At 72.4% G+C, this 57671-nt stretch carries 47 protein-coding genes; 31 read left to right on the forward strand and 16 right to left on the reverse strand.

From position 1 onward, the window contains the following. Positions 1-235: 235 nt before the first annotated feature. Positions 236-1579, reverse strand: coding sequence for a COG1470 family protein (locus tag ACWGN5_RS27280; RefSeq protein WP_453519819.1), 1344 nt, complete (start codon positions 1577-1579; stop codon positions 236-238). Between the two features lie 234 nt (positions 1580-1813). Between ACWGN5_RS27280 and ACWGN5_RS27285 the strand changes: the two genes are divergently transcribed. The 4 genes from ACWGN5_RS27285 to ACWGN5_RS27300 all read left to right on the forward strand — a co-directional run bounded on the left by ACWGN5_RS27285 (position 1814) and on the right by ACWGN5_RS27300 (position 8635). After that, a complete protein-coding gene (locus ACWGN5_RS27285; RefSeq protein ID WP_453519821.1) occupies positions 1814-2506 on the forward strand; it encodes a LuxR C-terminal-related transcriptional regulator in 693 nt (230 codons plus the stop codon). Positions 2507-2676: 170 nt separating this feature from the next. Further along, positions 2677-5835 (forward strand): hypothetical protein, encoded by a 3159-nt coding sequence (locus ACWGN5_RS27290; protein WP_453519824.1) that lies wholly within the window; start codon positions 2677-2679, stop codon positions 5833-5835. Then, complete coding sequence (locus ACWGN5_RS27295) at positions 5832-6539, forward strand: DUF4255 domain-containing protein (RefSeq protein WP_453519827.1); 708 nt, start codon at positions 5832-5834, stop codon at positions 6537-6539. The genes ACWGN5_RS27290 and ACWGN5_RS27295 overlap by 4 nt, the downstream gene beginning before the upstream one ends. Further along, positions 6536-8635, forward strand: a complete 2100-nt coding sequence (locus tag ACWGN5_RS27300) for an AAA family ATPase (protein ID WP_453519829.1) — start codon at positions 6536-6538, stop codon at positions 8633-8635. Before ACWGN5_RS27295 ends, ACWGN5_RS27300 begins: the two co-directional genes overlap by 4 nt. Positions 8636-8651: 16 nt before the next feature. Here the strand turns inward: ACWGN5_RS27300 and ACWGN5_RS27305 are convergent, their stop codons facing one another. Next, positions 8652-10682 carry an eCIS core domain-containing protein gene (locus ACWGN5_RS27305; protein WP_453519832.1) on the reverse strand — a complete coding sequence of 677 codons (2031 nt, stop codon included), beginning with the start codon at positions 10680-10682 and terminating at the stop codon, positions 8652-8654. A 244-nt stretch (positions 10683-10926) separates the two neighbouring features. Between ACWGN5_RS27305 and ACWGN5_RS27310 the strand changes: the two genes are divergently transcribed. The 15 genes from ACWGN5_RS27310 to ACWGN5_RS27380 all read left to right on the forward strand — a co-directional run bounded on the left by ACWGN5_RS27310 (position 10927) and on the right by ACWGN5_RS27380 (position 31452). Next, positions 10927-12480 (forward strand): phage tail sheath family protein, encoded by a 1554-nt coding sequence (locus ACWGN5_RS27310; RefSeq protein ID WP_453519834.1) that lies wholly within the window; start codon positions 10927-10929, stop codon positions 12478-12480. Between the two features lie 41 nt (positions 12481-12521). Next, on the forward strand, positions 12522-12962 hold the full coding sequence (locus ACWGN5_RS27315) for a phage tail protein (RefSeq protein ID WP_041127466.1): 441 nt from the start codon (positions 12522-12524) through the stop codon (positions 12960-12962). Continuing rightward, on the forward strand, positions 12959-13450 hold the full coding sequence (locus ACWGN5_RS27320) for a hypothetical protein (RefSeq protein ID WP_453519837.1): 492 nt from the start codon (positions 12959-12961) through the stop codon (positions 13448-13450). The genes ACWGN5_RS27315 and ACWGN5_RS27320 overlap by 4 nt, the downstream gene beginning before the upstream one ends. Next, entirely contained in the window at positions 13447-13605 is a 159-nt protein-coding gene (locus tag ACWGN5_RS27325) for a DUF6760 family protein (RefSeq protein ID WP_453519839.1), read from the forward strand. The genes ACWGN5_RS27320 and ACWGN5_RS27325 overlap by 4 nt, the downstream gene beginning before the upstream one ends. Positions 13606-15547: 1942 nt before the next feature. Further along, positions 15548-16483 (forward strand): hypothetical protein, encoded by a 936-nt coding sequence (locus ACWGN5_RS27330; RefSeq protein ID WP_453519840.1) that lies wholly within the window; start codon positions 15548-15550, stop codon positions 16481-16483. A 29-nt stretch (positions 16484-16512) separates the two neighbouring features. Beyond that, positions 16513-16938, forward strand: a complete 426-nt coding sequence (locus ACWGN5_RS27335; RefSeq protein ID WP_453519843.1) for a phage tail protein — start codon at positions 16513-16515, stop codon at positions 16936-16938. A 51-nt stretch (positions 16939-16989) separates the two neighbouring features. After that, entirely contained in the window at positions 16990-17712 is a 723-nt protein-coding gene (locus tag ACWGN5_RS27340) for a CIS tube protein (RefSeq protein WP_453519846.1), read from the forward strand. Continuing rightward, the gene (locus tag ACWGN5_RS27345) at positions 17709-19532 is read left to right on the forward strand and encodes a VgrG-related protein (RefSeq protein WP_453519848.1); all 1824 of its coding nucleotides are present in this window, start codon (positions 17709-17711) and stop codon (positions 19530-19532) included. Before ACWGN5_RS27340 ends, ACWGN5_RS27345 begins: the two co-directional genes overlap by 4 nt. 23 nt (positions 19533-19555) lie before the next feature. Then, complete coding sequence (locus ACWGN5_RS27350) at positions 19556-19873, forward strand: PAAR domain-containing protein (protein WP_453519850.1); 318 nt, start codon at positions 19556-19558, stop codon at positions 19871-19873. Next, positions 19873-20295 carry a GPW/gp25 family protein gene (locus tag ACWGN5_RS27355; protein ID WP_453519852.1) on the forward strand — a complete coding sequence of 141 codons (423 nt, stop codon included), beginning with the start codon at positions 19873-19875 and terminating at the stop codon, positions 20293-20295. The genes ACWGN5_RS27350 and ACWGN5_RS27355 overlap by 1 nt, the downstream gene beginning before the upstream one ends. Next, positions 20295-22256, forward strand: a complete 1962-nt coding sequence (locus ACWGN5_RS27360) for a putative baseplate assembly protein (RefSeq protein WP_453519853.1) — start codon at positions 20295-20297, stop codon at positions 22254-22256. The genes ACWGN5_RS27355 and ACWGN5_RS27360 overlap by 1 nt, the downstream gene beginning before the upstream one ends. Next, on the forward strand, positions 22253-22825 hold the full coding sequence (locus ACWGN5_RS27365) for a phage tail protein (protein WP_453519855.1): 573 nt from the start codon (positions 22253-22255) through the stop codon (positions 22823-22825). The genes ACWGN5_RS27360 and ACWGN5_RS27365 overlap by 4 nt, the downstream gene beginning before the upstream one ends. A gap of 3 nt (positions 22826-22828) precedes the next feature. After that, positions 22829-24106 (forward strand): NADase-type glycan-binding domain-containing protein, encoded by a 1278-nt coding sequence (locus tag ACWGN5_RS27370; protein ID WP_453519858.1) that lies wholly within the window; start codon positions 22829-22831, stop codon positions 24104-24106. Positions 24107-24239: 133 nt separating this feature from the next. After that, complete coding sequence (locus ACWGN5_RS27375; protein WP_453519860.1) at positions 24240-29321, forward strand: hypothetical protein; 5082 nt, start codon at positions 24240-24242, stop codon at positions 29319-29321. 241 nt (positions 29322-29562) lie between these two features. Continuing rightward, entirely contained in the window at positions 29563-31452 is a 1890-nt protein-coding gene (locus ACWGN5_RS27380) for a DNA/RNA helicase domain-containing protein (RefSeq protein ID WP_453519919.1), read from the forward strand. A gap of 295 nt (positions 31453-31747) precedes the next feature. Here ACWGN5_RS27380 and ACWGN5_RS27385 read toward each other — a convergent pair whose 3' ends face one another. From ACWGN5_RS27385 to ACWGN5_RS27405, 5 genes are all read right to left on the reverse strand, one after another. Continuing rightward, entirely contained in the window at positions 31748-31876 is a 129-nt protein-coding gene (locus ACWGN5_RS27385; protein WP_383440245.1) for a DUF6408 family protein, read from the reverse strand. A 260-nt stretch (positions 31877-32136) separates the two neighbouring features. Further along, the gene (locus tag ACWGN5_RS27390) at positions 32137-34008 is read right to left on the reverse strand and encodes a DNA/RNA helicase domain-containing protein (protein WP_453519863.1); all 1872 of its coding nucleotides are present in this window, start codon (positions 34006-34008) and stop codon (positions 32137-32139) included. A gap of 257 nt (positions 34009-34265) precedes the next feature. Beyond that, entirely contained in the window at positions 34266-34808 is a 543-nt protein-coding gene (locus ACWGN5_RS27395) for a hypothetical protein (RefSeq protein ID WP_453519925.1), read from the reverse strand. Between the two features lie 388 nt (positions 34809-35196). Then, positions 35197-35868 (reverse strand): phosphonatase-like hydrolase, encoded by a 672-nt coding sequence (locus ACWGN5_RS27400; RefSeq protein ID WP_453519865.1) that lies wholly within the window; start codon positions 35866-35868, stop codon positions 35197-35199. A 16-nt stretch (positions 35869-35884) separates the two neighbouring features. Further along, positions 35885-36658, reverse strand: coding sequence for a GntR family transcriptional regulator (locus ACWGN5_RS27405; protein ID WP_453519868.1), 774 nt, complete (start codon positions 36656-36658; stop codon positions 35885-35887). 165 nt (positions 36659-36823) lie between these two features. On the opposite strand from ACWGN5_RS27405, the gene ACWGN5_RS27410 reads away from it, so the two are divergent. From ACWGN5_RS27410 to ACWGN5_RS27440, 7 genes are all read left to right on the forward strand, one after another. Then, entirely contained in the window at positions 36824-37999 is a 1176-nt protein-coding gene (locus ACWGN5_RS27410; RefSeq protein WP_453519869.1) for a TIGR03364 family FAD-dependent oxidoreductase, read from the forward strand. Positions 38000-38213: 214 nt separating this feature from the next. Next, complete coding sequence (locus tag ACWGN5_RS27415; RefSeq protein ID WP_453519872.1) at positions 38214-39557, forward strand: MFS transporter; 1344 nt, start codon at positions 38214-38216, stop codon at positions 39555-39557. Between the two features lie 436 nt (positions 39558-39993). Continuing rightward, positions 39994-40521, forward strand: coding sequence for an RNA polymerase sigma factor (locus ACWGN5_RS27420; protein ID WP_453519922.1), 528 nt, complete (start codon positions 39994-39996; stop codon positions 40519-40521). A 3-nt stretch (positions 40522-40524) separates the two neighbouring features. Then, positions 40525-41250, forward strand: a complete 726-nt coding sequence (locus tag ACWGN5_RS27425) for a hypothetical protein (protein ID WP_453519875.1) — start codon at positions 40525-40527, stop codon at positions 41248-41250. Between the two features lie 125 nt (positions 41251-41375). Beyond that, positions 41376-42290: a dihydrodipicolinate synthase family protein gene (locus tag ACWGN5_RS27430; protein ID WP_453519876.1), complete on the forward strand. Its 915-nt coding sequence runs from the start codon at positions 41376-41378 to the stop codon at positions 42288-42290. Between the two features lie 32 nt (positions 42291-42322). Next, entirely contained in the window at positions 42323-43327 is a 1005-nt protein-coding gene (locus tag ACWGN5_RS27435) for a proline racemase family protein (RefSeq protein WP_453519878.1), read from the forward strand. Between the two features lie 73 nt (positions 43328-43400). After that, the gene (locus ACWGN5_RS27440; protein WP_453519881.1) at positions 43401-44090 is read left to right on the forward strand and encodes a GntR family transcriptional regulator; all 690 of its coding nucleotides are present in this window, start codon (positions 43401-43403) and stop codon (positions 44088-44090) included. Here ACWGN5_RS27440 and ACWGN5_RS27445 read toward each other — a convergent pair. From ACWGN5_RS27445 to ACWGN5_RS27485, 9 genes are all read right to left on the reverse strand, one after another. Further along, on the reverse strand, positions 44081-45586 hold the full coding sequence (locus ACWGN5_RS27445; protein ID WP_453519882.1) for a long-chain-fatty-acid--CoA ligase: 1506 nt from the start codon (positions 45584-45586) through the stop codon (positions 44081-44083). The genes ACWGN5_RS27440 and ACWGN5_RS27445 overlap by 10 nt on opposite strands. Next, positions 45586-46506, reverse strand: a complete 921-nt coding sequence (locus tag ACWGN5_RS27450) for a 4'-phosphopantetheinyl transferase family protein (protein WP_453519884.1) — start codon at positions 46504-46506, stop codon at positions 45586-45588. Before ACWGN5_RS27450 ends, ACWGN5_RS27445 begins: the two co-directional genes overlap by 1 nt. Next, the gene (locus ACWGN5_RS27455; RefSeq protein WP_453519886.1) at positions 46503-47417 is read right to left on the reverse strand and encodes an alpha/beta hydrolase family protein; all 915 of its coding nucleotides are present in this window, start codon (positions 47415-47417) and stop codon (positions 46503-46505) included. The genes ACWGN5_RS27450 and ACWGN5_RS27455 overlap by 4 nt, the downstream gene beginning before the upstream one ends. Next, on the reverse strand, positions 47414-48388 hold the full coding sequence (locus ACWGN5_RS27460) for a beta-ketoacyl-ACP synthase III (protein ID WP_453519889.1): 975 nt from the start codon (positions 48386-48388) through the stop codon (positions 47414-47416). Before ACWGN5_RS27460 ends, ACWGN5_RS27455 begins: the two co-directional genes overlap by 4 nt. A gap of 46 nt (positions 48389-48434) precedes the next feature. Then, a complete protein-coding gene (gene fabI, locus ACWGN5_RS27465) occupies positions 48435-49328 on the reverse strand; it encodes an enoyl-ACP reductase FabI (RefSeq protein ID WP_453519892.1) in 894 nt (297 codons plus the stop codon). Further along, a complete protein-coding gene (locus tag ACWGN5_RS27470; RefSeq protein WP_453519895.1) occupies positions 49328-50575 on the reverse strand; it encodes a beta-ketoacyl-[acyl-carrier-protein] synthase family protein in 1248 nt (415 codons plus the stop codon). Before ACWGN5_RS27470 ends, fabI begins: the two co-directional genes overlap by 1 nt. After that, positions 50568-50822 (reverse strand): acyl carrier protein, encoded by a 255-nt coding sequence (locus tag ACWGN5_RS27475; RefSeq protein WP_189806097.1) that lies wholly within the window; start codon positions 50820-50822, stop codon positions 50568-50570. The genes ACWGN5_RS27470 and ACWGN5_RS27475 overlap by 8 nt, the downstream gene beginning before the upstream one ends. Positions 50823-50898: 76 nt before the next feature. After that, on the reverse strand, positions 50899-52011 hold the full coding sequence (locus tag ACWGN5_RS27480; RefSeq protein ID WP_453519897.1) for a radical SAM protein: 1113 nt from the start codon (positions 52009-52011) through the stop codon (positions 50899-50901). Between the two features lie 61 nt (positions 52012-52072). Further along, positions 52073-52792, reverse strand: coding sequence for a Phenylacetic acid catabolic protein (locus ACWGN5_RS27485; RefSeq protein ID WP_453519898.1), 720 nt, complete (start codon positions 52790-52792; stop codon positions 52073-52075). 520 nt (positions 52793-53312) lie between these two features. Between ACWGN5_RS27485 and ACWGN5_RS27490 the strand changes: the two genes are divergently transcribed. The 5 genes from ACWGN5_RS27490 (at position 53313) to ACWGN5_RS27510 (ending at position 57557) form a co-directional block, all read left to right on the forward strand. Next, positions 53313-54551: an aminotransferase-like domain-containing protein gene (locus ACWGN5_RS27490; RefSeq protein WP_453519901.1), complete on the forward strand. Its 1239-nt coding sequence runs from the start codon at positions 53313-53315 to the stop codon at positions 54549-54551. Beyond that, a complete protein-coding gene (locus ACWGN5_RS27495) occupies positions 54548-55018 on the forward strand; it encodes a PaaI family thioesterase (protein ID WP_453519903.1) in 471 nt (156 codons plus the stop codon). Before ACWGN5_RS27490 ends, ACWGN5_RS27495 begins: the two co-directional genes overlap by 4 nt. Positions 55019-55190: 172 nt before the next feature. Further along, positions 55191-55622, forward strand: a complete 432-nt coding sequence (locus ACWGN5_RS27500) for a cell division protein SepF (protein ID WP_369147021.1) — start codon at positions 55191-55193, stop codon at positions 55620-55622. 55 nt (positions 55623-55677) lie between these two features. Further along, positions 55678-57147, forward strand: coding sequence for an ATP-binding protein (locus ACWGN5_RS27505; protein ID WP_453519907.1), 1470 nt, complete (start codon positions 55678-55680; stop codon positions 57145-57147). Beyond that, positions 57144-57557 (forward strand): nucleotide pyrophosphohydrolase, encoded by a 414-nt coding sequence (locus ACWGN5_RS27510; RefSeq protein ID WP_453519909.1) that lies wholly within the window; start codon positions 57144-57146, stop codon positions 57555-57557. Before ACWGN5_RS27505 ends, ACWGN5_RS27510 begins: the two co-directional genes overlap by 4 nt. The last annotated feature ends 114 nt before the right edge of the window (positions 57558-57671 follow it).

The raw sequence follows: 57671 nt of genomic DNA on the forward strand, positions 1-57671 counted from the left end.
GCCCCCCGCCCGCCCCCCCCCCCGCCCCCGGGGGCCCCCCCCCCCGCCCCCCCGGCGGCGGCGTCTCGCGTCGGAGGGCCCACCCCTCCACGCGTTCCCGATGACGCGCCATGTGGAATGTCGCGAGTAACTTGCTTTTGAGACCCGGGTTATCGATTTCCGGCCGAAAGAGATATCGAGCTTTACAGATGTAGGCACCAATGACCGACAATGAGCCGGAAGAAGAACGTCCGATTCACTCGGTGGTGCGGCTGAGCGTTCCGCTCACATTGAGGACTTCGTGGCATTCCTGCGCCTGCCGGCCCGTGGCCGGTGTACCGGGCTTCGTACAGGTCACGTTGATGGTCACCGTGTCGTTCTCCGATATCTTGATGGGGGTGACCCAGTGGTAGTCCTGGTTGCGGAACGTCTCCAGCGCGATCGTGGTGATCTTACGGTCGCCGAAGGTGATCGTCATCACCCCTTCGTCGCCCTGGAAGTTGGCGACGACGATGTCCGTGACCCCGAAGACGCTTTTCTCCGGCACCTTGTAGGTGCCGGTCCTGGTCTGCCCGGTGCCCGTCTTCAGGTCGATGGTCGCCGAGCTCTGCTGACCGGCGCCGGTCGCGGTGCCGCCCTCGGTCGAGGAACCCCCGCCCCCGCCCGACCCGGTCGCCGCCCCCGATTTCTGGCCGCCGCCGGGCTTGTTGTTCGTGCCGGTGCCGGGGGACTCTCCGCCCGTCCGGTCGGCGGTCGGGGTGGCACGTGGCCGTACCGCCTCGGTGGCCGCCTCCTCGGCGGCGCTGCGCACCGCGGGACGGACCAGCGCGAACCAGGCGAGCAACAGCGCGAGCAGCGCGGCGAGCACGGCGAGCAGCCACTTCGGGAAGATCGGTATCTGGACGAACTCCGCGTCCAGCGGCGGCCGGACGACGGGCTCGTCCGGGCCGGCCTCCGCGGTCTCCTCCTGCTCGCCGGTCTCGCGGGTGTCCACGGTGAACGGCCGGACCACGGGGTTGCCGAACCACACCGGCCCGGCGGTACGGACCCGCAGCCGGACCTCCGTCGACTCCCCGGGTTCCAGCTTCGGCTCCGCCGGGGCGAAGGCGAACCCCAGTTCCTCGCCGGCCTGGCCGGGGGCGAAGCGCACCTGCACCGGGGTGTTGCCCTGGTTGCGCACGGCCAGCAGATAGCGGCCGCGCAGCCAGCCACGCCGGCGGCGCGGGGTGAGCTCGGTCTTCAGCTCGTGGAACTCCCCGACGTGCACGGTGGTTTCGAGGACCTTGACCGACTCGGGGTGCTCGTTCGGCAGGACCCGGATGCCGAGGGGCGTCTCGCCGGCCCGGATCTCCGGGGAGCGCGGTGGCGCCAGATGGAGCGTCACCGTCTCGGAGGTGCCGGGGTAGAGGGAGACGCGCTCGGGTTCCACGGTGGTCCAGGCGGCGCAGTCGCCGACGACCTTCAGGTCGTACGCCTCGACGATGTCGCTGTCGTTGCGCACGGTCAGGCTGGTGGTGGCGATGTCACCCGGCGTCACGATCACGGCCGGGATGTCGAGGCCGGGCGCACCGGGCCCGGAAGAGGCTGCGGAAGGCGTCACGCCGTCACCGTAGGAAGGTGCCCGGGAGGCGGAGGAGGGACGGGAGGGCAATACGCGGGCAGTGACGCTGCCCGGCAAGCCTCTGTCAACTCCCAAGTAACGATGGGCTCTTACTGTGGTGAGCCGCCTTCGGCGCACCACTGACCCGTGATCGCCTCGCGTTGTACCACTCAGCCCCCCACTGACTCATGAAAACAGGTATCCATGTTCCGCGCAGAGGAGAACGGTCCTGTCATGTCCGACACCACGACACGTGATCTCGTCCAGACCGGCTCGATCCACCGCACCTCTCGCTCCGGTGGCCCGACCCGGGCGAGCGTGGCCGTCTACGCAGCCGACCCCGTGCTGCGGGTCGGTGTCGTCCAGCAACTGCGCCAGCGCCCCGAGGTCGAACTGGTGGACGATGCCGAGGCGGAGCGGGCCCAGGTCTCGCTGGTGGTCGTGGACGGCATCGACGACGACGTGGCCGCCCTGCTGAACCGGCTGCGGTACAACAGCGCCACCCGCACCGCCCTGGTGATAGGCACCCTCGGGGCCGGCGGGCTGCAACGCGTCATCGAGTGCGGTGTGCCGGTGGTGCTGCGCCGCGCCGAGGCCGATCAGGACCAGCTCGTGCGGCTGGTCCTGGCCGCGGCCAACGGCGAGGGGGTGCTGCCCGGCGATCTGCTCGGCGAGCTGCTCAGCCACGTCGGCAATCTCCAGCGCTCGGCGCTCGACCCCGGGGCCCTGTCCCTGTCCACGCTCACCACGCGCGAGGCGGACATGCTGCGCCTGGTGGCGGAGGGCCTGGACACCGCGGAGATCGCCCGCAAGACCTCGTACTCCGAGAGGACCGTCAAGAACGTCCTGCACGAGATCACCACGCGGCTGCAGCTGCGCAACCGGGCCCACGCGGTGGGCTACGCGCTGCGCAACGGGCTGATCTGACAGGCCCGTTGGACGGACCGCCCGACGGTGGAGGGGAAGGCGGCGGTGCCCGAAAGCACACCGCGTGCTTCCCCCGGGTGCGGCCCCCGAGCCCTGCCGTCCCGCGCGCGGCCGGTGGACGGTGGCGGGGGCACATCCAGATGCCGCACCGGACTGCGAAGGGGACCGTGATGGAAACCGCTGGCCCCGGCGGGTGGTACCGCCCGGGGAGAGTCGGCGCCTCGCTCCTGCTGCTGATCCCCCTGCTCGGGGTGACGGCGGCGGCCGGGCCGGGCAGCGCCGAGCCCGCGGCGGCTGCCGACGCCGCGGAAACCCGGGTCGCGTACGCGGGCACCGGCCACCGCAGCCTCGGTGAGGTCGCCTCCACCACCTCCAGCACCCCGCTGTTCGGTGACGGCCCGGTCCACTACGACACGCAGCCGTCCGCCCTCGGCGACCGGATGGTCTTCGCCGGCCGCCGCGACGAGAAGGACCCGCAGATCTATCTGCGGGCCGCCGACGGTTCGGTACGACGGCTCACCAGCGGCATGGACGCGGCGCACCCCCAACTGACCCCCGACGGCCGGTCGGTGGTGTTCGACGCGGCCGAGTCCGCGGGACCGGGCGGCGGGACCCAACGCGACCTGTGGCTGGTGCGCACCGACGGCACCGGCCTGACCCGGCTGACCGACACGTCCGCGAACGAGGAGGACCCGACGGTCTCCCCCGACGGGCAGCGCGTCGCGTACGCCGACGACAGCGACCCACTGGTCGGCCGGCAGATCCACGTCCGGGCCCTGAGCGGTGGCACCGCCACCCGGATCACCGATCCCGCCGACGGCACGGCCTCCGAGCCGGCCTGGAACCCGGTCGACGACGACGTCAACCGCGACTGGATCGCGTACACCGCCACCACGACCGTCAACGGGCAGTCCGTGACCCGGCTGCGGATCACGAACGGGACCGCCGACGAGCCGCTGTTCGGGGGCGCGCAGGCAACCTGGCGGGCCCACGGGGCAGCGTGGCTGCCCGACGGGGACGGTGTGCTGTTCCTCAGCCCCGAGATCACCTGTGAGTGCGAGGGCGACTGGGACCATGTGTTCCGCTCGACCGCCCACTCCGACCAGGTCCCCTCGCTGGTGCTCAACGAGGACCGGAACGTCCTGTCGCCCACCTGGCTCGGTTCCCTCGACGGCGGCGGGGCGGTGGTGGAGCGCACCTCGGCGGCCGACCCGCACGTGGTGACGCTCCAGGACGTCCGGATGGACGGCTCCGACCCACGCGATCTGGGGCCCACGATCCTCGACGAGGATCCCGCGGCCGACACCAACACCGACCCCGCCAAGGACCCGCTGTTCCAGCCCGCGGCCGGCCACGACCCGTGGACCGAGCGGCAGAACTACACGCCCGACGGCCGCCGGATCGTCCTCACCCGCTTCGAGGACGGCGCCGACGGCCGGATCGAGCGGATCTGGACGGCCGACGCCGACGGCTCCGACGCGGCGCCGCTGCCGCTGGCGGGACGCGGCGCGAACGACTGGGACACCGACCCGACGCTCTCCCCGGACGGCAAGCAGCTCGCCTTCACCCGGACTTCGCCGGGCGGCGTCGGTGACGCGGCCGGAGCCAGCCGCATCCTCGTCGCGGACGTCGCCACCGGCGCGATCACCGGCGAGGTCGTGCCGCCGGCCGGACAGCTCCAGGGCCAGGACGCCCAGCCCACCTGGTCCTCCGACGGCACCACCCTGGCCTTCACCCGGAACATGGAGATCAACGGGGGCGGCGGCAACAAGCACGTGTGGACCGTGCCCGTGAACGATCCGACCCGGCAGCGCGACCTGAGCGCCGCCGACTGCCCGGGCGACTGCGAGGTCATCGACGACAGCCCGGCCTTCTCACCGGACGGGCGCGGCATCGCCTTCAACCGCAAGAACGGCGCCGGCCGGATCGACGAGGAGAACGGCATCCTCCTGACGTCCGTGTCCGGCGGCGACTGCCAGGTGCTGCTGCCCACCGCCGCCCGCGGCCGGTCCGGCGCCTGCGGCCGGGAGCTGCCGGACACCACGATCACCGGGCCGCACCAGCCGCGCGACGCCGCCTGGACCGCCGACGGCAGGAGCCTGGTCTTCAGCTCCCGCGCCGAGGCCGCGGTCAACAGCCCCGAGAAGCTGAGCCTCCTGGACGTCGACTCCGGCGACATCACTCCGCTCACCGCCGAACTCGCGGGCCGCCAGAAGGAACCCACCGTCCAGCAGTCCGTGGACCTCGCCGTCCATGCGCCCGGCACCACGCCGGAGGTCACCGTCGGCGACTCCACCACGGTCCGTGTCGACGTGGTCAACAACGGCCCCGCCGCCTCGCCCGGCACCCGGCTGACCGTCGCGCCGCCGACCGGCGTGCGGGTCACCGGGATCAGCCGGCCCGGCGGCACCTGCGACGCCTCCTCGCTCCAGTGCGACCTGGGCGTGGTGGAACCCGGCACCACCGTGCCGGTGGACGTCACGCTCACCGGAGTCACCCCCGGCGACGCCCCGGTCGACTGGTCGGTCACCGGTACGGTCCTGGACCCGCAGCCCAGCGACAACGCGGGCCGGACCGTGGTCCCGGTGCGCGAGGCGACACCGCCCCCCTCGACCCCGCCGCCCACGCCCACCCCGACCCCCACCCCGCCGCCCACGGTGCCCCCGGAGCCCGAGGAGCCGAAGGCCGGGCCCGGGGTCCGGGTCACGGCCCAGCCGAACCCCGGCTATGTCGGCGGGCGCGTCGTGGTGACGTACACCGTCCGCAACGGCCGCAACGCGCTGGCCACCGGACTGCGGCTGAAGATCGGCCTGCCCCCGGGGCTGCCCCACAGCGGGCCGCCCGAGGGCTGCGACCAGAACGGGGTGTGCGCGCTGCCCGACCTCACGCCGGGCGCGAGCACCGTCGTACGGGTCGTGCTCAGCCCGAAGAAGGCGATGACCGGCCAGGTCACCGGCGTGCTCACCACCACCGGCACGGACGCGGACAAGAACGACAACACGGCCGAGGAGCGGCTGCGCATCCTCCAGCCGCGCATCGTCGCGGTGCCGGACATCGGCAAGCCCGGCTTCGTCACCTCCGTGCGCGGCAAGGACTTCCCGCCGGGAGTGCCGGTGACGTTCACGTGGAACCCGGGGATCACCGCGGCCGCGGCGCCCACGATCCCGAAGACCGACGGCACGTTCATCGGCCAGCTGCTCATCCTCGCCAAGGACCGGACCGGGCCGCGCACCATCACCGCCGCCGGACCCGGATTCTCCCCGGTGAAGACCGACTTCCTGGTCGTCACCGGCACGGTGCAGCCGCCGGACGAGGTGACCCGCCGGTGATCCACGAGGTCGACGAGGGCCTGCGGCGGCTGCTCGCCGAGAGCGGTCTGGAGGCATCGGGCATCGAGGTGGTCTTCGACGCCCCCACCAGGGACTGGGCGGCCCGACGCAGCGCCCCGACGGTCTGCGTCTTCCTGTACGACATCCGCGAGGACGCCGTACGACGCGGTACCGGTGCCGGGGAGGTGTACGACGAGGACGGACACCTCGTCGCCCGGCGCTCCCCGCCGCGCTGGTTCCAGCTGACCTATCTGGTCACGGCCTGGGCGAGTCGCCCGCAGGACGAGCACCGGCTGCTGTCCCAGGTGCTCGGCGCGCTGGTCGCGCACGACACGGTGCCCGCCGGGCTGCTCACCGGCTCGCTCGCCGAACTCGGCCTGACCGTGGGCCTGGATTCCGCCGGGACGGGCATGGACGCGCCGGCCGCCGCGGACGTCTGGTCGGCGCTCGGCGGAGAGCTGAAGGCGTCGCTCGGGGTACGGGTGCGGGCACCGCTCGCCGGTGTGACCAGGGCCGCCGCGCCGCCCGTCACCGAAGGCCTCGTCGTGCGCTCCGCCGCCGCCCGCGAGGGCGAGGAGACGAGCCCGGGCCGCCGGCTGCGCTACACGGAGGCCACCGACCCCGGCCCCGACGGGTTCACCGGGCCCCGTGAACGGCCGCCCGCCCCGGCGCGCAGGCGGCGTAGGGGGGATCGGCAGGCGTGACGTACACCGTGGAACCCGCGGTCGGGGGCGGTGCCGGCGCGGGAGGGGACACCGGTGTGGATCCCCTGTGGGAGCGGCTCGGTGCCGTCGAGGCGCGGGTACGGGAGGCCGTGGCGGTACGACGGTCCGCGGACCCCGATCCCGACGATCCCTACCGGGGCCAGTACCTCACCCCGGAAGCGGCGGCGCGGATCCTGGACGAGCCGGGTGGGCTGGACATGCCCGCCCAGGGACTCTGGCAGCCGCCGGCGGGGTCCGCGCTCGACGGACTCGTCCGGCGGTTCGGGCTGTCCTCGCTCGACCTGGACCTGCTGCTGGTCGCGATGGCACCCGACCTGGACGCGCGGTTCGAGCGGCTCTACGGCTACCTCAACGACGACCTGACACGCCGTCGGCCCACGGTCGGGCTCGCGCTGGAGCTGTGCGGACTCGGCGGCGCCTCGCCCGCCCGGTTCCGCCTCGCCCCCGGGGCGCCGCTGATCGCACACGGTCTGGTGGAGGTCACCGAGCCGGAGCGGCCGCCGCTGTCCCGTGTCCTGGCCGTCCCCGACCGGGTCACCGCGCACCTCCTGGGCGGCACACGGCCCGACGCCCGGCTCGCCGGTGTGCTCGGCGAGGCCCGGGAGGACCCGACCGCCGAGGCCGCGGACGTCCACCGCGCGGCGGCCGCGGCCGGCACCGGCGTCGGTCTCGTCCATCTGCGCAGCCGGGGCGGCGACGCCGAGGGGCTGGCCACCGCCGCCCTGCACGCGGCCGGACTCGGCCCGCTCGTCCTGGACGCGGTGGCGCTCGCCCGGCGCTCGGCCGACGTGCCGGCACTCGCCCGGGTGATCGCCCTCGAAGCCCGGCTGACCGGCGCCGGTGTGGTCCTCGGCCCGCTGGCCGCGTTGCCCGGAGAACCCGCCGAACGAGCCCGAACCCTCTCGTCGTTGTGCGCCGAACTACGCGGCATCCCCCTGTTCACCCACGGCACGACCGGCTGGGATCCGGCATGGGCGGCCGACACCCCCGTCGTGCTGAACGTCGAGGCACCCTCCCCGGAACGACAGGCCGCACGCTGGCGCCACGCGCTGGACCGGGCCGCCGGTGACGCCGTGACCGGTGACGTCGAGGCGCTCGCCCGGGCCGTCGCCGCGCATCGCCTGGACTCCGGGCAGCTGCGCCGGGCCGCCGACGCGGCGGTGCGGACAGCCACCATCGAGGGACGGCAGGTGGGCCCCGACGATCTGCGCACCGCCGTACGGGCGCAGAACGGCGCCGGGCTTGACCGGCTCGCCCGGCGCGTCGAGCCGGGGGTCGGCTGGGACGATCTGGTGCTGCCGCCGACCACCCACCGCCGGCTGCGTGAACTCGCGCTGCGCGCCCGCCACCGCGAGCAGGTGCTCGGGCAGTGGGGGATGCGGCCCGGCGGCGGCCGGGGCCGCGGTGTCATCGCGCTGTTCGCCGGCGAGTCGGGCACCGGCAAGACCATGTCCGCCGAGGTCGTCGCCGCGGACCTGGGCATGGACCTGTACGTGGTGGATCTGTCCACGGTCGTCGACAAGTACATCGGGGAGACCGAGAAGAACCTGGAGCGGATCTTCACCGAGGCGTCGGCGGTCAACGCGGTGCTGCTCTTCGACGAGGCCGACGCGATCTTCGGCAAGCGCTCGGAGGTGAAGGACGCCCACGACCGGCACGCCAACATCGAGTCGGCGTATCTGCTGCAGCGCATGGAGTCGTTCGACGGGATCGCGGTGCTGACCACCAACCTGCGGGCCAACCTGGACGAGGCGTTCACCCGCCGCCTCGACGTGGTCGCGGACTTCCCGGTGCCGGACGCCGGCCAGCGCCTCGCCCTGTGGGACCGGTGCCTGGGCGACCGGCTGCCCCGGGGCGACGACCTGGACCTCGCCTTCTGCGCCGACCGCTTCGAACTGGCCGGCGGCTCGATCCGCGCCTGCGCGGTCACCGCCGCCTATCTCGCGGCCGAGTCCGGCGAGCCGCTCACCATGGGGCAGACGGTGACCGCGATCGCCCAGGAGTACCGCAAGCTCGGACGGCTGGTCCTGGAGGGCGAGTTCGGGCCGTACCTGGCGCAGGCCGCCGGCGTCTGAGGCGACCGGTCCGGGGTCAGGACCTGGACCTCCTCGTGGCCTTGCTGAGGTCCACGCTGTTGGGCAGCATCGCCTGCGGACGCAGGAGGTCCTTGAGGAGGAACGTCATCAGCTCCGTGCCGGACATGCTCTTCAGCCGGTTCGCCAACGCGGGATTGGCGTCCTCCATCCGCATGATCTCCAGCACCGCCCGGTCCACCAGGCCGGGAACGATGTCCCTGCCCCTCAGGGTGTTGGAGCGGATCCGCTCCTTGTACTCCTTCTCCTTCCGGTGGCCGGCGCCGTAGGTCATCGTGCTGAACCGGTCAGCCGCGACCTCGCCCTTGACGACGGGGAGCAGGCCGGCCCGCTCCGGGTCCGTCTCCTGTGCCTTGGCCTGCGTGACGAGGTCCGTCATGTCGAGGTCCGTCTTGTTCATCCCGCGGTCGAAACTCCGCACGGGCCGGGAGAACTTCTGGGGCATCTTGTCCATGCGGGTGGGCAGTTCACTCTTGAAGGCCGTGGGTTCGGTGGGGGCGGCCTTGATCACGGGATACTCACGCTGGGCGAAGTCGCTGAGCATGAGCCAGCCCTGGGACTCCAGGGGCGAGTCCGCGAGCGGGATCTCGAACCGGACCTTCCCGAACCGGGTGTCGCGGAACTCGCTGCCCGGTGCCTCCAGGAAGAAGAAGACGAAGCCCTCGTTCGCCAGGACGTGTGCGTCGTAGCCCCCCGAGTTGTTGGCCGCGTCGGGGTCGTCCTTCATGAGCTCCGTCTTCGACTTGATCTGGTTCGCCTGCGACAGCAGGTCGGCCCGGGCCTCGTCCTTGGTGTAGTGGCACAGCACGCTCTGCCGCAGCGCGGCCGTCAGGTTCCGTTCGACGCCGCTCATCCAGTCCTTGCGCCCGCGGGTGTTGATCTCGTTGGCCATACCGGCCCGGTTCATCTCGGAGAGTTCGCGGAAATAGCTCGGCCCGTTCATGGCGAACGCCACGGCGCTGTCGGCCCAGGTCTCCTCGTTCCAGAGCAGGCCGCGCGCGGTCATCGCCTCGAAGGGAGCGCGTGCTTCGGCGGGGAAGTCGGCGTCCCTGCCGATCTGTTCGGTCACCAGGTTGTTCTCGGCCTTGAGAGCCGCGCGGGCCTGGGTCAGGAAGTGCCGGGCGGCGCTCCCGGACTCCGCGGTGAGTTTCTCCTCGGCGCTGCCGACCGCCACCAGCAGTGTCACCAGCGCCATCGCACAGTGCATCGGGTCGCGCCGGGGATCCGCGTCGTACGCCTTGATGCCCTCGCGGATCTCCGCCAGCTCGGGAGACTCCTGCGCGGGCGTGCTCCCCCAGGCCTTGAGGAAGGTCTTCAGGGGGTTGCCGTCCGACCCGACCGCCGGCAGCTTGTCCGAGAGCGCCTCATGGCCCTTGCGCTGGATCACCGCCGCCCCGGAGGGCACCGGCCCGGAGTGCTCCGCGGTGCGCCCTTCCGCCCGCTGCACGGGTGCGGGCCCCGCCATGATCCGGTGCGCGTTCGCCTCGGCCTCCCGTTCGAACCGGTCCGAAGGGTCGGAGACGCGCAGGCCGTTGCCGTGATCGGTGCCCGCGACCGGCCCCTGCCGCTGCTGGACGACGTGGGTGAGTTCATGGGCCAGGGTGTGCTTGTCGCCGCCACCCTCGCCGAGGACGACATGGCTGCCGGAGGTGTAGGCACGCGCGCCGACGGAACGGGCCGAGCGGGCCGCCGAGGCGCCGGTGTGCAGCCGTACGTCGGAGAAGTCGGTGTCGAACCGGGACTCCATCTCCTGGCGGACCGGCCCGGCGAGGGGTCGGCCCGCCGAACGCAGGACGTCGTGCACCTCGGTGCCGGGCTGCTCCGGGGCTTCTGCCGTGCGCGCGCGGCGGGCGATCATGCCGGTCGCCGCGGCGTTGCCCGCCGTGCCCTGGGCGGCCTGGAGCACGGCGGCCGTGAGCGGGGGCGGTACGGCGGCGCCGTTCCCGGACGTCTCCCGTCGGGCGCCGGCCTGGCCGCGGGCCGGTTCCTGGTCCTCGCTCCGGCCGGTGCGCGGCTTGGAAGTCTGCACCTGCTGCCTCCTCGTCGGCGCCCATGCTGCGGCTCTCCAGTTCATCGCGGGGGCGAGCGGAGCGTCCAGGTCCGAAGGGGCAGCGCGAGGGCAACGGCGGGCGACGTCGGGACGGTCGATCCGGGGCGTCCGTAAAGGCAGGCGTATTGCCCTCGGGCAGGTCCGCAGGTCCCTGCCGCTCCGCCGGTACGCCGCGCAGACTCGGCCTGGACACAGGTGACCGCAAGGACGTTAAGGAGCGAGCATGCCGACGTACCTCACCCCGGGCGTATACGTGGAGGAGGTGCAGTCCGGTGCCCGACCGATCGAAGGGGTCGGCACGGCCGTCGCCGCGTTCGTCGGCTTCGCCGAGAAGGGCCCGTTCCACGTGCCGACGCTGGTCACCAGCTGGGACCAGTATTCCCAGGTGTTCGGCGGCTTCACCGAGGGCACCTATCTCGCCCACGCGCTCTACGGGTACTTCTCCAACGGCGGCGGCGCCGCGTACGTGGTGCGCATCGGCGGGGCGGCCGAGGCCGCCCCGGGCCCGTCGGCCCATGGCGGCCGGCAGCCGAAGGCGGCTGCGCCGGTCGAACTCGGCGGCTTCCTGATCGCGGCCAGGCCGGGCGTGACCAGGGTGTCGGTGGAGGTCGCCGACGTGGACGGCGAGAACCCGCCGGAGGACCGCTTCAAGCTCCTGGTCCGGCGCGGCGACGAGGTGGTGGAGACGTACGACGCCTCCCCCCGCAAGAACGTCAAGGGCTACCTGGTCACCCAGGCCCGCGCCTCCAAGCTGATCGAGGTCACCGAGCAGCGCGGCGCCACCCAGGCCAAGCCCGCCGCCCAGACCCTCGCGATCCCTGACGCCGCCGGCGCGCCCGCCTCCGACGGCTCCGGTGTGCCGGCACGCATCGACCCCGCCGAGTACGTCGGCGACGCGGCGGCCCGTACCGGGTTCGGCGGTCTGGAGACCATCGACGAGATCACCATGGTCGCGGTGCCCGATCTGATGGGCGCCTACCAGCGCGGCGACATCGATGCCGAGGGCGTGCGCACCGTGCAGCTCGCCGTCATCTCGCACTGCGAGCAGATGGGCGACCGCGTGGCCGTCCTGGACGCCCCGCCCGGGCTCAACGCCCAGCAGGTGCGCACCTGGCGCAACGACGAGGCGGGCTACGACTCCCGGTACGCCACCCTCTACTACCCGTGGGTGCGGGTCTTCGACCCGGCCCTCGGACGCAACACCACCGTCCCGCCGAGCGGTCACGTCGCCGGAGTGTGGGCGCGCAGCGACGCCGAGCGCGGTGTGCACAAGGCGCCGGCGAACGAGGTGATCCGCGGCGCGGTCGACCTCGAACTCCGACTCAGCAAGGGCGAGCAGGACCTGCTCAACCCGATCGGCGTGAACTGCATCCGGGCCTTCCCCGGCCGCGGCATCCGGATCTGGGGCGCCCGCACGCTCTCCTCCGACCCGGCCTGGCGCTACCTGAACGTACGCCGCCTGTTCAACTACCTGGAGGAGTCCATCCTCCTGGGCACCCAGTGGGTCGTGTTCGAGCCCAACGACGACCGGCTGTGGTCCAGCATCCGTCGCAACGTCACCGCGTTCCTCACCGAGGAATGGCGCAGGGGCGCGCTGTTCGGTCGTACCGCCGACGAGGCGTTCTACGTCAAGTGCGACCGCGACAACAACCCGCAGGAGTCCATCGATCAGGGCCGGGTCGTCTGCGAGATCGGCGTCTCGCCGGTCAAGCCCGCCGAGTTCGTGGTCTTCCGGCTGGCCCAGTTCTCCGACACCACCAGCCTCATCGACGAGTGATCCGCGAGTCCGGTTCTGTAAGGAAAGGTTGACAGACAGTCATGGCAACGGGCGATGCTCTTTCCACTCACGTCTTCGGCGTGCAGCTCGGCGGATACCTGGTGGAGTCCATCCAGGAGATCAGCGGGTTCACCGTCGAAGAGGATGTCGTCGAGGTCAAGCAGGTCACCGCGGAGGGCAAGCAGATCATCCGCAAGCAGCCGGGTGCCCGGCAGGCCGGTGAGATCACGATCACGCGGGGACTCGACCAGAGCAGCGAGTTCACCCAGTGGATCAAGGAGACCCTGAACAACGGCGCCGTCAACACCGCGCGGCAGAACCTCACCATCGAGATCAAGGACACCGAGGGCAACACCGTCCGCCGTATCCAGCTGATGCAGGGCTGGGCCTCCAAGTGGGAGGGCCCCTCCCTGAAGGCGGGCGAGTCGTCCCCGGCCACCGAGTCGGTCACGATCACGTTCGAGGAGATCGTCGTCGAATGAGACGCCGTACGGTGACAGCGGGCAGCCTGGAGGATCTCCTCCAGGTCGCGGCGCCCGCCCAGGCGCCGGAGCAGACGGCGGCCCCCGCCCCGCCGCGCCGTGAGGACGACAACAGCGGGCTGCGCACGGAGTTCGAGTTCGAGCTGCCGCGCGGGTACGTCGACGAGGCGGGCACCGTGCACCGGTACGGCTCGATGCGGCTGGCCACGGCCCGCGACGAACTGCGGCCGCAGATCGACCTGCGGGTCAAGGAGAACCCGGCGTACCTGAGCGTGGTGCTGCTGAGCCAGGTGATCACCCGGCTCGGCACGATCACGGATGTGCACGCCGGGATCGTCGAGCGGATGTACGCCACAGACGTGGCGTTCCTCCAGGACTTCTACCGCCGCGTCAACAGCGAGGGCCACACCCGCGCGGCGGTCACCTGCCCGCACTGCGAGGGCGGCTTCGAGGTCGACCTCTCGGGTGGGCGCCTGGGGGAATCGTGACGTACGCCCTTCCCCGGCTCCGGGAGGAGATCGCGTACATCGCCTACCACTTCCACTGGGAGCGCGAGGAGATCCTCGATCTCACGCATGGTGAACGCCGGCAGTGGGTGACCGAGATCGCCCGTATCAACACCCGTATGAACGAAAGCGGTTGAGTAGATGGCATGGCGGGACAGGCTGCGCCGCCGCGCCGGGGCGGGCGGGTCGGGGGCCCGGGGCTCCGTCGTGCCCGGGGGCTCCGATGCCGGTGGCGACGGCGGCGCGGATCCTTCGGGTGCATCGGGTGCATCGGGTCCTGTGGGTTCCTCCGTACCCGGCGACTGGGACGGTGGTTGGCGCCGCACCGCCGCACCTCGGCTGACGGTCTCCCGTGCTCCGTTGGGCGTGAGTGACGGCCTCACCTTCCGCGCGGCGCTCGCCGCCTGGCAGAACCCGTCCTTCGACAGCGGGCTCGGGCATGCGCTGCTGCCGACGGCTCCCGCTGGGCTGGTGCGGGGTGTGGCTCGCCCGGCCGGCCCGCGCGCTGTGAGCGTTGACGGGGGGCCGCTGGTTCTTCGGGCGGTGCGGACGGAAGGGGGCGAGGAGTCGGAGGACGGGGCGCAGGGGGATTCTCGCTCGAAGTCGAAGTCGACGTCGGCGTCGGCGTCGGCGTCGGTACGTCCGTCTCGTGACATCGCGTCGCCCGTGGTTTCCCCCAGTGTCCTTTCCTCCCCGGCTCCCGCCGTCCAACGGGCCGTTGCTCCGCCGGCCGCCGCGCCGATTCCGCTCGTGCGACGTGTCGCGGTGATCCCCGGGGCGGTCGGACCGTCCGTCCAGCGTGCCGCGAAGGGGGCGCCGGAGACGGGTGCGGAGGTGTCCCTCCCCGCCGTCCAGCCACGGTCGGTGAGGCCCCACTTGACGGTCGCCCCCCGGGTGACGGGGCCAGTACGCCATGTCCCTGCCCTGAGGTCTGCGGTGGTCGCCGAGACGGCCGCACCGAGCACGCCCGGACAACGTGCGGCAGACCGGCCGCCGTTGGGTGCGCCGCCGGCGGAGGATGCCTCCGCCGTGCCTGCGGCGGGACCTGTGCCTGCTGTGGGACCCGTGCCCGGTCCGGTGCTTCCCGTGGTTCAGCGGCAGGTCGAGGACGCGCGGAGTTCCTCCGACGGCCCCGCGCCGAGCGCTGCCGTGCAGCGTGCGGGAAACCGGCCGCCGTTGGGTGCGCCGCCGGTGGAGGATTCCTTCGTCGCGCCTGCTGTGGGACCCGTGCCTGCTGCGGGACCCGTGCCCGGTCCGGTGCTTCCCGTGGTTCAGCGGCAGGCCGAGGACGCCCGGAGTTCCTCCGACAGCCCCGCGCCGAGCGCTGCCGTGCAGCGTGCGGGAAGTCTTCCGACGTTGGGTGCGCCGCCGGTGGAGGACGCCCGGAGTTCCTCCGGCAGCCCTGCGCCGAGCGCCCCCGTGCAGCGCACTGGAAGCCGACCCCCATTGGGTGCACCGCTCCCAGAACTGCCGTCCACGGCCGCGCCGTTGGTGAAGGACACCCCGGCCGAGCCCGTATCCGGTCCAGTGCTTCCCGTGGTTCAGCGGCAGGCAGAGGACGCCCAGGGTGCCTCCGGCGGCCCCGCCCCGGGCCCGTCGTCGGGTCCGCAGCGTTCCGGTGCGCGTGCGCGTGTGCGCGGCGGCCTGGGGGCGCCTCTGCCCGCGATGCCGGCCAGCGCCGGTCTGCCCGGCTCCGCCGCGTCCGGGGCCCGATCCTCCCGTACGGCGTCCGGGCCCGGCATCCAGCGCACACCGGCATCGCCCGCGCCGGGCGGGGACCGTACGCCGCCCACGGAGCCCGCCTCGGATACGGCACGCCACGCACCGTTGCTGGGGTCGGTCGACGTCCAGCGCCACCTCGCGGACCACCCGGCGCCCCAGGGCGGCAGCCCCACGGACCACGGAACCGGCCCAGCCACGCCGTTGGTGACGCCGTCCCAGGGCGCGGCGTCTCAGGCTCCGGCGGGCACAGTCGTACGGCCCGGGGCGGTGCACCCCGGTCCCGGTCCCGGGGACGGACGTCCCCCGAGCCCCAGCGGCCCGGCCCCGGTCGTCGTTGCGCGCCGCGCGGCCGAACCCATGGCAGGCGCTCGCCCCGCGACCGGATCCACCGGCGGCCCCCGCACCGCAGCCCCCTCCCTCCCGGTGGCCCGCCGCACCCTCGCGCTGCTGCCCGCACGGCCCCTCACCCTCAGCACCCTGGCGCCGGAAGGCCTGGCACCGTCCGCCGCGTCGCGCCCCGTCGGCGGTCCTCCCGTGGTGGCGGCGCGTTGGAGCGGGCGGGACATCCCCGGCGGCGGCACCCCCGCAGCGTCCAACCGGTCGCCCGCGCACCCCGCACACCCCGCGCCGCCACCGTCCGCGGGCGCCGCTGCGACCCCGCCGGTCCAACGAGCCGTGACCGCGCACGCGCCGCACCACCCGGGCGTACCGGCAACCGGCTCGGCCGTACGAGCGACCGGCGCCCCCGGTGTCGTCCAGCGAGTCGTCCCGCTCGTCAAGCCCGCACCGCCCGGCGGGGGAGTGCCCGGTACGGCGGCGGTCCCCCCGGCGCGGCCCCTGCCGGTCACGCCCCCGATGACGCCGCCCCTCGCGAATGGCCCGTCGACAGCCGTGGCACAGGCGGCGCCCATCCCCGTGGTCCGGCCGCGGGTCGTGACACCGGTCGCCCGATCGGCGAGCGGCGGCGGCAACGGCCCTGCGGTGCCCGAGGTGCAGCGTGCGACATCCGGCTCGGGCAAGGCCGTACCCGACGTACCCGACGTACCCGGCGTGTCCAAGGGCGTACCGGCGATGGCGGTGCCCGCGGCGCGTGGCAAGCAGCAGTACTCCGGGACGGCCTCCGCCTCCGCGTCCGGCCGGCGCACGGAGCGGTCCGCCGACGCGGCGCAGGAGCCCGGTCTCGACCTGGACGACCTCGCGCGTCGCCTGCTCGACCCGATGGCCCGCCTGCTGCGCACGGAACTGCGGCGCGGCCGGGAGCGTACGGGCCGCCCCTACGACGGACGCCGCTGAGGGCACGGCACGGAACGGATGACGGACGGATGACGGACAACATCTTCGCGAGCAGCGTGTTCTTCCGGCTCGCGATCGGCGGCAATGATCTGGGCGCCTTCCACACCTGCTCCGGCATGGGTGCCGAGGTGGAGATCGAGACCTATGCCGAGGGGGGCAACAACGGCTTCACCCATCACCTGCCCGGCCGGGTGACCTGGTCGAACATCACGCTCACCCGGCCGGTCACCGCCGACACCGCGAAGATCGCCCGCTGGCTCGACGAGACGCTGAAGCGGGTGGAGCCCAAGGACGGCGAGATCGTGGCGCTGCGGCCGGATCTGTCGCGGATCATCAGCTGGCAGGTGTTCGGGATCGTCCCGGTGCGCTGGCAGGGCCCGTCCTTCGACCCCAGCAGCTCGCAGGCGGCGGTGGAGACCCTGGAGATCGCCCACGAGGGACTGCGACCGTCCTGACCATCCCTCGCGTCCCCGTCTCCGTACAGCGCCTCGGAAAGGAATCCGGCCATGTCCCCAGCGTCCCGCTCCAGTCGGGCCAGGGCCCAGCTGACGTTGAAGGAGCCCCCGGCCTCCGTCGGCGCCAAGCCCGGCGGGACGCTCGCGCGGCTGAACCTCCAGTTCAACCCGTCCACCCTGGAGTTGCGCAAGACCACCGAGTGGCGGCGTTCTCCGTCGCGGATGGCGGAGGAGTCGGCGCTGCCCGAGTTCGTCGGCAGTGGCCCGCGCGAGCTGAGTCTTGAGGTGTTCCTGGACGCCACCGCCACCCACGACAACTCCGTGGAGCAGGCGGTGGAGAAGCTGATGAAGGCGTGTGTGCCGACGAAGGCGAGCCTGGGGCGCAAGAAGCCGGCGAGCCCGTGGGTGCGGTTCGAGTGGGGCAGTGCGCGGACGACGTCGTTCGACGGGGTGCTGTCCAGCCTGTCGGTGACGTACACGCTGTTCGACGTGGACGGCAAGCCGCTGCGGGCGACCTGCCGACTGTCGATCGAGGAGGCGAGCGTCGGTCCGGCGGGGCAGAACCCGACGTCCGGCTCGCGCACCGGGCGCAGTACGCACATCGTCGTGGCGGGCGACAGCCTGGCGCTGCTGGCGTGGCGGGAGTACGGCGACGCGACGGCCTGGCGCGTCATCGCGGAGGCCAATGACATCGACGACCCGATGGCGCTCGTGCCCGGCAGCGAACTGGTGCTGCCGGCGACGAGCGACGCGGGCACTGAGGAGGAGCAGTGAGTGGCGGGGCACGGGACGGCCGGTCCTTCGCGGCGGATCCCATCGTGGAGATGCCCGGCGAGCTGCCGCCCGTCTGGGCCGCTCAGCTGGTGAGCTGCGTGGTCGACGAGAACGTGGGCCTGCCGGACGCGGCGGTTCTCACGTTCCGCGATCCCGATCACGAGTTCCTGAAGAAGACCGGCATCACCATCGGCACCCCGCTCAGGGTCTCCGTGGTCACCGTGACCGGGCAGGCGCGCGAGCGGCTGTTCAACGGTGAGGTGACGGCCCTGGAGGTGGACCGGGACCGCACCGGCTCGTTCACGGTGGTGCGTGCCTACTCCAAGGCGCACCGCCTCCAGCGCGGCCGGAAGGTGGTGGCGTACCGGAACATGACGGCGGGGGCCATCGTCCGCAAGGTGGCCGCCGGGGCGGGCCTGGCCTGCGGCACCGTGCAGGCCGCGCCGGTCACCTACCAGCAGCTGTCCCAGGCGAACGTCTCCGACTGGGACTTCCTTCAGTTCCTGGCCGCCGAGAGCGGCGCGCACGTGCGTGTCGACGACAAGGGGCTGCTCCAGTTCACCAAGCCCCAGAAGGCGTCCGGGGCGCCCGCGCCGTCCACGTCGGCTGCTCGGAACCCGATGGTGCTGGAGTACGGGCGCAATCTGCTGGCGCTGCGGGCCTCCTTGTCGGCGGCGGACGGCGCGCAGCAGGTGGAGGTGCGCGGCTGGGACGTCACCACCAAGCGGCCCCTGGTGGCCCGGCAGCCGTCGGTCGACAGCGACACGGTGGTGCCGGGGCTGAGCCCGGCGCTCGCCGCCCGGTTCGGCAAGGCGTCGAAGCTGACCGTCACCGACACCCCGTACCGCACCCAGGCCGAGACGAAGGCGGTCGCGGACGCGGTGGCCGGTCAAGTGAGTGCGGGCTTCGGCGAGTTGGAGGTGCTGGCCGAGGGCAACCCGATGCTGCGGGCGGGCAAGCCCCTCGCGCTCGGCAACGTCGGGCAGGCCTTCTCCGGCAAGTACACGGCGACTGCGGTGCAGCATGTCCTCGAACCGCACGGCGGATACCGTACGACGGTGTGGGTGAGCGCCAGCCCGGACCGCTCCCTGACCGGCCTGGTCACCGGCGCCAACGCGCCCTCCCGGGGACCGCGCATGCCGGGCCTGGCGATCGGCGTGGTGACGGACGTGCGCGAGCCGGCCGGCTCCGAGCGCGGCGCCGTGAAGCTCAGGTTCCCCTGGCTGGACGACACGTACGTCACCGACTGGGTGCGCACCGTGCAGTGGGGCGGCAAGGGCGGCGGCGGGGTGGTGAGCCCCGAGGTCAACGACGAGGTGCTGGTCGGCTTCGAACAGGGCCTGCTGGACAGCCCGTACGTCATCGGAGGGCTCTACAACGGCGTGGACAAGCCCTCGCCGCACGACGTCCCGCTGATCGACAAGACGACCGGAAAGGTCAACCGCCGTTCCATCGTGTCGCGTTCGGGGCATCGCGTGGAGCTGCTCGACGCGCGGGCACCGGGACGCTCCGGGGTGCGGATGATGTCCGCCGACGAGCGCCTCGAGGTCTTCCTCGACAACCGGCGGGACCGGATCGAGATGACGGTGTACGCGGGCAAGAGCCGGCAGGTGCTCAGCTCCGTCGTGCTCGACAAACAGGGCATCACCCTGGACGCGGGACGGGGGAACGTGAACGTGTCGGGCGCCAACGTGGACATCAACGGCAGGGTCGGGGTGAAGATCGGCGGCCGCACGGTGGATGTCACCGGCGCCACGGGCGTCACCGTCGACGGCGGTCTGCTCGGAGTCCTCAAGGCCAAGCTCATCCGCATCAACTGATCACCCTTCGAGAGGAGCTCCCCATGCCCGCCGCAGCCCGTACCGGCGACCCCACCAACCACGGCGGGGTGATCGCCACCCCGCCGCCCGCCGCCGCCAGGGCGGTCGCGACCGTGCTGATCGGGGGCCGGCCCGCCGCCGTCGTAGGCAGCCTGCACACGTGTGCGATGCCGCCGCACCTCGCCCTGGGACCGGCCAACGTGATCACGCCCAACCCGGCCGGTCTCACCTCGGGACAGGTCCTCATCGGCGGGCTGCCGGCCGCGCGGGCCCGCGACCAGACGGCGTGCGGCGCGGTGATCGTCACCGGCGCCCCCGACGTTCTGATCGGAGGCGTGTGATGAGCGAGCGGTTCATCGGCCGTGGCTGGGCGTTCCCGCTGCGCGTCGGCCCGACCGGCGGGATCGCCCTGGTCGAACGGGAGCGGGAGATCGAGGAGGCGATCCGCCTGGTGCTCGGCACCGCGCCCGGCGAACGCCCCATGCGCCCCGAGTTCGGCTGCGGCATCCACGACTACGTCTTCGCCCCCGGCGACGGCGCCACCGCCGGCCGTATCGCCCAGCAGGTGCGCGAGGCACTGGAGCGGTGGGAGCCGCGGATCTCGGTCGACGACGTGGTCGTCGCCTTCGACGCGGTCGAGGACGGCACCCTCTACATCGACGTGCACTACACCCTGCGTTCCACCAACGACCGGCGCAACCTGGTCTTTCCCTTCTACACGATCCCCTCCGAGGAGGGGGCCGAGGAAGCAGGCGCGGCCTGATGGCGCTGCCCTCCCCGAACCTGGACGACCGGCGGTTCCAGCAACTCGTCGACGAGGCGAAGCGATACGTGCAGCAGCGCGCCCCGGAGTGGACCGACCACAACGTCTCCGACCCGGGCGTCACTCTGATCGAGACGTTCGCCTACCTGGTGGACCAGTTGCTGTACCGGCTGAACAGGGTCACCGAAAAGAACTACACCGCGTTCCTGGACCTGTTGGGCATCCGGCTGTTCCCGCCGACCGCGGCCGGCGCCGACGTCGACTTCTGGCTCTCGGCACCGCAGCCCGACACCGTCGCGCTGCCGCCGGGCACCGAGGTGACCACCGCGGGCGCCGAAGGCGACGAGGCGGTGGTGTTCACCACCATGGACGAACTGCGCATCCTGCCCAGCGAGTTGACCCGTCTGGTGACCGCTCCCCGAACCGGTGAGCAGAGCGACCGGACCGGCATGCTCGCCGACGGCCTCGACATCCCCTGCTTCCAGACGACGCCGGAGCCCGGCGACGCGCTGCTGTTCGGACTGCCGACCGCGGTGCCGCGCTGCATCGTCGCCGTACGCCTCGACAGCCGTGTGGAAGGCATCGGTGTGGACCCGCGCCAGCCTCCGCTGGTGTGGGAGGCGTGGGACGGCGGCGGCTGGCAGCGGTGCGAGACCGGCGACGACACCACGGGCGGCCTCAACCGGCCCGGCGAGATCACCGTGTACGTGCCGGCCGGGCACACGGCGTCGGTGATCGGCGGGACCCGGGCCGGCTGGCTGCGCTGCCGCGTCATCGAGGCGGAGCCGGGCCAGCCGTTCTACTCGGAGTCCCCGACGGTGCGCGAGGCGGCGGTGTTCACCGTCGGCGGCACCATGTCCGTCGAGCACGCCGAGACGGTGACCGACGTACCGCTCGGCACCTCGGAAGGGGTCGCCGGTCAGACCTTCCGGCTCGGCCGCCCGCCGATCCTGCTCGACGCCGAGCCTCCCGTGGTGGAGGTGTCCTCCGACGAGGGGTGGCAGCGCTGGGAGGTGGTCGAGCACTTCGGCCGCTCCGGACCCGACGACCGGCACGTCCGCGTCGACGCCACCACCGGCGAGTTCGGATTCCCCCCGGCGCTGCGCGAACCGGACGGCACGCTGCGGCAGTGCGGCGCCGTGCCGCCCAAGGGCGCCCAGATCCGGGTCGCCCGCTACCGCACCGGCGGCGGTCCCGCGGGAAACGTCGCCCGCGGTGCGATCTCCGTACTGCTCAGCTCCGTTCCGTACATCGCCCAGGTCACCAACCGGGAGGCGGCGCGCGGCGGGGTCGCCGGGGAGACCGTCGAGAACGCCCGGCGACGCGCCCCTCAGGCGCTGCGGATGCAGGACCGCGCGGTGACCGCCGAGGACTACGAGATCATCAGCCGCCAGGCCGCGCCCTCGGTGCGCCGGGTCCGCTGTCTGCCGGCCGCGGACGCGCCGGGTGCGGTACGGGTCCTGGTGGTGCCGGACGCGGTGGCCGACGAGGCCGACGACCGGCTGCGCTTCGAGCAGCTGATCCCGTCCGACCAGGTGCTCTCGGCGATCACCGCGAGCCTCGACGAACGGCGTCTGATCGGCACACGTCTCGTGGTGGAGCCGCCGGTCTACCAGGGCATCACCGTGGTGGCCCGCCTCTCGGCGGCCCCCAGCGACACCGACAAGGTCCGCGAGGCGGCGCTGGACGCCCTGTTCCGCCACCTCAACCCGCTGGTCGGCGGCCCGGACGGCACCGGGTGGCCGTTCGGGCGACCGGTCCAGTACGGCGAGATCTTCGGTGTCCTGCAACGCGCCACCGGCAACGCGCTGGTCGAGGAGATCCGCCTGTTCCCGGCCGACCCCGTCACCGGCCGCCGCGGCGCCCCGACGGACCGCATCGACGTGGGTCCGGGCGCGCTGGTCTTCTCGTACCAGCACCAGGTGGTCGTGACGGGGGTCGGGGCGGAGGGGCGGGGATGAGCCGCGCCGCGATACCCGGGCTGCCGAGCAGGCACCCGATCGGGGAGCAACTGCCCGCACTGTACGCCGACGACGACTTCGCGCAGCGGTTCACCGCGGGGCTCGACACCGTTCTCGCGCCGGTGTTCTCGACGCTCGACAACCTGCCCGCCTACCTCGACCCCCGGGTGACGCCGGTCGACTTCCTTCCGTGGCTGGCGTCGTGGGTGGGCGCCCCGGACGATCCGCACTGGCCTGTGGAACTGCGCCGGGAGGCGGTCGTCCGCGCGGTGGAGCTGTACCGGTGGCGGGGCACGAAGCGGGGGCTGGCCGAGGCCCTGCGCCTCGCGCTTGGCGTGCATGCCGAGGTGAGCGGCGACGGTGGGGCGGCGTGGTCGAACACCGCGGGCTCCGACCTGCCGCCGGAGCCCGCCGCCGAGCTCCTGATCCGCGTCCTTCCGGACCGCGGGTCGGGGACCGGACGGCTGGACGTGGACAGGGTGCACGAGATCGTCCGGGCCATGTGCCCGGTGCACGTGGCGTTTCGGGTGGAGGTCCTCCCCGGCCCGCCCACCGAGGAAGGGAACTGACGCATGCGAGCATGTCCCGCATGCGGGGCCTCCAACGACCCCGCGGACGACTTCTGCGGCAACTGCGGCACGTACTTGGGCTGGTCGGACTTGTCGGCGAGCACCGGTACGCCGACCTCCACGGACACGTCGGCGAGCGCGCAGGCACCCGCGAACCCGCCGGCGGTCGCCTCGGCGGCGACGGGATCCACGGAGGCCCCGAACGCTCCGGCCGCCCCGGAAGCGCAGCCGAACGCGGACCGCGCGGACACCCCGGCCGCGGTCCCCTCGGCACCGACCGCCACGGCCGCGACCGCGACGGCCGGGACCGCCCCGGGCACGGACGCCCCGGGCGCGGATGCCGCGGACTCACGCCCGGGCACCGGCACCGGCTCCGGCACCGGCTCCGGCTCCGGCCCCGGCGCGGCTCCCCCCACCGGTGAGGGCCCCGGTACTCCACCCTCACCACCCACCGCCTCGCCCACGCCCGCCACTCCCCGCCCCCCGACCAGCCCCACCCCCGACCCGATCCTCCCCGTCCTCCCCGCAAAGGCCGTCGCCCCCCGCCCCGTCGTACGTTCCGCGGCCGTGCAGGACGAGGGCACCGGGCGGCCCTGTCCCGTGTGCGGGACGCCCAATCGGCCGGAGCGGAAGTTCTGCCGGCGGTGTGCCGCGGAGCTGAGGCCGGTGGAGAAGGCCGCGCCGCTGCCGTGGTGGCGGACGGTGTGGCCGTTCCGGCGTCGGGTGCGGGCGGGTTCGGGGCGGGGTGTGCGGCTCATCGTGATCCTCGCCGTCGTGGTCGCGCTGTGCGCCGCCGGGCTCTTCCTGCTCCCCGCCGGACGCGCCCTGTGGGAGGACACCCGGGACAAACTGAGCAAGGCCACGCCCGTGACCCCGGTGGACGTCAAGGCGAGCGACGCGCTCCCCGGGCACCCCGCGACGAACACCACGGACGGGCTGAACAACAAGTACTGGGGTGTCCCCGGAGCGGGCGCCTCGGTGACGTACACCTTCCGCAAGCCGTTCCGCCTCGTCGACCTGATCATCACCAACGGCGCGTCCACGTCCCCCGAGGCGTACGCCCGCCAGGCCCGCGCCCTCCAGGTCGACCTGGAGGTGACGACGGCGGACGGCACACGGCACGACAAGCAGCTCACCCTCAGCGACAAGCCGGGCCCGCAGACGATCCAGACAGGGATCAGCGACGCGAAGACGGTGCGCCTGACACTGCGCTCACCCGTCGGCCTGTCCCGGGGACGTCATCTGGCTTTGGCGGAGGTGGAGTTCTTCCGACGGAGCTGAACCCGCCGCCGTCCGCTCCACGAATGACCCTGTGGCATACGGAAGTTGACGTGTCCGTGGAGTGGAGACGGCGAATCCGCCGGGAGCTGGAGGAGAGGCCGCGCCCCGTCCCCCGTATGGCTACGTTGATCCCGTGTGGAAACGGCAGCAGTCAGGGGACGGCGGGACCGGTGCGTCCGAGCAGGCGACCCGGACGTCCCGCGAAGCCCCACCACCCACCCTCGCCTCCGCCTCCGGCCTCGCGCACCCTCCGCTGTCCCTTCAGCGCACCGCCGGCAACGCGGCCGCCTCGTCGGCCGTGCGAAGGGCCCGGAACCAGGGCGCCCGCCCCGCGCTGCCAGGAATCGAGGAGCGCACCGAGACGGGCTTCGTGCTGCCGTCGTACCTGATGCACCTCCAGGCGGGCGGCCTCTCCTCGACCTACGGACCGACCGGCCACGAGTTCGTCCGGCACGCGGTGTCCGCGGTCGTCGGGCACGCCGACGGCACGGTCGCCGACCTCTCGGACGAACTGGCCGGACGGCCGGAGAGCTTCTTCGGGCAGGGCCGCGCCTTCGCCGTCGAGGGCCGAACAGGCGGGGAGTGGTACGACGTCACCGTCAGGATCTCCCGGGCCCCCGACGACAAGCCGCCCGTCTTCCAGCCGGGGGACCTGCTGGCCGCCGCCTCGCAGGGGACCGACGGGGTGCCGCAGGCCCTGCTCGAGGACCCCCAGGGCAAGGACACCAAGCTCGACGTCCACCACAACTCGTCGGCCACCGTGAGCAGTTCGGGCGGCGGATCCTCCAGCAAGGGCGCCGGCGGTCTCGCCTTCGGGCTCGCGCCCGTCGTCCCGGGCCTCTGGCTCGGCGGTGCCGCCACCGGCAACGCCCAGCCCTGGCACTCCTCCCGCGAGTCCCGTCGGCAGACGAACGTGGCCGAACCGCGTGTGCTGCGCAGCGACAAGGGCTCGGTCGAGGTGCACCGCAGGGTCCGCTACGAGGTCCGTGTCCAGCGGCACGGCACCGACGACGCGCAGACCTTCGGTGACTCCGGAACGCTCACCCAGCGCGTGCCGACCGAACACCTGGTCCCGGTCGGCACCGAGGCGCCCGCCCCGCCCGCGCCGGTGTCCGCGGACACCGGCCGGCGCGTCTCCCTCGCCGACTCCCTGGCACCGGTCGCGGTCGCCGACGACGCGGCCCCGCACCAGACCGGCCGCGGGCTCTTCGACGCCGTCGCCTCCGTGCTGCACCCCTCGCTCACCGCCCCCGGCGCACCGGGGCGCGGGCGGCTGTACGACGTGACCTCCACGGCCACCGTCCTGGAGGACCTGCCCCGGCTGCTGCGCGACGGCGTGGACGGCGAGGACCTGTACTCCAAGGACGGCAAGACGGCCGGCAGTTACCGGCTGCGCGCCGCGGTCACCGGTCTCTCCCCGGCCTGGGGCACCGGCAAGACCCAGCTGCGCACGCACCAGCACGGCCAGACGGCGGTCACCGAGAGCGCGGGCAAGGGGCGGGCCGTCCAGGCGGGTCTGGGCCCGGCGATCGGTGTCGGCGCGGCCTCCAACGCGGCCGTCGTACGGGCCACCGCCATGCCTGTCGCGGCGGCCCGCAAGGCGCGTTTCACCGTGGCCGAACAGAGCGTCGCCGGCCGCCAGGGCGCGGAGGTCCGGGGCGAGAAGGCGCTCTACTTCGGAACCGTGACGTTCACCGCGGAGGGCACGGGCCCGCGCTCGATCGAGGCGATCCTGCACCCGGAGACCCGGGTCGCCGTCCACACGATGAACGTGTGGATCAGCCTCCGCGCCGACGAGGCCCAGTCCTTCGGGCTGCCGCTGCCGCTGGGCATGACGGCCGAGGAGTTCATCAAGAAGCCGACGCAGACCGATGAGAACGGCAACGAACAGAACGTCGAGCGCCATCTCCCGTACGACGGCAAGGGATCCAGCGTCGCACTCAGCCAGGTCGACACCGGCCCGATGGTGCGGGCCGTCCAGCAGATGTTCGCCACCGACCCCCGGCTGGCGGGCTACCTCCCCGCGTTCGGCACCACCGCGCCCGCCCTCGGCACCAGCGACGAGGAGGCCGAGACGCAGCGGCGCAACCACCGCGAGCTGATGACCGCACTCTCGGAGACCAACCTCCGGGTGAACAAGGACCAGTTGCTGTCCACCGGCATCCGGGTACGGCTGCGCCGCAAGACCACCATGCACGCCCACGACGTGCAGATCCTCGTCCGGGGCACGCTGAGCGACACCGTCTACGAGGGCGACATCAAGGACTGGTCGGTGCGCAGCCACACGACTGTCGGCGCCAACGCGCAGAGCGGCCGCAGCAGTTCACGCTCGATCGGCGGTCTGGTCCTCGGCCAGGCCCGGCTGGTCCCCGGCATCCTGACCGCCGGGGCCCGCTACGAGAAGCACAGCTCCGGCTCGCACCGCAACCAGGCCGGCACGACCGGTCGTACGGACGTCGTCGCCAACGGCTCCGACACCGCCGGCGCCTTCCGGGCGGCCCTGCACCTCGACGTGGAGGCCACCATGACCTCCCGGCCCCGCAAGCTCGCCCGCGGCCTCACCGTCGGCAGCCCGGGCCGGGACGTGCCGGAGGCCGAGACGCTGACGTACATGAACCTGGGCAGCCAGGACGTACGGCTGCTCACGCCGACCGAGTTCACCCTGGACCAGGAGGCCAAGGACCGGGCCGACGCGGCGCTCGGGGACCGTGCGGAACCGGAGCCCGCCACCGACGTGGCCGGCCAGGGCATCGGTGACCTGGCCTCGCTCGCCCCCGTCCCGGCCGCCGGGTCCCTGCTGCGGGACTGGCAGTTGGTGGAGACCGTCGACGGGCAGCCCGTCCGCGACCTCGCCTTCGCGCTGCTGTCCAAGGCCGCCGCTCGCAACAGTCGCCTGCGCGAGGACCCGGCGCTGGCGACCGAGGGACTCGCGCCCCGCCTGGCGATCGAGGAACGGTTCGGCGAACGAGCCGTCCAGGCGGCGCTGCGGCAGGCCTCGTCCTCCGGCTGGGTCGTCAAGAACCTCCGCTACCCGCGTCGCCTCGCCGCCCTCAACGGCGCGGTCGGCACCCGGCTGGCCCTGGCCAACCCCAGGTTCGTGCACACCGGCGAGGGCCCGGGCACCGAGACCTTCGTGCTCGGCGGCCACCAGTCCGCCGGACAGTCGGGCCAAGGCACCAGCAGCACCGTGCAGTTCGGCGCCACCGGCTCGGAGAGCGGCACCATGTGGCGTGCCGGACAGGGCCTGTCGACGTTCCGCACCACGAGCGAGGGCGACTCCCAGGCGTACGCCCTGTCCGGCACCGTCGAGCGCAACGCCCATACCCCGAAGAAGGCCCCGCTGTATCTGGTCCAGTGCGACGTGCTGGTCACCATGGTGGCGGAGGTCAAGGTGACCGGCGGCGGCCCCTACGTGGCGAAGGGCGCCCAGACCCTGCCGGCCGCGGCGGGGGTGTGGCTGACGGAGGCACAGCTTCCGCGGGAACTGCGGCGGGAGGCGGGACTGGACACCGCCGAACCGGACAGGGCCGCGGGAGACGAGAGCGACGCGGAGAGCTTCCGTACGGCCGCCGAACAGGCCGTCCAGGACGAGAGTGACGACGAGAGTTTCTGGACGGCCCCCACGGGACCGGGGTTCCGCCGCGAACTCCCCCTCGGATTCGGCATGATCGAGGACCTCCCGAACTTCGTACCGCTGCTCGGGCAACTGCGTTCGCGTCTCGCACTCCACCAGCAGAAGGACCTCGCCGACACGCTGCTGCCCCGGCGACAGCTCGACGACCGCAACGACAACGTGCAGCGCCTGCTCCGCGTCCTGGACCGGGACGGCTCCGCCGGACTGCTGTCCGGCGCCATGGACGGCGGGGTCACCGTCGAGCTGTTCGACGGCCGCAACACCCCGTACTGGGCGGTGTTCAAGGTCGACCGGGTGGGGGACGGCGAGTACGAGGGCGACGCGACGGACCGGCGGGACATGGAGTACATCACCTCGGCCGTGGCCCAGCAGGCGACCTCCCACGACGAGGGCACGACCACCGGCGTCGAGGGCATCCTCGCGGGATCCGGAAAACCCGACGGCGGCTCTGGACAGTTGAAGAGCACCGGCGGCGCGGCGGGCCTCGGCCTCTCGTCCGGCGCGTCGCGTCGCGGCGGTGCCGTGAGCCGCGGCCAGCTCGGCATGAAGACGGTCGCGGACGCCGGTTCGGCGGCGGTGGCGAAGATGCGTGTCCCGGTCCGGGCGAGCCTCGAACTGTACCGGGGCAACACCCGGGTGGCGCTCGCCCTGCTGGACAACCTGGCGCTGACCCATCGCGTTCTGCGCACCGACCTGGACGCGCTCTCCCGCGCCGAACTCCCGGCGCAGGACGTGTCGTTGGTGGCCCGGGGCTCGCGCGCCCCCGACCCGGCGGCCCCGGCCGACCTGGGCGCCTGGCGCGCGAGCGGTGCCCGGCTGCCGATGGAGGCCCAGGTCAACGGCTTCCAAGGGGTCACACAGGTAAGGCAGTTGCTGACGTCCGTGGTCCGGCAGGCGGGCGGCGGCGCGCGGTTCCGCGACAAGGGCCAGGCCGCCGCCTACGCGCTGAACGAGGCGGTCTCCACCGAGTGGATGATCGCCGCCCTGCCGCTTCTGGCCTCCGCCGGTGTCGACCTGCCGCCCGTGCACGCCTCCGGTGCGGAGGGCCAGAACCTCCGGGCCTCCCTGCACGCGCGCCTGCGTAACGGCCGGGTCCTGGGCGTGGGCGACAAGATGGCCTTCGAGACGATCGGCCAGAGCCATCTGGAGGGTCTGCGCCCCACCCAGCGGGACGGCCAGAGCTCGGCCGACCACAGCAGGGCGGCCCGCGGCATGGCCGGCGCGGGGGTCCTCAACGCCGACCAGTTCCGCCTCAACCAGCTGATGGGCAACGCGGGCGGCTCGGGCGGGACGACCGATGCCACGGCCAACGCGTCCGGCTCGATGCCGGTCCACAAGCCGAAGATGAAGTCGGTCCTGGTCCAGTTCACCCTGGACATCAGGGCGGTCGCCCACGTCACCAACCGGGTCCGCACCGGCAGCACATCCACGGCGACCCGCGAGACGACCCTCTCCCGCCCGGTCGTGATCCGCATGCCGGAACCCGTGGCACACCAGATGCTCACCACCCAGCCCGACCAACTCCGAGACGACGACAACCACTTGGGCCTCACCCCGACAGCGGCACCGCCACCCGCATAGCGCGCTCTGTGGCCCGCATCGCTGCTCTGTGTTGCCGGCCCTCAAGGGGTACCCAGTGACCCGCACCGCGTGATCCAGCCACGATCGCCACAGTTCTGGCCGACGGCCATGGTGATGCATTCGGCAGGTCAGGCCTTACCTAAGATCACCACAACCGAACTGCGGCCCGACGGGCTTCCTGGACAGGACATGCCCCCACCCGCACGAGTCACTCGTGCCCTGGGGGAACCACCTCGTGTCCATGCTTCTTCTGAGACTGTCGGCTCAGGATCTGCTCGCTCTCGACTCGCGCGACCGGATGGTTCCGCATCTTGCCGCTCGGTGGCGGCATTTCCGGGGAGCGGATGCCTCGGATTCGGAGCGTTCCGCCTGGGCGGAGAGCCTGGTGAGCCTCGCGAATGACCTGGTCGCGGCGGGGCGGGGGAACGTGGAGATGATCGTCGAGTGTGCGGCCACCCTCGACGAGGAGGTCTCCCCCGGTGATCCCCGCCTTATCGACGTCGTTCTGGTGGGGCGCCATCCGGAGCGCCACGTGCCCTCCGTGCAGTTGGTCGAGTTGAAGCGTTGGTCGACGGCGAGCCGGGTGGAGCGGGCGACTGCGGACCTCTTGCATGTCCCGGGTATCAAGGATGAGAAGAAGCATCCGGCGCTGCAACTGGGCGCGAACTACGAGGCGTTCACAGGCCATCGCGGCCCGTTTCAGGGTGCCGACTTCGAATGCGGCGGTTTCGCGTACCTGCACAACGCCACCGACGAATCTGTAAGAGCCCTGATCGACGTGGACGCGCCGACAGGGGCGTATGCCCGCGTCTATACGAGTGATCGACGCGCGCAGTTGTTGTCCGATCTCAGGATGAACTTCGCCGAGGACGGCGCGGCTTCCACGGCCGAGAGGATGCTGCAGAGCATGGGCCTGCGCAATACTCCGCTGCTCGATGCCATGATCTGGTCCCGCGGAGCCGACACCGTCTTCACTCTGCGAGGCCGGCAGAAGGAGGTCGCGGATCACGTACTGGCGACTGCTTCGAGGGTCCTACCGGATCCCCGACGTCCCGCCTTGGTGCCGGACGAGCGGCGTGTGGTCTTCCTCGTGACGGGCGGGGCCGGAACGGGGAAGAGCGCGATCGGCCTGCAGATCAAGGCAGAGCTGGAGGCTCAAGGCCGTACGGTCAAATACGCCAGCGGCAGCCGGGCTTTCAACGGGGCCCTTCAGGAACACGTCGGCTACGGGGATCGGCAGTTCAGGGAGACGTTCACCTACTTCAGCAGCTTTGTCACTCCACCCGACCCGCTCCTGGACGTGCTGATCTGTGACGAGGCACACCGGCTCCGGGATCGGTCGACCAGCCGATTCTGGAAGCCCGAAGAGCAGGGCACGGGACCGCAGGTCGACGAGATCCTGGCTGCGTCCCGCCTGACGGTGTTCTTCCTGGACGAGGGGCAGTCCGTCAGGCCGAACGAGGTCGGAACCGTCGATCTGATCAAGGATGCAGCCGAACGGCACAACGCTCTCGTCATTCCCTACAAGTTGAGGGAGCAGTTCCGATGCGGGGGCAGCGACGCCTACGTCCGCTGGGTGAAGGCGCTGCTCGGCGTGACGGGTGAGGAGCCCGGCAAGTGGCGTCCCGACGGACTGATGCACATCGAGGTGGTGGACACCCCGGAAGAACTCGAGGAGATCATTCGGACAGAAGCGCTGGCCGGCGCCTCCGGGCGGATGGTCGCCGGCTACTGCTGGCCGTGGACGAAGCCGCTCGGCAAGGAGCGACGACTGGAGGCCGACGTCCGTATCGGAGAATGGCACCGGCCGTGGAACGCGGACAGCGAAAGCTTCTGTGAGAACGAGGCGCCGCCGTCGAGGATCTGGTCCGTGCACGAGAACGGCCTGGGGCAGATCGGCTGTGTCTACACCGCCCAGGGACTCGAATGGGACTGGTGTGGGGTGATCATGGGTGACGACATGGTGCGCCGCGGTGACGCGTGGGTCTTTCGACGGGGGAAGGAACTCAAGACAGCAGAGCCGGGCATCAAGCGGGTTGCAGAGCCCGGTTCGTTCGACCCCAAAGCAAAGGCGGCAGTGTCGATGACGACGAGTTCGCGCGTCTCGTCCGGCACGCCTACCACGTGTTGATGACCCGGGCCAGTCGTGCCACGGTGCTCTATTCCACGGACCAGGAGACCCGGAACTATCTCAAGAGTCTCGTCGGCAAGGTCGAGGTTCACGGGCTGCGCCCCACTTGGGAGAACCTTCCGGTGGAGGCGCGAACGCCGCATCTTCCCCGGCCCGGCCGAGGACGGGGGCGGGGCAAGAACAAGGGGAGGAGTCGGAAGAGCGGGGGGCCGCAAGGTTCTGAGATGAGGCTGTTCTGACAAGAGTTGCCGTATGAGTGAGGTGGCGGACTCACCGGGCCCGCCACCGGCCTGCACTAGATGAGCAGACCTGCCATCGCCACCAGGGCCGTCACCAAGAGGTTGGAGACGACTGCGGCGGCGAACTCGATCAGGATCTCGCGGATCCATTCACGACGCGCAGGCTTGCACTCGACTGAGGTCATGGCCACTCCAAAGCAGTGAGATCGGAATGGCAGGGGGACGCCCTACCGGGCATCCACGCTCACGTCGCATGTCGCCACACGACGGGCACAACCAATCCTCACCCGCAGCTCATTGGAGCGAGCTCAGGACCTGCAGCCTCGTACCCTCCGGGAAGGTGCGCAGCAGGAGCAGGCTATCTCGTGAGTCCACGCCAGGGTGCGGATTCCGCAGTTGCAGGCGGATGTGCGCGCACGGGGCATGACCCGTGCGCCTACGACGCTCACAGCGCCGGGGGGATCAGCGAGCGGAGCTTTTCACGGGTTTCCGGGTCCGTCGAGTAGATGACCGTGCCGATCATGCCCCGCGTCAGCAACACTTTGTACGTGTTGCGGACGAGACGGTCGACGTCCTCGTCTGCGGTGGCCTTGGTGAAGGAAGGGTCCTTCGAGGCGCTTCGGTCCACCACCCATCGGTCCGTACGCCAGACGAGGTCCGGACCCATGATCACGCCGGACCAGTCGTACTCGAAGCCCTGCGCGGTGTAGACGCATCCGACCTGTCCGAAGCCTGCTGGGTCGGTGGCCCAGAGGGGTGCCGGCGGAGCTCCGAGCAGTGCGCGGTCGCCATAGAGGTTCCATGGCCTGGCCCAGTCGCCGATGACGACGTCGGTGGGCAGGGTGTGCATGCTGGAAGTGATCTTTGTCGTCCACTTCCAGCAGTAGCCCGCGGACATGCGGGCACCGTAGTCCTGGGCCCGTCGGGCAGCCAGGAAGTCCTCCAGCTCCTGCGGGGTCTTCGCGGTCAGGAGCTGAACCTTGTCGTCCGGCTCCCACACGGTGGGGGCGTTTCCTTCGAGCCCCAGCAGGTCGACCACCCAGCGCAGGTATGCGTCGCTTCCGCCGCACCGGAACTGGCTGTCGAGTTCCACCACCGTGCAGTCCAGACCCTGTTCGCTTGCGGCTGCCTGGATCTGTTCCACTGTTCCCATTTCGCCCGGACGCACCACTTGGTGCTGGTCCAGCAGGAACACCGGAACCCGCGCGGCGTCCATCAACTCCGCCACCTGCGGTCGTCCGGTCCGCAGAGCCGCCCTTGTGTAGCGGTTGGCGGACGTCTTGCGCAGCCGGTGCGCTTCGTCGCAGATCAGCACGTCGAGGTCGTTCGGCTCAGCCTCCATGAAGCTGTTGAAGTAGCGGAACAGGCGTTGGACCTCTGGCTTGCGGGCACCGGCGACCTTGCGCATCGTCTTGGTGAAGGACTGCGATCCGGTGGCGTGCAGGGCCGGTACTCCGCGCCGGTAGAGGTCGCCCAACAGGGAGAGCGCGATCACGCTCTTGCCGGAGCCTGGCCCGCCGGTCACGACGACGACCTGCTTGCGGTTGGACCGCCGGGCCTGTCGGACTGCCGTCATGACCGTTTCGTAGGCGAGTCGCTGTTCGTCGAGCAGTACGAACTGTTCCCGGTTGCGCACCTCTTCGGCGGCAACGGTCATCAGCTGCCTCGACGGCCGCACCTTACCCTGCAGCAGGGTGTCGGCTGCCTCGGCACCCGGCTTCGCCGCCAGCCGGGAGCGGAGGAAGCCGAGGAAGGCGCCACGCTGGTCGCCGGTGAACATCCGGCCCCGATCGTCCTCGGTGACGGCGCGGAGCCCCGCCACCCCGAAGTCGGTCGCGTTGTGCAGGTAGGCGACCCCCGCCACCGAGTCGGGAATTCGCTCCAACGCTCCGTTGAACGAGATGAGGTAGTCGCAGTAGCCGCGCACCTGCTCGATCGGGTTGAGGACCGGATTCGGGTAGGCGTCGATGCGGCACAGCAGCGGATCGTCCTCCTCCGGGTAGGCCTCGCTCCACTGCTTCAGCTCGACCACCACGTACGAGGGCTCTCCGGTACTCGGATGAACACCGGCAAGTATCACGTCGGCGCGCTTGCTGGTCAGGGGCAGCGCGTACTCCAACATCATCTCGACCTCGCCGAGCCCGGCTTCGACGAGCGCGTTGGTGAGCGCCGGGATGCTTCGCTCCCAGGAGCGCACCTCCGACGGCTGGGGCCGATGGCGGTGTTTGTGCAGGAAGTTCTCGGTCAGGAGCTCGGTCAGCTGTCCTTCAAGGTGGGTGCGGTTGGCCAACGAGGCCGCGGACTCACGGAACAGCAAGGAAGTGCCCCCAGGCAGCACGAAGTAGCTCGTGCGGGTGGGGGCATATCCTTCGGTTCCACGGAAGTGGAGCGGAAGCCCGTCGGGCCGCTGAGATGGTCCTCGCCATCCTAGAACAGGCTATGGATCAGGCGCCTGAGCTGGTCGACAACCTCGTATGTGGGCAGCTGGCGACGCTCCTCCGGCGCACACGGAGTGCGTGGCGATCCTGGAGCCGGCGAAGTAACGCGTGCGTGCGCTTATGGGCGGTGTGGGCGTTACGGACGATCTCCTGACGGAGAGTCTGGGTCGGGGGGCGGCCAGACACGGCGAAGACCGTGCACGGCCCTACCCTCCGGTGGAGTGAGTCGGGCCCCTCCCACGACCGAGAGGTGGTGGCGGAGTTCGTCGGCCACCCGCGCCATGTCGCCGTCGGCGGGGAGGAGCCAGTCCGTCTCGATGCCCCGTTCCACGGCCGGCTCGCTGCTGAAGCGGACGAGGTCGGGGGCGGGCAGGTAGGTGTCGCGCAGCCGGAGGACGAAGTGGGCCGCTTCACCGGCCGTGGTGTCGGTCAGCGTCACACAGTCTCGTCCGTGGATGGTGGCGGTGCCGTCGTACTCCGCGCCGTCGTCGGTGGCGGCCCAGAAGGAGAGGTACGGCTCGCCCTGGTGCGTGCGGTCCTGGCGGACCTTGTAGCGGACCTCGGAGAACGATTCCCGCAGGGCTTCGCCCAGACCGGTGAGGTTGAGGGCCCAGGCGTGTGGTTCCCGTTCCGGGGCGTAGAACAAGAACGTGGTCCGGTCGTCGTCATCGTGCGGCATGGGTTCTTCCTGCAGTCGTCACCGGAGTCCTGCACGTACTTGGCGTCCACCATCATTCCGTCCGCCGGGCGCATGCCGTCCGCGCCGATGGCGGGCTGTGTTCGACGCACGCGACGCACGTTTGACGCACGAACGGATACTCCGCGAGTCGGGTGGCGTGGCGCAGTGCCGCTTCCTGTGTTTCGAAGTGTCTGAAGCGGCACGCCTCGGCGTATCGGGTACGGGCTTGAGGCCCGCGAGGTGCCAGGCGGGGGTGTCGACGAGCTTGATCTCGTACCCGCCGCGGCATCAGCCCCCGTACAGCTCCTTCGTCTCTGGGATCCTGCCGGATCTGCGACTGGTCCGGGCCGAACAGGACATCAGTGCCTCTGCTTCCGGCCTCGGTTGATCAGGACGGGCCCGCCGGTCGGGTCTCCGTCAGGGCGGGCACCTCGGCGGCACTGACCAGGACATGGCTGTACGGCAGGTCCTGGAACGCCTCGCGGGGCAGCTTGCCGGTCAGGACGCCGATGACGACTCCCGCGCCGGCGTTCTTGCCCGCCAGTACGTCCACGACGGTGTCGCCCGCCGTCAGGACCTTCGTCACGTCGGTGACGCCGGTCTTCTCCATCGCGCGGTGGATCATGTACGGGGCGGGGCGGCCGCGCCGCACCTCGTCGGACGTGACGACCGCGTCCAGATTGCCGCCCTCCTCCGCGGACCAGCCGAGCGAGGCCAGCAGTGGACCGGCGACGTCGTCGCTGAAGCCGGTGGTCAGGGCAACCTTGATGCCGCGGGCGCGGAGCTCGGCCAGCGCCTGCTCGACACCGGGCAGGGCCACCGGGGCCTTGGTGCGGTAGCGCTCCTGGAGGATGCTCCGGAAGGCCGCGTACCCCTCCTCGACCAGTTCCGGTGTGACGGTGCCGCCGCCGATCCTGACCAGGGCGGCGATGGCCTCGCGCTTGTCCGTGCCCATCCAGGTCTGCAGATCACTCCGGGCGACACTCACTCCGGTGCGTTCGACGGCCTCGCGCAGTGCCGCGTACACGGCGCCGTGCTCGTCGATGGTGGTGCCTGCCATGTCGAATACGGCGAGTTCAATCAAGGGGGGACTCCTCATGCGTGCGGTACCGCCCGATGACGGCCCTGCCTTCGGTGGTGTTCTCGATGGTGAAGTTGGCCATGGTCGGCAGGAAACGGTCGTCGGCGCTCTCCAGCGGGACACCGGCCGCCGACGAGGTCAGCCGGCGCACCCGGAGCAGGGGCGCGCCCGGCTCGACGCCGAGCAGTTCCACGTCCTGCGCTTCCGCCGTGATGGCGTCGATGGTGTGACGGGCGTGGTGCAGATCGACGTCGGCCCGGCACAGCGCCTCGTAGATGGATCCGGAGTCCGGGTCGAAGTCGAACAGGTGCCGCCCCACGTCATGCACGAACGTGGAGCGCTCGACCATCGTGGGCACCCCGTCCAGCAGCCTCAGCCGGACGAGCTCCACGACCGGATCCCCCTCCTCGATGTCGAGAAGGCCCGCGGCCTCCGGTCCGGCCCGACGGCGGGCCACCTCGACCGTGAACTGGCCGGGCTCGCGGCCGATGGACTTCGCCCACTGGGTGAACGAGATGAGCGTCGCGAACGACTGGGACGGCGCCGCCCTGCGGGCGACGGGCGGCTTGCCCTGGCCGCCGACAAGGTTCCCGTCGCGGCGCAGCATGGCCAGTGCCTGGCGCACCGGGCCGCGGGAGGTCCCGAACTCCTGGCAGAGCTGTGCCTCACTGGGCACCGCCTCGCCCTCCGGCCATTCACCCGACTCGATGCGCCGCAACATCTCCTTGCCGAGCTGCTGATGGAGCGGGACACCCTTACTTGTATTCACAAGAAGACCCTCGCACCCTCGCGGGGTCGTGACCAAGCCCTGGCCCGTAACGTCCTCGTTAATGACTCCCTCCCCGGGGCGCCGCCACGTTAAATCTGGGGCGTCGGCAGGCTACTTGTATGTATAAGCCTTGACCGGTCTCCCGTCGCGGCTCAGGCTCCCGGCATGAGTACTGCAGCAAACAACGCCCCTGGTCCTTCCGCGGGCACCGCAGTCCACAGCGACGTCGTGATCGTGGGCGCCGGCATCGTCGGACTGGCCCATGCCTACGAGGCCGTACGCCGGGGTCTCTCCGTCACCGTCGTGGAACGTGACTGGGAGCCGGTCGGCGCCTCCGTCCGTAACTTCGGCCACTGCTGTGTCACCGCACAGCACGGGGAACTGCTCGACATCGCCTACCGCTCACGGGCCGGCTGGCTGCGGGGCGCCGAGAGCACCGGGATGTGGGCCAAGGAGGCCGGCGCGTACGTGGTGGCGAGATCCGTCACCGAACTGGCCGTTCTCGAGGAGTTGCGCGCCGAGCGCGGCGACGACGCGGTGCGGATGCGGACCGCCGGCCAGATCCGCACGACCCTCGGCGCACCCGCCGGGCACGGCGGCATCGTGGGCGGCGCCTTCCTCCCGGACGACCTCCGGGTGAACCCCCGTACCGCCGCCCCCGCCCTCGCGGAGTGGCTGTCGGAGCAGCCTCTCGCCCGCGTCTTGTGGGGCACATCCGTCGTCGGTGTCGAGACCGGCGTCGTGCACACCACTCGCGGCCCGGTGCGCGGCGATCGCATTCTGGTCTGCGTCGGCCACGACCTCGACCGGCTCTTTCCTGTGGAGGCGGAGGATCACGGGATCCTGCGCTGCCGGCTCAACATGGCGCGGGTCGTGGCTCCTGACGGTTTCCGCACCGACGCGGCGGTTCTCACCGGTACCTCGATGCTGCGCTACGACGGCTTCACCGCGCAGCCGTCAGCCATCCCCCTCCGGGACGAAACGGAGGCGCACAGCAAGGAGTTGATGGACATCGGCGCCAACGTCATGCTCTCCCGGCTCCCCGACGGATCCCTGATAGTGGGGGACTCGCACCACTACGGGACCACCGCGCCGCCCTTCCTGGACGAGCGTGTCTCCACTCTGCTCATCGAGTCCCTCGCGGGCCTCCTCGGCGTCGCACGCCTCGATGTCGTCGAGCGCTGGCAGGGCGTCTATGCCAGCAGCGCCCGCGGACCGCTGCTCGTACGCGACCTCGCCCCGGGCGTGCGGGCCCTGTCCGTCACCTCCGGTATCGGTATGACCCTGAGCTTCGGCCTGGCGGCCGCCACGTTCGACGAATCGCTGCGGTCGACGGTCTGAGTCCGTGGTGACGGTCGGCGGTGACGCCGCCCGCCGACCGTCGCCCCCTCCCGCTCGCAGGTCGGCGGTGACGCCGCCCGACGACCGTCGCCCCCTCCCGCTCGCACGCTTCTCTCGCGCTTCCCCCCTTCCGGTCCCTGCCGCTGACGCCAGCCGACCGTAGCTGTGCCATGTCCATGCCACTATTTCGCCCGAATGGAAGCAGGCCTCCGCCATGAGCAGACCCACGAACCCGACGATCGACCCGGCCGAAACCCCGCCGGTGCAGGAGGACAGCGGCTCACGCCTCCCCGTATCCCGCTTTCTGACCTGGAGTTGGCGGGTCTTCGCCGTCACCTGGGTCGCGTACGCCGGGTACTACTTCGTCCGCCAGGCGTTCTCCGTCGCCAAGCTGGGCATCCTCGAAGACCCGGGCGTGAACAAGGTGCTCACCGAGCAGGCGCTCGGCGTGATCGACGGCGTCTACCTCGCCCTGTACGCCGTCGGGCAGTTCCTGTGGGGAGCGTACGCCGACCGCTTCGGACCCCGGATCGTGGTGATCGGCGGCATGGCCGCCGCCATCGCCGCCTCCCTCGTCCTCGGCGTGGGCAGCTCCCTGCTGGTCTTCGCCCTCGCCATGGGTGTCCAGGGTCTCGCCCAGGCCACCGGCTGGGCGCCGCTCTGCAAGAACATGGTCTCCTTCTTCCCGGTCCCGGAACGTGGCCGGGTCATGGGCCTGTGGTGTTCCTGCTACGCCTTCGGCGGACTCGCCGCCCCGCCGTTCCTCGGCTGGTGGGCGTACTCCGTCTTCGACAGCTGGCGCGCCGCGTTCACCGCGGGCGCCGCGGCCATGGCCTTCACCCTCGTCCTGTTCGTGCTGTTCCAGCGCAACACCCCCGCCGACGTGGGCCTCCCGGACATCGACGACGACACGGCCCCGTCTCCTCGGAACGACGGGCGCGCCGCACGCGACACGTTCGCGCTGTACCGCAAGGCACTCCGCGACAGGATGGTGATGACGCTCGCGGTCGCCTATTTCCTGCTGAAGCCCGCCCGGTACGCCCTGCTGCTCTGGGGTCCGGTGATCGTCAGCCGCCGGCTGCCCGAGGTGGGTATGGTCGGAGCCACCTTCATCCCGGTGTCCGTCGCCGTCGCCGGGATCATCGCGCCGATGGTCGTCGGCTGGCTCTCCGACAAGGTCTTCGACTCCCGCCGCATCCCGCCGCTGGTGCTGTCGCTGGGGCTGCTCGTGGTGGTACTGGTGCTGTTCATGCCGCTCACCGCGACCGGCAGCGCCTGGGTGATGATCGCCGTGCTGGCCGTCATCGGCCTCGCCGTGTACGCGGCCGACGCGATGATCGTCGGAGTCGCCGCGGTCGACTTCGGCAAGACCGCGGGAGCGGGCACCTCGACCGGGGTCATCAACGGTTTCGGTTCGGTCGGTGCCATCCTCGGCGGCCTGCTGCCGGGCTTCCTCTCGACGACCCCGCTCTTCTACGCCTTCGCGGCGGCCGCCTGCCTCGCGGGCCTGGTCCTGCTCCCGCACTGGAACCGCAGGCCCCAGGTCGTGGCCCCTTGAGGGGCCGTTGAGGCCGCCGGTATCTCGTAAGGACAACGGGTCTCGTCCAGCAGTTCGTCAGAATGGTGAACCCCAAGGGGCCTCGCTCACGCCCCTTGACCTCTCGCGCCGCGCACACGCTCGGCGGAGCGGCCGGAGCCGCTGTCCTCTCCGCCCTCCCGCTGAGCGTGTGCGCCCGCACTGGCACGCTGAGGGCTATCCGCTCCCGTAGTTGGGGGGGGCAAGCTCTCGTGCGGATGTCGGACACGGTGTCGGGAAAAGGTTGTTGACGGTCTGACAGGATGGACGTCCTTCGGTTGTTCCGCGGGGGCCGGAGTTCGTGGGTGTGCGGGGTGTGAAGAGTCGGGTGGGCGAGGGAACGGGGCGTGCGCCCGCCGCGGCATGCGGGTCGGAGTGCGGCGCCCGCTCGGGTGGCGGGCGTGACGTTCGGCTCGGTCTGGTCGTCGAGCGGGCCCGGCTGGGGGACGAAGAGGCTTTCGCCGAGGCCTATCGGATCGTTCATCCCGGGCTGCTCGGCTACCTGCGGGGGATCGTCGGCGAGGACGCCGAGGACGTCGCCTCCGACGCGTGGCTGGAGATCGCCCGGGACCTCGGCCGCTTCCGCGGTGACGGCGCGGGCTTCCGCGCCTGGACCGCGGTCGTCGCTCGCCACCGTGCCCTCGACCATCTGCGGCGTGTACGGGCGCGGCCCCGGCCCGCGCGGTTCGAGCAGGACCTCTTCGAGCTCCCGGCCGCCGGGGACGCCGCCGGCGAGGCCTTGGAGGCGCTGTCGACGGAGCACGCGCTCGCCCTCGTCGCGGGTCTTCCGCGGGACCAGGCCGAGGCCGTACTGCTCCGCGTCGTCGTCGGTCTCGACGGCCCTTCGGCCGCCCGAGTACTGGGCAAGCGTCCCGGTGCGGTACGGTCCGCCGCACATAGGGGATTGAGGCGACTTGCGAAACAACTCAAGGGGAGGGGGAGGTGACGGATGCCTGACGAGCTGCGGGACAGCGAGGCCGGGAAGTTGTTGCGGGCTGCTCTGAGCGCTGAGCCGGGAGGGGAAGGGGACGTCGTCGCCCCGGGGGAGGCGGCCGCTCTCGCCGCCTTCCGGGCCGCCCGTGACTCCGGGCTCCACGCGACCTCGCCCGTCCGCGAGACGGACGACTGGACCTCCGTCGCCGATGAGCGGCGGCCCTCCCGGCGCTCCCTCAAGGCGCTGGTCGCCGCCCTGGTCGCCAGCGTGACCCTGGGCGGTGTCGCCTTCGCCGTCGGCGGCCTCCCCGAGAGCTTCCTCGGCACCCCCGCACCGGCCCCCGAACCCCGGCCCACCCGCTCCCTGCCCCGGCCGGCTCCCGCGCCCACGGAGGCCGGTGAGGAGGGTCGTACGAACCGGTCCGCGCCCCCCGGGACCACCGCGCCCCTGCGTCCGGAGAAGGACCCGCCGGAGCTTCCCGGCCACAGCCGTGACGCGCTCTGCCAGGCCTTCGAGAAGGAGCGCGGGGCCCACGGCAAGGCGTCGAAGTCCGCCGCCTGGCAGCGGCTCGTGGTCGCCGCCGGGGGCGAGGAGCACGTTCCCGAGTACTGCCGGTACGAGCCTTCCCCCGCCCGTACGCCGTCGGCCGCGGCCCGCCCGCGCGAGGACGCCGGCCGTGGCACGCCGCCCTCGGACGTGTCCGGCAGAGGGCCCGAGCGGACGCGCCCCGACAGGCCCTGACGGGGCCCGGCCGCTTCCGGGCACTGCGCCGCGCTCTGACGTGCCGTCAGAACTGTGCCGGTTCCTGACCCTTGTGGTGCCCGTCGACATCAATAAAATGTCACACACCACACAAGGGAGTCCTCATGGTCCACGCGCAAGTCCCCGTGCACCGCGCCCACCCCTGGCACGGGATCATGGTCGCCACCGCCCTCCCCTTCCGCGCGGACGGCTCCGTCGACCACGACGCCTACGCGCGGCACGTGGCCCGGCTCGTCGCCGAGGGCTGCGACGGGGTCGTCCCGAACGGCTCCCTCGGCGAGTACCAGACCCTCACCGACGCCGAGCGCGCCCAGGTCGTCCGTACCGCCGTCGAAGCCGCCGGTGACGGCGCGCGGGTCATGCCGGGCGTCTCCGCGTACGGCAGCGCCGAGGCCCGCCGCTGGGCCGAGCAGGCCGCCGAGGCCGGCGCGGGCTCGGTCCTGCTCCTGCCGCCGAACGCCTACCGGGCCGACGAGCGGTCCGTACGCGCCCACTACGCCGAGGTCGCCGAGGCCGGTCTGCCCGTCGTCGCGTACAACAACCCCTTCGACACGAAGGTCGACCTCACCCCCGAGCTGCTCGCGCGGCTGCACGGCGACGGCAGCATCGTCGCCGTCAAGGAGTTCAGCGGCGACGTCCGCCGCGCCTACCAGCTCGCCGAACTCGCCCCCGGCCTCGACCTGCTCGTCGGCGCCGACGACGTCCTCCTCGAACTCGCCCTCGCCGGAGCCGTCGGCTGGATCGCCGGCTTCCCCAACGCACTCCCGCGCGCCTGCGCCACCCTCTACCGGGCCGCCGTCGCCGGTGACCTCGCCGTCGCGCTGCCGCTCTACCGCTCGCTGCACCCGCTCTTCCGCTGGGACTCCAGGATCGAGTTCGTCCAGGCGATCAAGCTCTCCATGGACCTCGCCGGCCACCCCGGGGGCACCACCCGGCAGCCCCGCCTCCCGCTGACGCCCGAACAGGAGGCCGTCGTGCGCGCCGCCACCGAGAAGGTCCTCGCCGACGGCCACGCGTAGAGCCCGTCACTCACTCACCAGAAGGGGACCCCATGCGCACCCGCCACGTCTACCACGCGGTGGACTCCCACACCGAAGGCATGCCCACCCGCGTCATCACCGGCGGTTTCGGGAACATCCCCGGCGCCACGATGGCCGAGAAGCGGCTCCACTTCGCCGAGCACCTCGACCACGTCCGCACCCTCCTCATGTACGAACCGCGCGGCCACGCCGCGATGAGCGGCGCGATCCTCCAGCCGCCCACCCGCCCCGACGCCGACTACGGCGTCCTCTACATCGAGGTGTCCGGCCTGCTGCCGATGTGCGGCCACGGCACCATCGGCGTCGCCACCGTCCTCGTCGAGACGGGCATGGTGCCGGTCGTCGAACCGGTCACCACCGTCCGCCTCGACACCCCCGCGGGGCTCGTCAGCGTCGACGTCCACGTCGAGGACGGCCGCGCCCGCTCCGTCACCCTCACCAACGTCCCCGCCTTCTCCGTCGGACTCGACCTCAAGACCGACGTCCCCGGATACGGCACGGTCACCTACGACCTCGCGTACGGCGGCAACTTCTACGCCTTCGTCGACCTCGACGCCCTGGGCCTGCCGTTCGACCGCGCCCACAAGCAGGAGCTGCTCGCCGCCGGGCTCGCCGTCATGGACGCGGTCAACGCCGGCCCCGACCGGCCCGTCCACCCCGAGAACCCGGCCTTCGCCGGGGTCAAGCACGTCTATCTGACCGCCCCCGGCTCCGACGCGACCCGCTCCCGCCACGCCATGGCCATCCACCCCGGCTGGTTCGACCGCTCCCCGTGCGGCACGGGCACCAGCGCCCGCATGGCCCAGCTGCACGCCAGGGGGCTCCTCGCCCCGCACGCCGACTTCGTCAACGAGTCCTTCATCGGCACCGAGTTCACCGGGCGGATCGTCGACGAGACGACCGTGGGCGGACTGCCCGCCGTCGTGCCGACCGTCACCGGCCGCGCCTGGATCACCGGCACCGCCCAGTACTTCCTCGACCCCGACGACCCGTTCCCCGCCGGGTTCCTGCTCTGAGATCACGCGCGGTGGGAGCTGGAGAAACGTGACATTGTACGATGCTCCCCCGTGACTTCTCGGAGGACGCACGATGGGTGACCTGAAACAGTACGGTCTCGTCAGAGCGCAGGAACGGCTCCGCGACCAGGTCGGCCACGCCCTTCGCGCCGCCCTGATCGCCGGCGAACTGCGCCCCGGCCAGGTCTACTCGGCCCCCGGACTCGCGAGCGACCTCGGCGTCTCCGCGACCCCGGTCCGCGAGGCCATGCTCGACCTGGCCCGGGAGGGCCTGGTCGAGCCCGTCCGCAACAAGGGCTTCCGCATCACCGAGGTCAGCGAGCGGGACCTCGACCAGTACACCGAGCTGCGGACCCTCATCGAGGTCCCCACCATCGGCCGGGTCACCCGCAGGGCCACCCCCGAGCAGCTGGAGGAGCTGCGCCCGGTCGCCGAGGAGATCGTCTCCCGCGCCCGCGAGCACGACCTCATCGGCTATCTGGAGGCCGACCGCCGCTTCCACCTCGCGCTGCTCGCCCTCTCCGGGAACGAGCGGCTCGTCGAGACCGTGGGAGACCTGCGCAAGCGCTCCCGGCTCTACGGCCTGACCGGCCTCGACGAGGCCGGCAAGCTGGTCTCCTCCGCCGAGGAGCACCTCGAACTCCTCGACCTGATGATCGCCGGGGACGCGCCCGGCGCCGAGGCGTGCATGAGACGGCACCTCGGCCATGTGCGCTCCCTGTGGGCGGACGCGGACGCCGACGCCGACGCCGATCAGGCCTGATCCTCCGGCGGGACGATCTCCCGCTTGAGCACCTTCCCCGTCGGGCCCTTCGGCAGGGCGTCCGTGAGCCAGACCCGGCGCGGGTACTTGTACGGGGCGAGCCGCTCCCGCACATATGCGCGCAGCTCGGCGGGGGAGACCCGGCTGCCGGGCCGCAGGACCACCGCGGCCGCGACCTCCTGCCCGTGCACCGGGTGCGGGACGCCGAGGACCGCGGCCTCCGCCACGCACGGGTGGTCGTGGAGGACCTCCTCCACCTCCCTCGGGTACACGTTGAACCCGCCCCGGATCACGACGTCCTTGAGCCGGTCGACCACCCGGAAGTCGCCCGTCGCGTCCCGGGTGCCGAGGTCGCCCGTGTGCAGCCAGCCGTCCCGTACCGTCTCGGCGGTGGCCTCGGGGCGGCGCCAGTACCCCTTCATCACGTTGTGGCCGCGGATGACGAGCTCACCGACCTCGCCGTCCGGGACCTCCTTGCCGTCCCGGTCCACCACACGCATCTCCACGCCCTCGACGGGGATGCCGATCGTGCCGGGGAACCGCGGCCGGTCGCTCCGGTTCACACAGGCCAGCGGGGACGACTCCGACAGCCCGTACCCCTCCAGTACCGCGCAGCCGAACTCGGACTCGAAGCCGGTGAGCACCGCCACCGGGAGGGCGGAGCCGCCGCACAGGCAGACCCGCAGCGAGGAGACGTCGTGGAGCGCGCGGTCCGGCTGCCGCAGCAGCAGCCCGTACATCGTGGGGACGCCGAGGAAGACCGTGACCCGGTCCCGCGCGACGAGCGCCAGCGCGCCGGCCGGGTCGAAGCGGGCCATGAGGGTCAGACAGGCCCCCACGGCCACCGCCGAGTTCAGCCCCATGACCTGCCCGAAGGAGTGGAACAGCGGCAGCCCGCCGAAGACCACGTCCGAGGGGCCGAGCCCCAGGACCCGCACGCCTTCGTCGACGTTGCGCCGGATGTTGCGATGGGTGAGCTCGGCGCCCTTCGGCGCCCCGGTCGTGCCGGAGGTGTACAGCACGACCGCCGTGTCCTGGGGGGTGCGGGATGCCGCCCGCACGCGCGCGTGGCCCGCCAGCAGCCCCGTGAAGGCGCCCGGTTCGACCGCGAGGTGCGGGACGCCCGCGAGCCGGGCGCCCTCGGCGGCCTCCTCGCCGTCCCGGTGCCAGGCCAGGAGCAGCGCCGCCTCGGCGTCCGCCAGGCAGTGGCGGACCTCGCCCGCGCGCAGCAGCGGGTTGAGCGGCACGACGATCGCGCCCGCGCGCAGGATGCCGTAGTACAGCACGGCGAACAGCGTGCCGTTCGGGAGCATGAGCGCGACCCGGTCGCCGGGCCCGACCCCGCGCGCGTGGAGGAGGGCGGCGGCCCGGTCGGCGCGCTCGTCGAGCGCGCCGTACGTCAGCGCGTCGGGGCCGAGCCGCAGCGCGGTCCGCTCGGGGTGCGCGGCCGCGCTCCGGGCGAGGAGTTCGGGGACGGTGCCGTCGTCGACGCTCATCAGGGCTGCTCCTTCGGGGCCGTACGGTGCGGAGGCGGTACGGGGCGGGGGACGGCGACCGCGGTCAGCAGCAGGCCCTCGCGGACGAGCCAGCGACCGTGCAGCACGCGGGGGAGGGGGTACGGCCGCACGGGCGAGGCCGTGCCGGGATCGACCAGGAGCCGAGCCAGGAACCGGCCGGCGGCCCCGGGACGGCCCGTACGCGCGCGTGGGGGTGGATCGGGGCGGTCGTACGTGCCGAGCCGTTCGGTACGGACGTCCGGGAGTGGATCAGGCCGGTCGTCCGTGCCGAGTCGTTCGGGACGGGCGACCCGGAGTGGATCAGGGCGGTCGCCCGCGCCGAGCCGTTCCGTACGCGCGCGTGGGGACCCGTGCAGGTGCACCTCGGCGTCCTCGAAGCCGAGCCAGTCGCCCCCGTACCCGCTCCAGGCCTTGTAGACGGACTCCTTGGCGCTGAACAGCAGCCGGTCCCAGGCGATGTCCGGCCGCCGCGCGGCCAGTTCGCGCAGCCGCGGCTCCTCCGGGCCGAACGCCACCGCCTCGCGGACCCCGGACGGCAGCGGCGCGTGCGGTTCGGCGTCGATGCCGAGGGCGAGGAAGCGGGCCGACCGCGCCACCGCCGCGCCCCGGTATCCCGCGCAGTGCGTGATGCTGCCGACGGTGCCCTCGGGCCACGTGGGCGCCCCGCGCCGCCCCCGAAGGAGCGGGGCCGCCGCCACCCCGAGGGCGGCGAGCGCCCGGTGCGCGCAGAGCCGGGCGGCCGCGAACTCGCGCCGCCTGCCGGGCACGGCGCGGGCCATCAGGGCCTCCTCCTCGGGGAAGCGCCACACGGGGTCGGGGTCGTGGGTGGCTTCGGCCCAGCGCACCCGCTCGGGCAGCAGCGCACCGAGCAGAAGCGATTCCCCGGGGCGGCCGCTCACGCCCGGACGCCCGACGGGGCCGGTCCGGCCGGGACCACCGGGAACTCCGCCCACGTCGCGATCCGTTCGACCAGGCCCGCGTTGTGCCGGATCCACCGGAAGTGGTCCAGCCGCCGCCCTCCGGCGTCCGACGCCCGGTAGCTCCACCGCCGGACCCGCGCCGAAGGCAGCTTCGCGCACAGGTGGTCCACCGCCCGCGGCGGCGCGAGCGCGTCGCCCTCGACGTCGACGGCGAGCACGGGCAGGTCCACGGCCCGCAGCGCCTCCTCGTAGTCGGCGACGGCGCCCACGGCCCCGTACCGCCCGGTCCTCATCTGCCGGGCCCAGTCCCGCATCACGCCCACCGACTCGCGCCCGCCGAAGCCGAACCGGTGCCCCGGCCAGTACCCGAGCAGCTCCGCGCCGGCCACGCACAGCAGGCTCCGTACGAGCCACCGCCCACCCGGCCGGGGATCCGCCCCCGTACCGAGCGCGCGCCACCAGGCCGAGCCGCTCGCGACCAGCACGACCCCCGCGAGGCGCGGGCGGTACAGGCCGCAGTGCACCAGGCCGAGCTGGCCGCCGAGGCTGTGCCCCAGGACCAGCCTCGGCGCCTCGGGGAACGCCCGCTCGACCGCGTCGAGGACCGCGCCGATGTCGTGCTCGACGAGCTCCCGGTAGCCGAACCGCACCCCGCGCGCCGGCACCGGGGTGCTCTCGCCGTGGCCCCGCAGGTCCGTCGTCACCACGGTCGCGCCCCGCCGGTGCAGGGCCCGCGCCAGCGGGGTGTAGTGGCGGGCGGCGGTGCCCATCGCGGGCAGGACGACCACGACCGGGGCGGCCGGCTCGGGGCGCGCATGGACGCGGACCACGAGCGTGGCGCCGTCGGGGGCGGTGAGCTCGGCCAGTACGGGGAAGGGGGAGGGCTTCATCGGCGCTCGCGGTGCTCGGGGCTCACGTCCTCCAGCTGCCAGCCGATCACGCCCGCGCCCCAGGTGACCCCCGCGCCGAACCCGGCCACCCCGAGCAGGCCCGTCGGGCCGAGGCGGCCCTCCTGCCAGGCCTGGTGGAGGGCGAGCGGGATGGAGGCGGAGGAGGTGTTGGCGACCCGGTCGACGTTGAGGTACAGCCGCTCCGGCGGGACGCCGAGCTCCTTGCCCACCGCCTGGACGATGCGCGCGTTCGCCTGGTGGGCGACGAACAGGTCGACGTCCTCGGCGGTCAGCTCCCGTCGGGCGAGGACGTCCCGCGCCGCCTCGCTCATCCGCTCCACGGCCTGGACGAAGATCTCGGGGCCGTCCATCCGGAGCTTCCGGTCGTACCGGTCGGCGTACAGGAGCGGGATCAGATCCCCGTCCGAACCGAGCCGGAACGCGGGCTCCACGGAGGGTCCTGGGTCCACGTCCGCCACGACCACCGCTCCGGCGCCGTCGCCGAGCAGGACCGCCGTCGACCGGTCCTCGTGGTCGGTGATCCGGGTCAGCGCCTCGGCGCCGCAGACCAGGACGGTGCCGGCCCGGCCCGACTCGATCAGGGCGACGGCGTGGTCGAGGGCGTACACGAACCCGGCGCAGGCCGCGTGCAGATCGAACGCGGCGGCCTTGTCCGCCCCGAGCCGGGCGGCCACCTCCACGGCGAGCCCCGGGGTGGTCCGGTCCGGGGTCGTCGTCGCCACGACGACGTGCCCCACCTCGCGCGCGGTGCGCCCCGCCTGGGCCAGCGCCGTCCGGGAGGCGGCGAGCGCGAGGTCGGCGAGGTGGCCGTCCTCCGGCAGGAAGTGGCGCTGCCGGATCCCGGTGCGCTTGACGATCCACTCGTCGGAGGAGCCGATGGCGGCGAAGTGACTGTTGGGCACGGCCCGCTCGGGCAGCGCGGAGCCGATGCCGACGATCGTCGCGGTCATGAGCGGTCCTCCTTCTGCGCGGACCGGATCCCGAGGATCGTCGCGGTCATGAGCGGTCCTCCTTGCCGGCGCGGGGCGGGGCGCCGATGCCCGGGGGTTCGCCGACGGCGCCGACCCCCATGCGGACGGCGTGCATCCCGCCGTCCGCGTGCACGATCTCCCCGGTGACGGTGGCCGCCAGGTCCGAGAGCAGGAAGAGCACCGGGCCGACGAGCCGGGCCGGATCCGCGCGGCTCCAGCCGAGCGGCGCCTCCTGCTCCCAGCGGTCGGCGATCCGGTCGAAGGTGCTGATGGCCCGCCCGGCCACGGTCTCGACCGGGCCGGCGGCGACGAGGTTGACGCGGATGCCGGAGTGCCCCAGATAGAGCGCGAGGTAGCGGCAGACCGCGCCGAGCGTGGCCTTGCCGACCCCCATCCAGTCGTATCCCGGCCAGGCCCCGGACGAGTCGAAGTCGAGCCCGACGACACTGCCCCTGGCCGCGCCCGCGCCGCCGCCCTCACGCAGCAGCGGGGCGAGCGCGGTGGTCAGCGCGTGCAGCGAGAACGCCGCCGTGCGCAGGGCGAGCGTCGCGCTCTCGACCGGGGTGGTGAGGAAGTTGCCGCTGAGTGCGGACTGCGGGGCGGCGGCGATCGCGTGCAGGACGCCGTCGACCGCGCCCCAGCGGCGCTCCAGCTCCTTGGTGAGCGCGTCGAGGTCCTCGGGGCGCGTCACGTCGAGTTCCAGGACGTCGGCCGGGTACGGGAGGCCGGAGGCCGCCGCCTCCGTGATCCGGCGGGTCCGGCCGAAGCCTGTCAGCAGGACCTCCGCGCCCGCCTCCTGGAGCGCCCGCGCGGTGTGCCAGGCGATCGAGTCGTCGTTGAGGACACCGGTCACCAGATAGCGGCGCCCCGAGAAGCCGAGCAGGTCGGGGACGCCGTGGGGGTCGCGGGAGGCTCGCATCAGGACCGTCCTTCCACGGCCAGGACCAGGGCCGCGTTGTGTCCGCCGAAACCGAAGGAGGTGGAGAGCCCGAACAACCGGCCTCCACGCGCGCGCGTGGTGAGCTTCCGCGCCGTATGCACGAGGTCCAGCCGGCCGAGCGCCGGGTCAGGCCGGCTCAGCCCCGCCGTCGGAGGCGCGACGCCGTGCCGCAGCGCCTGGAGCGTGGCGATGGCCTCCACCGCGCCCGCCGCCCCGAAGAGGTGCCCGAGGGCGCCCTTGGAGGAGGAGAGGGGCAGTTCGGCGAGGACGTCGGCCCCGAGGGCCCGGCGCAGGGCCTCGCACTCCAGGCGGTCGTTGAGGGCGGTGCCGGTGCCGTGCGCGTTCACGTAGGCCAGTTCGCCAGGCGCCACCGCGGCCTCCCGCAGGGCGAGCGCGACCGCCCGGCCCGCGGGCCCGCCGCCGGGATCGGGCGCGGTGATGTGGTGGGCGTCGGAGGTCGCCCCGTACCCGCGTACGGCTCCGAGGACCTCGGCCCCGCGCCGGGCGGCACCCTCCGCGGTCTCCAGGACGAGGATCCCGGCGCCCTCGCCGATCACGAAGCCGTCGCGGTCCCGGTCGAAGGGGTGGGCGGTACCGCTCGGGGAGAGGGCGCCGGCGTTGGCGAAGGCGGCCGCCACCAGGTCCGACGAGGCGGCCTCCGCGCCGCCCACGACGACGGCGTCGGCCGCCCCGGCGGCCAGCAGTCGCATGCCCGCGCCGACGGCCTGCGCGCCGCTGCTGCACGCGGACGCGACGCAGAGGCTCTCGCCGTGGAACCCGTACCGCAGGGAGAGGTGGGCGGCGGCCGCGTTGGCCATCATCTGCGGGACCATCAGCGGCGACACGAAGTCCGCGCCCTCCCTCTCGTACACCTCCCGCTGCGCCTCGAAGGAGGACGTCCCGCCGAGGCCGCAGCCGATGACGCAGGCGACGCGCTCGGGCGGCCAGACCTGTCCGCCGGTCCGGTGCCCGGCCTGCGTCAGGGCCTCCTCGGCCGCCACCAGGGCCAGCTGCGTGAAGCGGTCGGTGCGGCGCACCAGGTTCCGCGGCAGATGGTCGGCGGCGGTGAACTCCGCCTGCCGGACCGCCGGATGGCCGCCGGGGGCCGGGATCGCCGCGTCCCCGGCGACGGCGCGCTCGTGGAGCACGCCGGCGCCGACGCCGAACGGGGTGACCGCGCCGAAGCCCGTGACGACGACCTCACGGGCCCGCCGGGGATCACTCAACTCCGGCCTTCTCGTAGCACAGTTCGAGGATCTGGCCGACGGTGTCGATGCCGTCGAAGTCCTTCGTGCGGACCGGCACCCCGAGGTCCCGCTTGACCGACTGCGCGAGCTCGACCATGTCGAGCGAGTCGATCTCCAGGTCGTCGAGCGCGGCCCCCGGCAGGACGTCGGCGGCGTCGACGCCGAGCTCGACCAGGGCGTCGGTGATGAACTGCTCGATGGTGGCGCGGTCCAGGGTCTCGGACATGACTCTCCCGTGCGGTGTGCGGACGGCCGGATGAGGGGATCCGGATGAGGGAACCGGAGGTGGGGATGCGGTGCGGTCAGGAGGTGAGCTTCGAGGCGTGGTACGGAGACCAGTGCCACTGCCGCCAGTAGCTCTCCGCGATGTCCACCCACTCCTCCAGGCGTGCGGCGCTGTCCAGGAAGCGGGAGGCGCTGACCACCAGCCAGCTGTAGACGGCCTGGCTGTCGCGGCAGCCGCCGCACTCCCCGGACGTGCAGCAGAACTGCAGCGACTCGTAGTCGGCGCCCCAGGCGGCGAAGCCCGGGATCACCGGATTGCCGTTGGCCACCCGCTCCTCGTGGTCGGGGTGGTCGACGCTGAGGCTCGGGCAGACCTCGTACCCGAAGCGGGCGCCCCAGTGCGAGGTGCCGGTGATGAGGCTGCGGATGAAGTACGGATGGCTGACCACGGCCTCCGGGTAGGCCTCCTTGACCCGCAGGGCCTCGTCGAGGACACGGCGCTCGTTCTCGATCCGCAGCGGGTTGTCGGTGCCGTGCTCGCTGTAGAAGTTGAAGGTGACGATGTTGCCGTTCTCGGCGATCTTGCGGACGGTCGGTTCGAGGTACGGCAGCCCGTCCTCGGAGAGCGCGAAGATGAACAGGACCCGCGGATCGTCCTTGTAGTGCGAGAGCGCCGTGTCGAACAGGCCGGTGAACTTGGAGCCGTTGACCCGGATGGCGCGCAGGTCGTCGTCGAGCGGCCCGCCGCCGAAGATGCTGACGGCCACGGCGATGTGCTCGAAGCCCTGCACGGGCATGGGACGCAGACCGTTGGTCGAGATCGTGATGTACGGCAGCTCCTCGACGAACGCCTCCACCCGGCGCAGCACCAGGGTCGGCTCACCACCGATCAGGGTGGCCTGATTGACGCCCTCGTCCCGCAGCCGACGGGCGAAGGCCCGGATCTTGTCGACGTCGGACAGCTCGCGCACGGCGGTGTCGAAGCCGCCCTCGAAGTACCAGCAGCCCTTGCAGCGGATGTTGCAGGTGTTGGTGAGGTGGACCTCGCACGAGCGCACCTCGCGGCCGAGACGGCGCAGCCGGTGCAGGCGCTCGGCGAGATCGGGGCGTTCGGCCAGGAGGGCGGCGGTGCGCTCCTTCGCCTCGCGGCGGCCGAGCGGACGCGGGGTGATGGTCAGGGGGGTGGCCATGGGGTGCGGACTCCTCGGTGGGCCGGTCTTGGGGTACGGGGGCCAGGGGGGAGCCCGGGAACTACTCGGGGACCTTCAGGCCGAGGTTCTCGATCCGCGGGGTGACCTTCGCCCGCCAGATGTCGCGCGCCTCTCCGTTGGTGGTCTGCCGGAGACCGAAACGGACCGCGAGCTTCGAGCGCTCCGAACGCGAGCTCCCGAAGATCCGGTTGAATCCGGGCCACAATCGGTCGAGACCCTGCTGGAGTTCCTCGCGGCCCTCCTCGGTGCGGGCGAGATTCCGGCAGACACGCGCGCCGTGCGCGATGTGCACCTTCTCGTCGAGAATGATCGTGCGCACCGCCTCGGCCCAGGGCTTGTAACTGCTCTGCGCGAATTCCGAGATCATCACCATCGCGGTCTCCTCGCCGATGTACGAGAAGATGCCGCGCTCGGCCCAGGTGGTGCACGTGTGGAACTCGTGGCCGGCGAAGAGATCACGGTCGGCGAGCCGCTGCTGCTCCATGTATCCGGTGTCCACGCCGATGTCGGCCAGGACCCTTTTGCCGATCTTGTAGTGGTCGTACTCCTCGACGGCGCGCTCGGCGCACACCTGCCGTTCCTCGGCGTTCGGCGCGAGCGGCAGGAACACCTGGATGTAGTCGTCGGCACCGGACAGTTCACCCTCGGTGTTGACGATCATTCCCCGGACGGCGATCTCGCGGTAGTCCTCGGGCATGGCGAGGAATTCCTCGGGGGTGCGGACGACGACTGCCTCGTCGACGGGAACGGAAGATGCCATGGTGATCCACTCGCCTCGCTCGTTCGACTTCGACCCGAAAGACCGCCGCCCTCGCGGCGGAGACCGCGGACTTCCCGCCGGAGACCGCGGACTTCGCGTGAGAGGCCGCGGACACCCCGCGATGGAGACCGCGGACATCAAGCTGGTGGAGCGGTCGAACGCTATCCACGGCGCAGCCGGTCCATCAATGAGACCGAGGGACCGGAATGGCCGATTTCCCCCGAGTCGTTCACGACGTGCCCAGAACCGGATCAAGAACCGCTCGCGGCGCGTCGGACAAGACCGCGCAAGATCGCCCCGCCCCTCCTTTTCGGCGTCGACCAGCGGGAAAGTCGGGAGGAGGGCAATCCTCCGAATTCGCCACCCGCGGCCGGATTTCCACGGCCCGCAGAGTGGCCGGATGGGACCTGAATCAGGCCTGGAATTCACCTTGCGAGGACCCCGAAGAGTGTCAACTCGGCCACGCCCGGCGGGAATCGAACGACCTGGACACCGTCTCGAATCTCTATATGCTGGCGCCATGCTTTCTGCCGCCTCCGCGCCCGCGAACGCCACCCCCTCCCCCTCCTCCACCCCTTCCGTGCCCGCGCCGGCCTACGCCTCCCGGCTGGCCGACGTCGGCTCGTCGCCGGTACGGGAGATCCTGGCGCTCACGGCACGGCCCGAGGTGATCTCGTTCGCCGGAGGCCTGCCCGCCCCCGAGCTGTTCGACATCGCCGGGATCCACGCGGCGTACGACCGGGTCCTCACGGAGAACCCGCAGGCGGCCCTCCAGTACTCGACGACCGAGGGCGACCCGGAGCTGCGCACCGCCATCGCCGACCGGCTCGCCGCGCGCGGACTGCCCACGGACGCCGACGACCTGCTCGTCACCACCGGCTCGCAGCAGGCGCTCACGCTCCTCACCACCGCCCTGGTCGAGCCGGGCAGCGTGGTTCTCGTCGAGGACCCCTGTTACCTCGCCGCCCTGCAGACCTTCGGCTTCGCCGGCGCCCGCGTCGTCCCGGTGCCCACCGACGACCAGGGCATCCTCCCGGAGGCCCTGGAGGAGATCGCGGCCCGCGAGCAGGCCACCCTCCTCTACATCGTCCCCACCTTCCAGAACCCCACGGGCCGCACCCTCCCCGCCGAGCGCCGCCACGCCGTCGCCGAGGCCGCCGCACGGCACGGGTTCTGGATCGTCGAGGACGACCCGTACGGCGAACTGCGCTACGACGGCGAGCGCGTCCCCGCCATCGCCGCCGACCCCGTGGCCGCCGACCGCACCGTCCTGCTCGGCTCCTTCTCCAAGGTGATGGCCCCCGGTCTCCGGCTCGGCTTCCTGCGCGCCCCCGCCGGGCTGCGCCGCGCCTGCGTGATCGCCAAGCAGGCGGCCGACCTGCACACCTCGACGATCGACCAGGCCGCCGCCGCGCGCTATCTCCGCGACAGCGACCTCGACGCGCACGTCGCGGTGATGCGCGCCGCCTACCAGGAGCGCCGGGACGCGATGCTCGAAGGCCTGCCGGCCGCGCTGCCCGAGGGCAGCCGCTGGAACAGGCCGGAGGGCGGCATGTTCATCTGGGTGACCCTCCCCGCCGGCCACGACGCGACGGCCCTCCTGAAGACCGCCGTCGCCCACGAGGTGGCGTACGTGCCGGGGGCGCCGTTCTTCTGCGGCGAACCGGACCCGGGCGCGATGCGCCTGTCCTTCACGACGCACTCGGCCGACGAGATCAGGGAAGGGCTCCGCCGGCTGGCGAAGAGCTTCGTCCGATGACGGACGCGCAGGCTGCCTCTTTCTCCCCGCATGCCGTCGGCACGCTCTCGCCGGACGAGCTCAACGCGCTCGTCCAGCGGCAGTTCCCCGACTACGCGGCCTGCCGGGTCACCGACGCGAGCGGGACGCACCTGCTCATGGAGGCGGACGGGGCCCGGCTCCGCACCCGGCCCGGCGGCACGATCTCCGGCCCCGAACAGGCCGGTCTCGTCGACCTCGCCGCCTTCCTCCTGATCAACGCCCGGCTCGGCCGCGCCACCCCGATGGCGCTCACCACCTCCCTCCAGATCAGCTACCTCAACCGCCCCCGGCCCGGACTGCTCCGCACCCACGCGCGCATGGCCAAGTTCGGCCGCCGCCTCTGCGTGGTCCTCGCCGAACTCAGCGACGAGGCGGGGGATCTGGCGGCCTCCGCCACCGTGACGTACTCCGTCCCACCGGCGGACGCGGGCCGCGGGACGGGCTGACGCGCGCTGCTGGACCGGCCGGCGTGCGCCGCCGCACCGGCTGACGCGGGTCGCTGGACGGGCCTACGCGGGTCGCCGGACCGGCTGGCGCGGGTCGCTCGCCGAGCGCCGCCCGGGCCATCACCTCGTGTCGTTGTTGGGCCGAACGGGTGAGGAGCGGGAGGATGGGGCCATGAGTAGGTACGAGAGGTACGACGTCACCGACGAGCAGTGGGAGGGCCTCGCCCAGGTCGTGCCCCTGCGCGGCCGTGACGAATGGCCGTCCAGGGTCGACCACCGCACGATCCCCGAGCAGTACGAATCCGCCGAGCAGCGCCGCATGGTCGTGCTCCGCGTGCAGGTCTTCGCCGACGCCCGCGAGGTCGCCGAGTACCTCATCGCCCAGATCCCGGTGCTCCTCGATCTGACGAGCGCCGACACCGAGGTCGCCAAGCGGATCCTCGACTTCAGCAGCGGCGTGGTCTTCGGCCTCGGCAGCGGGATGCACCGCGTCGACCGGAACGTCTTCCTGCTGGCCCCGGCCGGCACGGAGGTCGAGGGCGCGGAGGGCGAGGACGAGGAGGACGTCGTGGGCCGCCGGACCGCCGGCGTCCCCCGATCGTAGGAAGGTCATCTCGCCGTAACGGTTCGTCAGGGAATGATCTGCGTACGGTCCGGGCATGGACCTCACCGGCGGCTCCACGCTCGCCCGCACGTCAGACGACCCCTCCTCCGACGTCGTTCCCTCCTCGGTTCGCCCCGCACCCGTCGGTGCCGGCTCTGCCGGTACTGACGCTGCCACCACTCCCTCCGTCGACGCCCCGCCTGCCGGCTCCCCTTCTGCCGGCTCCTCGCCCGTGACGCCTGCTTCCGGTGCCGGCTCATCCCGTGCAGGCGGTTCCGGTACCGGTTCCTCCGGTGCCGGCCCCTCCGGTGCGGGCGGTTCCGGTCGCGGCGCTTCCGGGCCCCGTGTCTCCGTCCCCGAGGCGCGGGGCCCGGTCGCCGCGGCGGGCCGGGGCGGCGGGCCGCGTACCGCCCGGCCCGCCGTCACCGAGCTGCGGCTGTCCGCGTTCGCGGGCCACCGCTCCGCCGCGCACCCGCTCGGACCGGTCACCCTGTTCACCGGGCCCAGCGGCAGCGGCAAGTCCACCACCCTCCGGGCGTACGAGGCCCTGGCCAGGCTCGGCGCGGGCGACACGCTCGACGAGGTGTTCCCCGACCCCGCCGGCTGCGTCCCCGAGCGCGCCCGGCCCGACGAGCAGGGCAGGCGCGGCTTCCGGATCGGCTGCACGGTGGACGGACCCGAAGGCCCCGTCCACCTGGACCTCGCCGTGCAGGCCGAGCCCCGGCTCCGGATCGTCGGCGAACGGCTCACCGGCCGCGGCCGCACCCTGCTCGCCACCGCGCTCCGCGACCCCGGCCGGAGCGCCGTACAGGCCGAGTGGCACACGGCGGGCGCCACGCCCGTCACCCGAGCCCCGTTCCCCGACGACCTGCTCGGCACGGCGCTGCTGCCCCTGCGGGTCGCGGGCAAGACCCAGGGGCAGCGGCACGTCCTGGCCGCCGCCGAGCAGGTGGTCATCGGCCTGCGGTCGGCCTTCGCCTGCGACCCCAGGCCCGACGGGATGCGGGCCCCCGTGCCGCCCGGCGAGGGGCGGCTGCGGCGCGGCTGCGGCAACCTCGCCGAGGTCCTGCACCGCACCCACACGGACTGCCCGCGCCGCCACCACCGCCTCGCGGCCGTCGCCGGAGCGGGCTGCAGGGGACCCGTCACCGGTGTCGGCGTACAGGAACTCCCGGAGGGGACCCTCCGTGCCGTCCTCGAACGCGGCGGCCGGCCCGCGACCCCGCTCGGCCGCCTCGGCGACGGCGAACTCCGCTATCTGGCCCTCGCGCTCACCCTGCTCACCGGCCCCGGAGTGCTGGAGATGGACCGGATCGCCGAGGTCCCCGACGCCATGCAGAGCCTGACGCTGCTCACCGACGGCCTGGACCGGGGCCTCGACGGGAGGCAGGTGGGCGAACTGCTGCGGCTCGCCGCGGGCATCGCCGCCGACGGTCACATCCGGGTGGCGGGCACGGTCGGCGAACGGGCGGCGGAGGAGGCGCGCCGGACGCCCGGGGTGACGGTGGTAGACCTGGGCGGGTGACCGACGACAACGACAAGAGGGGCGGGGGCCCGGTGGGCCACGACGTGGCGGGGCTGCAGCGCAGGCTGGCCGAGTTCGCGGCGGCGCGGGACTGGCAGCCCTACCACACGCCCAAGAACCTGGTGGCGGCCCTCAGCGTGGAGGCGGCCGAACTCCTGGAGATCTTCCAGTGGTTGACGCCCGAGCAGGCGGAGCGGGTGATGGACGACCCGGAGTCGGCGCACCGGGTCGCCGACGAGGTGGCGGACGTGCTCGCCTACCTCCTCCAGTTCTGCCAGGTGCTCGGGGTCGATCCGCTGGAGGCCCTCGCGGCCAAGATCGACCGGAACGAGGTCCGATTTCCCGTCCGGAGGCGGGGCGGAGGAGGTGAGGGCGGCGCCGTGGAGGGAGATCGTCACTCTTCGGAGTGATCGACTTTTCCCCGTCAGGCTTCCTGTCCACAGATTTCCGAATTCCTCTGGTGTCGAGGCTCAGGCGGCCTCACTCTGGGTAGTGGAGTGAGTGGGCAGTAAGTCGTACGAACG

It is taken from the genome of Streptomyces sp. NPDC055815, assembly GCF_053616475.1.

Excerpts from the sequence above, each read along its gene's own strand:
- ACWGN5_RS27285 (WP_453519821.1), top strand. The coding sequence starts at position 1,814 with ATGTCCGACACCACGACACGTGATCTCGTCCAGACCGGCTCGATCCAC.
- ACWGN5_RS27290 (WP_453519824.1), top strand. The coding sequence starts at position 2,677 with ATGGAAACCGCTGGCCCCGGCGGGTGGTACCGCCCGGGGAGAGTCGGC.
- ACWGN5_RS27310 (WP_453519834.1), top strand. The coding sequence starts at position 10,927 with ATGCCGACGTACCTCACCCCGGGCGTATACGTGGAGGAGGTGCAGTCC.
- ACWGN5_RS27315 (WP_041127466.1), top strand. The coding sequence starts at position 12,522 with ATGGCAACGGGCGATGCTCTTTCCACTCACGTCTTCGGCGTGCAGCTC.
- ACWGN5_RS27320 (WP_453519837.1), top strand. The coding sequence starts at position 12,959 with ATGAGACGCCGTACGGTGACAGCGGGCAGCCTGGAGGATCTCCTCCAG.
- ACWGN5_RS27330 (WP_453519840.1), top strand. The coding sequence starts at position 15,548 with ATGGCAGGCGCTCGCCCCGCGACCGGATCCACCGGCGGCCCCCGCACC.
- ACWGN5_RS27335 (WP_453519843.1), top strand. The coding sequence starts at position 16,513 with ATGACGGACAACATCTTCGCGAGCAGCGTGTTCTTCCGGCTCGCGATC.
- ACWGN5_RS27340 (WP_453519846.1), top strand. The coding sequence starts at position 16,990 with ATGTCCCCAGCGTCCCGCTCCAGTCGGGCCAGGGCCCAGCTGACGTTG.
- ACWGN5_RS27350 (WP_453519850.1), top strand. The coding sequence starts at position 19,556 with ATGCCCGCCGCAGCCCGTACCGGCGACCCCACCAACCACGGCGGGGTG.
- ACWGN5_RS27355 (WP_453519852.1), top strand. The coding sequence starts at position 19,873 with ATGAGCGAGCGGTTCATCGGCCGTGGCTGGGCGTTCCCGCTGCGCGTC.
- ACWGN5_RS27360 (WP_453519853.1), top strand. The coding sequence starts at position 20,295 with ATGGCGCTGCCCTCCCCGAACCTGGACGACCGGCGGTTCCAGCAACTC.
- ACWGN5_RS27365 (WP_453519855.1), top strand. The coding sequence starts at position 22,253 with ATGAGCCGCGCCGCGATACCCGGGCTGCCGAGCAGGCACCCGATCGGG.
- ACWGN5_RS27370 (WP_453519858.1), top strand. The coding sequence starts at position 22,829 with ATGCGAGCATGTCCCGCATGCGGGGCCTCCAACGACCCCGCGGACGAC.
- ACWGN5_RS27380 (WP_453519919.1), top strand. The coding sequence starts at position 29,563 with ATGCTTCTTCTGAGACTGTCGGCTCAGGATCTGCTCGCTCTCGACTCG.
- ACWGN5_RS27385 (WP_383440245.1), bottom strand. The coding sequence starts at position 31,876 with ATGACCTCAGTCGAGTGCAAGCCTGCGCGTCGTGAATGGATCCGCGAG.
- ACWGN5_RS27395 (WP_453519925.1), bottom strand. The coding sequence starts at position 34,808 with ATGCCGCACGATGACGACGACCGGACCACGTTCTTGTTCTACGCCCCG.
- ACWGN5_RS27400 (WP_453519865.1), bottom strand. The coding sequence starts at position 35,868 with ATGGCAGGCACCACCATCGACGAGCACGGCGCCGTGTACGCGGCACTG.
- ACWGN5_RS27410 (WP_453519869.1), top strand. The coding sequence starts at position 36,824 with ATGAGTACTGCAGCAAACAACGCCCCTGGTCCTTCCGCGGGCACCGCA.
- ACWGN5_RS27415 (WP_453519872.1), top strand. The coding sequence starts at position 38,214 with ATGAGCAGACCCACGAACCCGACGATCGACCCGGCCGAAACCCCGCCG.
- ACWGN5_RS27425 (WP_453519875.1), top strand. The coding sequence starts at position 40,525 with ATGCCTGACGAGCTGCGGGACAGCGAGGCCGGGAAGTTGTTGCGGGCT.
- ACWGN5_RS27430 (WP_453519876.1), top strand. The coding sequence starts at position 41,376 with ATGGTCCACGCGCAAGTCCCCGTGCACCGCGCCCACCCCTGGCACGGG.
- ACWGN5_RS27435 (WP_453519878.1), top strand. The coding sequence starts at position 42,323 with ATGCGCACCCGCCACGTCTACCACGCGGTGGACTCCCACACCGAAGGC.
- ACWGN5_RS27440 (WP_453519881.1), top strand. The coding sequence starts at position 43,401 with ATGGGTGACCTGAAACAGTACGGTCTCGTCAGAGCGCAGGAACGGCTC.
- ACWGN5_RS27445 (WP_453519882.1), bottom strand. The coding sequence starts at position 45,586 with ATGAGCGTCGACGACGGCACCGTCCCCGAACTCCTCGCCCGGAGCGCG.
- ACWGN5_RS27455 (WP_453519886.1), bottom strand. The coding sequence starts at position 47,417 with ATGAAGCCCTCCCCCTTCCCCGTACTGGCCGAGCTCACCGCCCCCGAC.
- ACWGN5_RS27460 (WP_453519889.1), bottom strand. The coding sequence starts at position 48,388 with ATGACCGCGACGATCGTCGGCATCGGCTCCGCGCTGCCCGAGCGGGCC.
- fabI (WP_453519892.1), bottom strand. The coding sequence starts at position 49,328 with ATGCGAGCCTCCCGCGACCCCCACGGCGTCCCCGACCTGCTCGGCTTC.
- ACWGN5_RS27475 (WP_189806097.1), bottom strand. The coding sequence starts at position 50,822 with ATGTCCGAGACCCTGGACCGCGCCACCATCGAGCAGTTCATCACCGAC.
- ACWGN5_RS27480 (WP_453519897.1), bottom strand. The coding sequence starts at position 52,011 with ATGGCCACCCCCCTGACCATCACCCCGCGTCCGCTCGGCCGCCGCGAG.
- ACWGN5_RS27485 (WP_453519898.1), bottom strand. The coding sequence starts at position 52,792 with ATGGCATCTTCCGTTCCCGTCGACGAGGCAGTCGTCGTCCGCACCCCC.
- ACWGN5_RS27490 (WP_453519901.1), top strand. The coding sequence starts at position 53,313 with ATGCTTTCTGCCGCCTCCGCGCCCGCGAACGCCACCCCCTCCCCCTCC.
- ACWGN5_RS27495 (WP_453519903.1), top strand. The coding sequence starts at position 54,548 with ATGACGGACGCGCAGGCTGCCTCTTTCTCCCCGCATGCCGTCGGCACG.
- ACWGN5_RS27500 (WP_369147021.1), top strand. The coding sequence starts at position 55,191 with ATGAGTAGGTACGAGAGGTACGACGTCACCGACGAGCAGTGGGAGGGC.
- ACWGN5_RS27505 (WP_453519907.1), top strand. The coding sequence starts at position 55,678 with ATGGACCTCACCGGCGGCTCCACGCTCGCCCGCACGTCAGACGACCCC.